Source organism: Mycobacterium sp. 236(2023), assembly GCF_029623955.1.
Classification (GTDB): domain Bacteria; phylum Actinomycetota; class Actinomycetes; order Mycobacteriales; family Mycobacteriaceae; genus Mycobacterium.
Genome location: NZ_JARSBP010000006.1, coordinates 343,368 through 400,284, shown reverse-complemented (window position 1 = coordinate 400,284; position 56,917 = coordinate 343,368). Strand labels below are relative to the sequence as shown.

Genomic DNA, 56,917 nt, shown 5'->3' with positions numbered 1-56,917 from the left:
GATGACGATCGACGCCGGACGGTTCGCCGCCGAGTGGGTGCGCGCCTGGAATGCGCACGACGTCGAGGCCGTGCTGGCGCATTTCGCCGATGACGTCGAGTTCACCTCGCCGGTGGCGTTGAAGGTCCTCCCCGCCACCGGTGGCGTGGTTCGCAGCAAGGCGGCGCTGCGGGAGTACTGGACGACCGCATTGGCCGGGATCCCGGATCTGCGGTTCACGGTCGAGGGCGTCTACCAGGGCGTCGACACCATCGTGATCACCTACCGCAACCAAAACGGTGGATCGGTCAACGAGGTGCTGCGCTTCAACGACGCCGGCCTGGTGGTCGAGGGGCACGGCACCTACCTGATATGAGAAACGCCGCCTACCGGAGTAGACGGCGTTCCCACATCGGGGTGGCTGACGGGACTCGAACCCGCGACAGCCAGGATCACAACCTGGTGCTCTACCAACTGAACTACAGCCACCATCGCCGCGCGAGCGGCTTGGTCATACTAGCTGCTTGAGCCCCCAGGAGCCGAATCGTTTGGTGCGTCGGGTCCCAGTGTCGCCGCGACGGCTGCGATGTCGCTGGTCGACGGGCCGGGCGGCGCGACGAACGCGGTCTGACGGTAGTACTTGAGCTCGCGGATCGACTCGTGGATGTCGGCGAGCGCGCGGTGCGCGAGACCCTTGTCCGGCTGCCCGAAGTAGATCCGGGGATACCAGCGGCGGCACAGCTCCTTGATCGAGCTGACGTCGATCATCCGGTAGTGCAGATAGTCGTCGAGCTTGAGCATGTCGCGCGCGATGAACCCGCGGTCGGTGGCGATCGAATTGCCGGCCAGCGGCGCCGTCTTGGCCTGCTTGATGTGCTCGCGGATGTAGCTCAACACCATGTCTTCGGCGGTGGCGAGGTCGACGGTCGACGCGCGCACCTCCTCGATGAGGCCCGACTTGGTGTGCATCTGCTTGACCACATCGATCATCGAAGACAGCGCTTCGTCGTCGGCATGGATGACGACGTCGAGGCCCTCGCCCAGGATGTTCAGATCCGCGTCCGTCACCAATACCGCGATCTCGATGAGGCGGTCGGATTTGAGGTCCAGACCCGTCATCTCGCAGTCGATCCACACAAGTTCATCGCGCACAGCGCTCAACAGTAAGCCCCGCGGCGGCCCGAGGCTTTACATGGGCTGCGCGAGCCCGTGGAATCGCCCTGGCATCGCAGTAGGGTGCGACACATGACCACCGAGTCGTCCGGCAGTCCAGCGCAACAGATCGCCGCAGGTTACGCCGGGCAAGGGGCGGTGCTGGAGCTCGGCACAGTCGTCGTCGACGGTGTCTGCGACTCGTCGGCGCGGGTGCGCATCCCGCTGGCGATGCTCAACCGGCACGGCCTGGTCGCCGGCGCCACCGGCACCGGGAAGACGAAGTCGCTGCAGGTGCTCGCCGAGCAGCTGTCGGCGGCCGGTGTGCCGGTGGTGATGGCCGACGTGAAGGGCGACCTGTCGGGGCTGTCGCGGCCCGGTGAATCGGGTGACAAGGTGGCGCAGCGGGCCGCCGACACCGGAGACGAGTGGGCGCCGACTGGCTATCCCGTGGAGTTCCTGTCACTGGGCACGTCGGGGATCGGGGTGCCGGTGCGCGCCACCGTCACCAGCTTCGGGCCGATACTGCTGTCGAAAGTGTTGGGGCTCAACCAGACTCAGGAATCCACGCTGGGGCTGATCTTCCACTGGGCCGACCAGCAGGGGCTACCGCTGCTGGACTTGAAGGACTTGCGCTCGGTCATCCAGTACCTGACCAACGACGAGGGCAAACCCGCGCGGAAAGCCCTCGGCGCGGTCTCGACGACCACCGCCGGGGTGATCCTGCGCGCCCTCGTCAATCTCGAAGCCGACGGCGGGGACACCTTTTTCGGGGAGCCCGAACTCGAGCCGTCCGACCTGCTGCGCGTCGACGCATCCGGTCGCGGAATCGTCACGCTGCTGGAACTCGGTAACCACGCCACGCGCCCGGTGATGTTCTCGACGTTCCTGATGTGGGTGCTGGCAGACTTGTTCACGACGCTGCCCGAGGTGGGTGACGTCGACAAGCCCAAGTTGGTGTTCGTGTTCGACGAGGCACATCTGCTGTTCACGGATGCGTCGAAGGCGTTTTTGGAGCAGGTCGAGCAGACGGTGAAGCTGATCAGGTCCAAGGGCGTCGGCGTCATCTTCTGCACTCAGATGCCGACCGACATTCCCAAAGAGGTGCTCGGCCAGCTGGGTGCGCGGATTCAGCACGCGCTGCGCGCGTTCACCCCCGACGATCAGAAGGCGCTGACGAAGACGGTCCGCACCTATCCGAAAACGTCGGTGTACGACCTGGAATCGGCGTTGACGTCATTGGGCATCGGGGAGGCCATCGTCACCGTCCTCTCAGAGACAGGTGCCCCGACGCCGGTGGCGTGGACCAGGATGCGCGCCCCGCGCTCCCTGATGGACACCATCGGTCCGGACGCGATCACGGCCGCAGCCAAAGCCAGTCCGTTGCAAGCCGAGTACGGCCAGACCATCGACCGGGATTCGGCCTACGAACGATTGGCGGCCAAACTCGCACCCCCGGCACCCGAACAACCCCCGGTCTATGCGCCGCCGCCGGTCGAGGTACCGCCGATGCCCGCGCCTGCGCAGCGCGAAGAGCCGGGATTCCTCGACCAGATGATGGACAGCCCGGCGTTCAAGAGCGCGATGCGTTCGGCCGGAACGGTGATCGGTCGCGAGATCACCCGAAGCATCTTCGGCACCGGCCGCCGCAAGCGCCGCCGCTGAATCGCCTTGTGGCGCTGAGCGCTTAGTCGCCGCCCAGCTTCTTGTAGACCGCGCCGACGATCGGTGCGACGATCGCGCGGGGTGCGTAGCCGCTGGCCGCCGACATCGCCTTGGACGTGACACCGGGCACGACGCGCATCTTGTTGCGGTCCAACCCATCCAGTGAGACCTTCGCCGTGTACTCGGTGTCGATCCACAAGAAATCGGGGATCAATTTCTCGACCAGCGACTGCTCGTCGGGATCGGGCAGGTCGGTGCGGACGGGCCCCGGGGCCAGCACGGTGACGTGCACACCCGCGGATTTCACTTCTCCGCGCAGGGATTCGCTGAACGTGTTGGCGAACGCCTTGGTCGCGGCGTAGGTCGCGTTGTTCGGGATGGGCGAGTTGCCCGCCGCCGATCCCGAGGTCAGGATCCCGCCCGCGCGCCGTTCGACCATGCCGGGCAGAACCGCCAGCACCAGGTCGTGCACACCGAGGACGTTGAGCTGCACCTGTTTCCGCTCTTCCGCGGGGTCGAGCGTCGCGACGGCTCCGAACGTCGCGGTGCCCGCGTTGGCGCACAGGATCGAGATGTTGCGCGACGCCAACTCGTCGCAGAACACGCTCCGCGCGGCGGGGTCGGCGAGGTCGACGCCCCGTACTTCGACCGTGACGCCGTACTCCGCGCGCAATCGTTCGGCGAGTGCGTTGAGCACGTCCTCACGGCGGGCCGTGATCATCAGATGGTGGCCGCGGCGGGCGAGCTCGACGGCCAGCGCCTCGCCGATGTTCTGGGATGCGCCGGTGACGACGGCGCGGGCGTCCGCGCTGGGTGCGGGTACTGGCATGGGCGGGACTATATCGTGGGCGTCCATGAGCGAGGTGTCGCCCACGACCGGGCCGCCCGCCACCGCGACACGCTCGCGCGTGGTGGCTTGGGCGATGTGGGATTTCGGGGCGACGGCGATCAACGCGATCGTCATCACGTTCGTGTTCACCGTCTATCTGACGTCTGCGGTGGGCGACGATCTGCCTGGTGACACCACTCCGGCGAGCTGGCTGGGCCGTGCGCTGGCCGCTGCCGGACTCGTGGTCGCGTTGCTGGCCCCGGTGACCGGGGTGTGGGTCGACGCGCCCGCCCGGAGGCGCAGGGCGCTGGCGATCCTGACCGGTCTCGTCGTGCTGCTGACGGCGTCGCTGAGCCTGATCCGCGACGACTACCACTACCTGTGGCCGGGATTGATTCTGTTGGCCTGCACCGCGGCCTGCAGCGAGTTGGCCACCGTCCCGTACAACGCGATGCTGCGCGACCTGTCCACGCCCGAAACGTCGGGCCGGGTTTCCGGATTCGGTTTGGCGCTGGGCTATTTCGGCAGTGTGCTGGCCTTGCTCGTGGTGTACCTCGGGTTCATCTCCGGTGACGGCGACACTCGTGGTCTGCTGGGTCTGCCTGTCGAGGACGGACAGAACGTGCGGGCGGCGATGCTGCTCGTCGCGGCCTGGTTCGCGCTGTTCGCGCTGCCGCTGCTGATCTCGACACCCAGGCACGCTCAGGAGACGCCGCCCCGCGTCGGCTTCTTCGGGGCCTACCGGCGGCTGTGGCAGGAGGTGCGCGCCGAGTGGCGTCGCGACCGCAACGTCGTCTACTACCTCGGCGCCAGCGCCATCTTCCGCGACGGTCTCACCGGGGTGTTCACCTTCGGCGCGGTGCTCGGCGTGAACGTCTACGGGGTGTCTCAGGCCGACGTGCTGTTGTTCGGCGTCGCCGCCTGTGTCGTCGCCGCGCTCGGGTCGGTGGTGGGCGGCCGGGCCGACGACCGCGTCGGCTCCAAGCCGGTCATCGTCGCGTCACTGATCGCGATGATCGTGGTGGGCCTGGTCCTGATGGTGCTGTCCGGGGTGATGGCGTTCTGGGCGTGCGGACTGCTGCTGTGCCTTTTCATCGGCCCGACGCTGTCGTCGGCCCGCACGCTGATGATGCGGATGGCCGCGCACGGCAAGGAAGGCGTCACGTTCGGCCTCTACACAACAGCGGGTCGAGCCGCGACTTTCCTGGCGCCGTGGCTGTTTTCGGTGTTCATCGACGTCTTCGACAGCTACCGCGCGGGCATGGGCGGGCTCGTTCTCGTGCTCGCGCTCGGCTTACTCCTGTTCCTGCCGGTGCGCACACCGCAGCGCCTCGGCTCCTAGCCGGCCGGCGCGCAGATCGTCAGGCCGGCACCGGTGCGCACATCGAGCTGCTCACCGTTCACCGAGATCGAGCACGTCACCTCGCGGCCGACGTTGATGATGCTGATGCTCGCCGACGTCTCACCCGGCTGTGGCAGGGACACTTCCTTGCTCCAGGGCAGCATCACGTTGAACTCGGTCTGCAGCAGACCGCCGGTGTCGACGTAGGTGACGTTGATGGCGCGACCCGTGCCCTCGATCGTGTAGACGACGGTGTCGGTGGCACCGGGGACGGTCGGTTCGGTGGTCGGTGCGGACGGGAACGTCGGCAGTGTCGGACGTGGCAGAACCGGAGTCGACGGTCGTGTCGTCGGCGTACGCGGGGTCGTGGTCGGTGACTGGGTGAACGACGGTTCCGGCATGGGCGGCAGCGGCGCCACCACCGTCTGCTGCCGGGAGCTGTTGACGATCACCAGCGCGATGACCAATCCGATGACCAAGACCACGGCGACGCCGGCCACGATCCACAGCCAGCGCGGCGACCTCGGCCCCTCCGGCGGCGGTTCGGAACCTCCGCCTTGCGGGTTCTGGGGTGGGTACTGACCCGTCGGGTACGGGTCGTATCCGTAGGGCGAGTAAGCGGGCAACCGTTCGGTGGGGCGCGGTGGCGGAGGCGGCTGGTACGGGGAACCGTACGGCGCCTGGCTCGCGTAGGCCGGATCGGAATATCCGGAGTACCCGGGGTCACTGCCCCGACGCGATTCCTCCTCGCGTCCGCCGAAGCCTGATCGCTCCTCGCGTCCGCGGCGGCTCCATCCGTCGGGTGAATTCGTCATACCCACCTCATGGCTGCAGGGTACCTGTGCAGGCGCTCAGTGCATCCGGCACCGGCCCAGGCGTCGTCGCCGCCGCCGACCGTGCACAATCGGGAACCGTGGCAGAACAGGTCCGCCGAATCTACGGCGCTTCGATGTCTCCTGACGCCACCGCATTCGCCCACCTCGTCGACGACGGCGGGTACCCGCGGGCGGTCCAGCGGTTCCTTCGGGGCTGGCGCGCGAGCTCCTCGCGAGATGTCGATCTCCCGATCGACGGCCCGGTCACCCGGGTCATGCACTCGGCCGACGGTCACTGGCTGGCCTGTCAGGTCGCCCCCGAAGGTGGGTCCCGCACGCAGATCTGGGTTGTGACAACAGATCCCGATGATCGCGCTGCCCGGCGCGTCGACTATTGGCCGTCGGGTGTGGAGGGCACCGCGGAATTGATCGGCTGGGACGGCACTTTGGTGGCGGCGATCCTGACCGGTGAGGACGGGGTGGGCAGCTCGTGCCTGATCGATCCATCGGGGACGACCACGACCGTGCTCGACCGCCGTTCGGGCGGCAGACTCGTCGACGCGTGGGCAGGCGCTTCGCTGATCCGCGTCGGTCCGCGGGGTTACCGGGATCTGATCATGCTGCGCGGTCTCACCGAGATCGGTCTGCTGCCGTATGACCCCGGCTCGACGACCGACACCGGCATCATCCTCGACGACCACGGCCCGCGCCGATTGCGGTCCGGACCGGAAGGTGAGCACAACGAGCTCTACCTGCCGGCCAGCGAGTACGGGATCAACAGCACCGAGGGTTACGTCCGCGCGCTCATCCGCAGCGAGAACGGCGCCGAGCACGCGCGGCTTCTCGAGGTGACGGTGACCGCCGACGGCGTCGCCTATCAGGTTCTCGCCGAGCGGACGGGCTGCGAGCTCGATGAATTCACAGTCAGCGACGACATGTCCACGGTCGCGATCCTGTGGAACCTACACGGCGCCAGCGAATTACAGATCCTCGAATACGCCGACGGCACGCTGTACGACCCTATTCCGCTGCCCGGGATGGTGGCCGGCGAGCTCAGCATCAGCGCTGGCGGATCCATGCTCGCGGTGACGGTCGAGGGTCCCGCGAAGCCTCCCACCGTCGAGCTGGTCGACCCGCGGACGCGGGAGTGGGAGCTTGTCGACCGTGAGCCGAGCAGCGGGCCGGTGTCGGCCGACCCGACGCTGGAGACCATCACCGCACGCGACGGACTGACGTTCACCGGGTGGCTGTTCCGGCCGCCGGAGGGGGTCGAGACGATCGGCGCGATGCTGTTTCTGCACGGCGGACCCGAAGGTCAGGGTAGGCCCGGATACAACGAATTCTTCCCGGCGCTGCTCGACGAGGGCATCGGCGTGTTCCTGCCGAACGTTCGAGGCTCCGGTGGTTTCGGCCGGAGCTTCATGCACGCCGATGATCGGGAGCGCCGGTTCGCCGCGATCGACGACGTCGCCGACTGCGTGCGCTTCCTCGTCGACAACGGACATGCACCCGCCGGGAAGGTGGCGTGCTGCGGCTGGTCCTACGGGGGTTATCTCACCCAGGCCGCGCTGGCGTTCCATCCCCAGCAGTTCGCCGCGGGCATCAGCATCTGCGGTATGAGCGACCTGAACTCCTGGTACCGCAACACCGAGCAGTGGATCGCGTCGGCGGCCTACCCCAAATACGGTCATCCCGTCAGTGATCAGGATCTGCTGCAGCGACTGTCCCCGTTGCCGCGCGCGCGTGAGATCACCGCGCCGCTGCTGTTGGTGCACGGCCTCAACGACACGAACGTGCCGCCGAGCGAGTCGCAGCAGATGTGCGATGCACTGACCGCGTTGGGGCGCAGGGCCAAGCTTCTGGCGTTCGAGGACGACGGCCACGAGATCGACAAGCGCGAGAACCGCGCGGTCCTGCGTCAGGCGATGTGTGACTGGCTTACCGCGGCTTTCGCCAGTTGACCTTGATCCCGTCAGAGGTTTGACGCAATTTTCAGCGGGGTAAAACTCTGCTGCGCGCCACTACCGAGCGCGCAGACGGAGGAGGCACGGCATGCGAGGAATTCTCGGCGTGATTGTTCTCGTCTGGTTGCTGATCGGCGTGTTCGCTGCCTATCAGCGGGATTACTTCACCGGTGGCGAAACCAATTGCGCCACAGCGGGAAGCATCGCGCTGACTGTGGTGGCGGGGCCGCTGAACTACGCGGGAGTCAATCCGAAGGTGACGGATTGCAATGTCCCGCAGCCCAGCCAGTAACCACTGACTGGTCGCCGCGCACACGAGTTGTCGAAGAATGGAGTGGAAGTGATCGTCTTCGGAGCGATTCTGCTCATCCTGGGTCTTATTTTCGGAATGTCGATACTGACGTACATCGGTGTAGTGCTGCTCGTCATCGGTGCGGTCTTCTGGATTCTCGGCTCCGTGGGGCGTCCGGTGGCAGGCCGCAGAGCCTGGTACTAGGGCTGTTTGCCTCGCCTAGCGGCGGGGTCGTCCGGCCGAGGTCAGCGCAGCGACCGTCATCTTCTTGAGGACGGTCCGTGAGCTGGCCTCGGCCGTTTTCGTCGTCCCGGGTTTGAGGCTGTGTGCCGTCGAATTCAGCAGTCCGAAGGTGGCGTGAGCCATCAGACGCGCATCGGACTCGGTCAGGTCGCGATCGCGCCTCCGCAGCACCTCGACCCAGATCTCGACGTATTGCCGCTGTTTGCGGCGAACCTGCCGCTTCGCCGTCGGCGGGAGGTTGCCGAGGTCGCGGTCCTGAATGCGGATCAGGTCGGATTCGCCGAACGCGAAGTCGAGATGGAAATCGATCAACGCTGCGAGCGCGGAGTCGGCGTCGTGGGCCTGTCCCGCCGCGTCGGCGGCGCCGGCCAGCAGCCGCGTGCTGATGCCGACCAGCAGTTCGACCAACAACGCTTCTTTGTTGGGGAAGTGCCGGTAGATCGCCGGGCCGCTGACGCCGGTGGCCGCTCCGATGTCTTCGAGCCGGACTGCGAGGTAGCCGTGTTCGGCGAACAACCTCTCCGCTGCGGCGACGAGTTGGCCGCGCCGGTCGGATTTGGCCCTGCTGCGGGCGGAGGCGGCATCCGGCAAGGTCATGACGTGAACCTCCCCGCCGGTGGTGGACAGCAACAGTTAATGATGATTAACATACCACTCGGTTAGTCATCATTAACTAAAGGTGGGTTCAGCGATGGCAGCGCGGGCATCTCATCGCGACGATCACGTCGCGCTGGTCGACCAGTTGCGGTCCAAGCTCGCAACAGCGGCGCTCGGCGGATCTGAACGGGCCCGCGAGCGGCATGTGAGCAGGGGCAAGCTGTTGCCGCGTGACCGGGTCGACGGACTTCTCGATCCCGGCAGCCCGTTCCTCGAACTGACCGCGCTCGCCGCCGACGGCATGTACGACGACGAGTGCCCGGGCGCCGGAATGATCTCCGGCATCGGGCGGGTGTCGGGCCGCGAATGCGTCATCGTCGCCAACGACGCCACCGTCAAAGGTGGCACCTATTACCCGATTACCGTCAAGAAGCACCTGCGCGCCCAGGAGGTCGCGCTGCAGAACCGGTTGCCCTGCATCTATCTCGTCGACTCCGGCGGTGCCTTCCTGCCCCGTCAGGACGAAGTGTTCCCCGACCGTGAGCATTTCGGGCGCATCTTCTACAACCAGGCGACCATGAGCGCCAAGGGAATTGCCCAGATCGCCGCCGTCCTGGGCTCGTGCACCGCCGGTGGCGCCTACGTGCCCGCCATGAGCGACGAAGCAGTGATCGTGCGCAACCAGGGCACCATCTTCCTGGGCGGTCCGCCGCTGGTGAAGGCCGCGACCGGAGAGGTCGTCACCGCAGAGGAACTCGGCGGCGGCGACCTGCACTCCAAGGTCTCCGGCGTCACCGATCACCTCGCCCACGACGACCGGGACGCGCTGCGGATCGTCCGGCGGATCGTCGGGACGCTCGCGCCGAAAGAGCCGCCGCCGTGGGAGGTTGCCCCCGTTGTCGATCCGATCGCCGACCAGAGCGAGCTCTACGACGTCGTCCCCGTCGACTCGCGGGTGCCCTATGACGTGCACGAGGTCGTGAACCGCATCGTCGACGGCGGCGACTTCGCCGAGTTCAAGGCCGAGTACGGCACCACACTCGTGACCGGCTTCGCTCGCATCCACGGCCACCCGGTCGGCATCATCGCCAACAACGGCGTGCTGTTCGGCGAATCGGCGGTCAAGGGTGCGCATTTCATCGAGCTGTGCGACAAGCGCAACACCCCATTGTTGTTCCTGCAGAACATCTCCGGGTTCATGGTCGGTCGCGACTACGAGGCGGGCGGTATCGCCAAACACGGCGCCAAGATGGTGACCGCGGTCGCGTGCGCACGGGTCCCGAAGTTGACGGTCGTCATCGGCGGGTCCTACGGGGCCGGAAACTACTCGATGTGCGGGCGTGCCTACTCGCCCCGATTCCTGTGGATGTGGCCCAACGCCAGGATCTCGGTGATGGGCGGCGAGCAGGCCGCGTCGGTGCTGGCCACCGTTCGCGGTGACATGACCCCCGACGAAGAAGAGGCGTTCAAGGCGCCCATCCGCGCCCAGTACGAAGACCAGGGGAACCCGTACTACTCGACCGCGCGGCTGTGGGATGACGGCGTCATCGATCCCGCCGACACCAGAGACATTGTCGGATTGGCACTTTCGGTGACAGGCCAGGCTCCGCTGGAGCCGGTGTCCTACGGCGTCTTCAGGATGTGAGACTGGTGACTTTCGATACGGTTCTCGTTGCCAATCGCGGGGAAATCGCGGTCCGGGTCATCCGCACGTTGCGCGCCATGGGCATCCGCTCCGTCGCGGTCTTCAGTGACGCCGACGCCGGTGCCCGGCACGTGGCGGAGGCCGACGTGGCGGTACGCATCGGTCCTGCACCCGCACGGCAGAGCTATCTGTCGGTAGAGGCACTGCTCGATGCCATTCGTCGCACAGGCGCTCAGGCTGTTCATCCGGGTTACGGATTCCTCTCCGAGAACGCCCAATTCGCCGATGCCCTCAAAACGGCCGGGGTGGCGTTCATCGGCCCGCCCGTGACCGCCATTCAGACCATGGGCGACAAGATCTCGGCTAAAGCAGCGGTTTCCGCATTCGGCGTCCCAGTGGTTCCGGGCATTTCGCGGCCCGGCCTCACCGACGACGACCTCATCGCGGGTGCACCGGAGGTCGGCTTCCCGGTGCTGGTGAAACCGTCAGCAGGCGGCGGTGGCAAGGGCATGCGGGTCGTACATGATGCCGCAGAGCTGCCTGCGGCGCTGGCGTCCGCGCGGCGCGAGGCCGCGTCGGCGTTCGGGGATGACACGTTGTTCCTGGAGCGGTTCGTGTTGAACCCCAGGCACATCGAGGTGCAGGTACTCGCCGACAACCACGGCAACGTCGTGCACCTCGGTGAACGAGAATGCAGCCTGCAGCGTCGCCATCAGAAGGTCATCGAGGAAGCGCCGTCGCCCCTGCTCGATCCGCAGACGCGCGCCCGGATCGGTGCCGCCGCCTGCGACACCGCCCGCAGCGTCGATTACACCGGTGCCGGCACGGTCGAGTTCATCGTCTCCGCCGACCGACCCGACGAATTCTTCTTCATGGAGATGAATACCCGTCTGCAGGTGGAACATCCCGTCACCGAGATGGTCACCGGCTTGGATCTGGTGGAGTTGCAGGTGCGCGTCGCGGCGGGGGAGAAGCTGCCGATCGCCCAGAGTGACATCGTGCTTGACGGGCACGCCATCGAGGCCCGCGTGTACGCGGAGGACCCCGCACGCGGGTTCCTGCCGACCGGTGGCGACGTCATCGGATTGCGCGAGGCCGCGGGGACAGGTATCCGGGTGGACTCCGGGCTGGCCCGGGGCACCGTCGTCGGCAGCGACTACGACCCGATGCTGGCCAAGGTGATTGCGCACGCCGATGACCGGTCCGCAGCACTGCGGGCACTCGATGCTGCGCTGGCCGACACCGCGGTGCTCGGGGTGACCACGAATGTCGAATTCCTGCGTTTCCTGCTCGCCGATCCCGATGTGGTGGCGGGAGATCTGGACACCGGGCTGCTCGACCGCCGGCTGCCGGACTTCGCCCCCGCCGCGCCGTCCGACGACGACCTGATCGCCGCGGCCGCCTACCGATGGTTGCGGTCGTGGCCTGCGACGCCCGGTGACCCGTGGGCAGTCCCCTCCGGGTGGCGCATCGCCGGCCGCGCGCCCACGTCGTTCCGGCTCAGTGCCGGGGAACGCACCGACCACGTGTGGCTCACCGGGCGACCCGGTGACGCGACGGTCGCCGTAGAAGGTGGCGAAACGCGCACGCTGGCTGCATCTTTGGCCGGCGAGACACTGACGGTCACGATCGACGGGTTACGCACCGAACACGCGGTCGCCGAAACCGGTGGGCAGGTGTGGCTGGCAGGCCATGGCCGTGTGGTGATGGTCGAAGAGGTGCGCGAAGCCCCGGTGCGTCCCGATGACGAGCTCAGCGGTGACGCCGAGCTGACCAGCCCGATGCCGGGCGCGGTCGTCGCCGTCGGTGTCGAGGACGGGGCCACGGTGACGGCGGGGACCGTCGTGGTCACGGTCGAGGCGATGAAGATGGAGCACGCGCTGTCGGCACCCGTCGACGGGGTCGTCGAACTGTTGGTCGGCGCGGGCGAACAGGTGAAGGTGGGTCAGGTGCTGGCCCGGATAACGGCAACCAAGGAGCCGCAAGCATGAGCGATTTTCTCGCGACGGGCACCCTGCCCGACCACTACGAGCAGCTGGCCAAGACGGTGCGCGATTTCGCCCAGAGCGTCGTCGCACCGGTGGCCGCCAAACACGACGAAGAGCATTCCTTCCCCTACGAGGTTGTCGCGGGAATGGCGGAGATGGGGCTGTTCGGCCTGCCGTTCCCCGAAGAGTACGGCGGTATGGGCGGCGACTACTTTGCGTTGTGCCTCGCGCTCGAGGAACTCGGCAAGGTCGACCAGAGCGTCGCGATCACGCTGGAGGCCGGGGTGTCGCTCGGCGCGATGCCGGTGTACCGGTTCGGCAACGAAGACCAGAAGCAGGAGTGGTTGCCGCTCTTGGCTTCCGGTAAGGCGCTCGGCGCGTTCGGTCTCACCGAGGCGGGTGGCGGAAGTGACGCCGGCGCAACGAAGACCACCGCGAAATCGGACGGGTCGAGCTGGATCATCAATGGCTCCAAGCAGTTCATCACGAACTCCGGCACCGACATCACCAAGCTCGTCACCGTCACGGCCGTGACCGGGGAGCGCGACGGCAAGAAGGAGATCTCGTCGATCCTGGTGCCCGTGCCCACTGAGGGTTTCACCGCCGAACCCGCCTACAACAAGGTCGGCTGGAACGCCTCGGACACCCATCCGCTGAGCTTCGACGACGTGCGCGTGCCGCAGGAGAACCTCCTCGGGGAACGCGGCCGCGGCTACGCGAACTTCCTGCGCATCCTCGACGAGGGCCGCATCGCGATCGCGGCGCTGTCGGTGGGTGCGGCGCAGGGCTGCGTGGACGAGAGCGTCAAGTATGCCAAGGAGCGGGAGGCGTTCGGACGCAAGATCGGCACCAACCAGGCCATCGCGTTCAAGATCGCCCGGATGGAGGCCAGGGCACATGTCGCGCGGGCGGCCTATTACGACGCGGCAGCACTCATGTTGTCGGGCAAGCCTTTCAAGAAGCAGGCGGCCATCGCCAAATTGATCTCCAGTGAAGCCGCGATGGACAACGCGCGTGATGCCACGCAGATCTTCGGCGGCTACGGCTTCATGAACGAGTACCCGGTCGCTCGGCACTACCGGGACAGCAAGATTCTCGAAATCGGCGAGGGGACAACAGAAGTGCAGCTGATGCTGATCGGGCGGGAGCTCGGCCTGTAATGACGGAGAAAAAGATCGTCGTTCAGCGGGGCCTGTGGTTCGAGGAGTTCGAAACCGGTGTGCTGTACCAGCACCGGCCCGGTCGTACCATCACCGAAGCTGACAACGTGCTGTTCACGACGCTGACGATGAACACCCAGGCGCTGCATCTGGACGCCGCGTTCTCAGATGCGCTGCCGCCGTTCAACCAGCGTCTGGTCAACTCGATGTTCACGCTGTCCACACTGGTCGGACTGTCCGTCGCGCAGCTGACCCAGGGCACGATCGTCGGCAACCTGGGGTTCGGCGAGGTGGCGTTCCCGAAGCCGCTGTTCCACGGCGACACGCTTTACGCCGAGACCGAGGTGACCGACAAGCGCGAATCCAAGAGCCGTCCCGGCGAGGGGATCGTGACGTTCAGCCACGTCGGCCGTAATCAGCACGGTGACGTGGTGGCGACGGCGTCGCGAAAGACCATGGTGCGCAAGCGACCCGAAGGGGAATCACTGTGAGTCTGGTAGCCGGAACCGCGTGGCTGTTCTGTCCCGCCGACCGGCCGGAGCGCTACGCCAAGGCCGCGGCGGCCGCCGATATCGTCATCCTCGACCTCGAAGACGGTGTCGCGGCCAAGGATCGGGCGGCAGCCCGTGAGGCGTTGGCCCAGACCCCGTTGGACCCGTCGCGCACCGTCGTGCGGGTGAACCCGGTCGGCACCCCCGACCATCCGCTCGACCTGCAGGCGCTGGCCGGGACCCGGTACACGACCGTGATGTTGGCGAAATCAGAACTGCCCGAACAGGTCAGCGCGCTGGCGCCGCTCGACGTGATCGTGCTGATCGAGACACCGCTGGCCGCTTTGAACGTCGTCGAGTTGGCGCGGGTGGACAACACGTACGCGCTGATGTGGGGTGCCGAGGATCTGTTCGCCGCGCTGGGAGGAACGGCCAACCGGTATCCCGACGGCTCCTACCGCGAGGTCGCCCGCCACGTCCGCTCACAGACACTGTTGGCGGCCAAGGCTTTCGGACGCCTCGTGCTGGACTCGGTGTTCCTCGACATCAAGAATCTCGACGGGCTGCGCGACGAGACCGACGACGCCGTGGCCGTCGGATTCGACGGCAAGGTCGCGATCCATCCGACACAGGTGGCAGTGATCCGCGACGGCTACGCGCCCACCGACGAGGAAGCCGACTGGGCGCGGCGTGTGCTGGCCGCCGCCCGCGACGAGCGCGGCGTCTTCCAGTTCGAAGGCCAGATGGTGGACATGCCCGTGCTGCGGCGTGCCGAGCGGATCGTCGCGCTGGCCACCTAGCTCACTTGCGTTTGGCCGCGGCCAGGCGGGCCGCGAACTCCGGCGACTCGATCGACGCTGCCTGCGGGCCGATCTCGATGTCGACGGCCAGCCGGTGCTGTTCGGTATCCACGGTGCCCGGATTGGCGGTGGCCCGCATCGAGGCCTTCGTCGCGACGACGACCTCCCTCGGAGCGCTCGCGGGACCGGCCGCCAGAGCCCGCGCCGTGGCCACCGGATCATCGGCGACCTCAAGGGCGAGACCGTGACGCACCGCCGCTTCGGCGTCGAAACGCATCCCGAACAGCAGCGAGGCGCGGGCGACCTGCGGACCGACGATCCGCTGCAACATCCAGGTGGCACCGCCGCCGGGGTGGATGCCGAGCTTCTGGAAACGCGGATCGAACATGGCGGCCGTGCCCGCGATACGGACGTCGGCGGCCAACGCCAGGTTGAGGCCGGCACCGACCGCGGCGCCGTTGACGGCAGCGATCGTCGGCAGCGTGCAGTCGGCAACCGCGAGGAAGCCGTCGTAGATGACCCTCAGTCCGTCCTCGGCAGCCTCACCGAGAGCGGTGAGGTCCGCGCCCGCGCAGAACGCCTTGCCCGCCCCGGTGACGATCACGGCGTGCACACCCGGGTCTGCCTCGACCGCGTCGACCGCGGCTCGCAGCGCCGCCGAGATCTCCGCGGTCACCGCGTTGCGCCGGTCGGGATCGTTGATGGTGATGAGCGCGACGCGGTCCTCGACCTGCGTCAGTACAAGATCGGACACCCGGTCAGCCTAACTGCGTGGAAAGTCCGTCCAGCACGCGAACGGCTAGGCGGCTGCCGAGGTCGACCTCACGCCACCGCAGCGTGACCGGATGCGAGGCATCGAGGGCGTGCCTGCTGTGCTCGAGGAGCCGGTCGGCAGCAGCGCGCGCCCTCGCGATGGCCTGCCGGTACGAAGACAACTCGGTGATCTGCAGCCGCGCCGCATCGATGTCGGAAGCGGCAGCGGCGACCTGTGCCGCCACCGCATCGGTGATCGCGTCGGAGGACGACGCCAGCTGTGTACGCAGCCGTTCGACATGGCTGTGCCACAGGCCATTGGCGGAGCCCACGACGACGGCGGCCGCCCCGGCCGCCGCGAGGACGCCCGCGTCCGCGCCGCCACCGACAATCCGTGTGGGATCAACCGCGAGGTCGGTGACGGTCACGTCGGCGACGCCCGCTCCATCCAGGGCGGCATAGCCCCCGGTCGCCTCGATCGTGGCGTCCTTGCGGGAAACCAGCACACGGTGCGCCATCGTGTCCCGTGCGGGCAGGATCAGCCAGTGTGCCTGCCGGGCCCCCACGACACCGGGCCACCGACCTGTCAGCCGTCCCGCGTCGAGATGACCGCGGCCGTGATGGCATGCGACGACACTTCGGGGATACTCGCCGACCTCGAGGACGCCGAGATCAGACACGAGGGTCTGCCAGGCCCGTGAGCTGTCGGTTGCGGCGAGATCGAGTATGCGCGAAACGAACTCGCGAACGTCGAGCCCGGTGTGGGCCATATGTACCTTCCCGAACGGCGGTAGATGGTAAGCATGATCGTGGCACGGAGAGAGCGGCGGTGAGGGCAAGTCCGTCGCCGGAGTCCGTCCTCGCCGCGGTCAGGGACCTTCTGCCGGCCATTGCCGCGTCGGCGTCCGACGTCGATCGGCGCGGGGCCGTCGACGCCGAGGTGATCGGCCTCCTGCAGGACGCAGGTTACTTCGCATTGCTGCAACCACCGGCCTTCGGTGGCCTTGGCGCAGACCCCGACGTGTATCTGACCGCGACACGCGAACTTTCGTGGGCCTGCACGTCGACGGGCTGGCTGGCGGGGTGGCTCGGCCTGAACAGCTGGGGTCTGTCGATCCGCGACGAGCGCGTGCTGCGCGACATCTGGGGTGCCGATCCGCACGCGCTGCTCTGCTCGTCCTATGCGCCGACCGGGCGTCTGCACCGCGTCGAGGGCGGGTTCACACTGTCGGGCCGATGGAGCCGATGCACCGGCGCCCACCACTCGACGTGGCTGAGCGCGGCGGCGCTGCGCATCGGTTCGGACGGCGCGGCCCAGGATTTTCTCGCCGTCCTGGTTCCGAGATCCGACTATGTCGTCGAATCGACATGGAATGGCCTGGGTCTGAGGGGGATCGGCGCGGACGACGTCTTCGTCTCCGGCGCATTCGTCCCCAACCACCGGACCTTCAGCTGGTTGCACACGGAGCAGAACGCCGACGCCACCGCGCTCGACAGGCTCCCGCAGCCCACCGTCTTCACGCTGGCCGGCACCATGCCGCTGCTCGGCGCGGCCCAACGCGCACTGGAGATCTGCTCTCCGGCAGCTGATTCGGATCCTCTGGGCGCGACTGCGATGTCGGCCGCCGATATCGTCTTGTCGCTCATGCAGATCCGGCGCAACGTGGCCGACCTTGTAGCCTGCGTGCGCGCAGGCGGCTACCCGGATGCCGAGTTGGTGTTGCGAACGCGGCGGGATCAGGTGATGGCGTGCGACCGCGCGGTGCGCGCCGTCAGGACAGCTGTCTACGGCGTGGCGGACGACGAGGTCGATGGACAAGTGCTCGAACGGGTCTGGCGCGATGTGCAGACCGCCCGCAAGCACGTGGCCAGCAATGTGGAACAGGTACTTGCCGTGGCCGGCCGATATGCGTTGGGGCTCAACGTTGACGACCTGATCTGGTAGCGGTCACACCCAGTCGTCGGACGACAACGTCCGCAGTACCCGGGACAGCATGTCGTCGGTGACGGCGGCAAGGGCCCCCGGTGCGACGCGGCCGCCGATCCTTTCCGCGATACCGCGCGCGGCCCTCGTGACAAACGGAGCGGTCCGCCTCAGGTGCTGAGCGGGTGCGGCACCGGTGAGCGAGAGGCCCGCGAGGACGCCGTCCGGGACACGGATGGGCGCGGCGATACTCGCCAGCCCCACCGCGAGCTCCTGGTCGTCGTAGGCAAGACCATGCCGGGACCGGATGCGCGCCAGCTCCTGATGCAGTGTGGGTAGGTCGGCGATCGTCGCCGGGGTGCTCTTGCGGAGCGGCTCGCGAAGGAGAGCATCCACGTCTTCGCCAGGCAACAGCGCCAGCATCGCCTTGCCGAGTGCGCTCGCATGCGCCGGGGTGCGATCCGCGACACCGGCAGGCACCGCGACACCCCCGGCGGAACCCGAAACCCGGTCCAGATAAACGACATCCGTGCCCACCAGCACGGCAAGGTGGACGACGAGTGCGGTGTCGGAATGCAAGCGTTCGAGCACCGGCGCCGCCGCTCCCCGCAGCGCGGAATGATCCCCGGTGCGCGTCGTCGTCAACGGTGACGCCGCCAACCGGTATCCGTCAGGCAGGTGTTGCAGCAGACCGGCCGAGTGCAGCTGGGTGAGAATCCTGTGTACGGACGAGCGGGGCAACCCGGCGCGGGCGGCCACCTGATCGAGGCGCAGCACCTCGCCCGCGCGGTCGAACGCCCCGAGGATCAGCGCGACGCGGTCCACCATCGACGTCGGTGCGTCAGCGGGTACAGCCACCTCGTCACGGTAGGGCCGCCGCGGCGCCGGTGACAGTGCTTTGCCGACATGCAAGATCGGCCCCTTCCCGGGTGGGGAAGGGGCCGACCGTCAGCGTGCGTCTCTCATGCGGCGTCGCGCTGAGAGTCACCGCCGCCCTCACCGGAGTCGGTGTCACTCGCATCGGAGGTGTCCGAATCAGCCGTGCTGGCGTCGTCGGTGTCCGAGTCCTCCGACACATCGCTCACGGTGTCGGTGTCCTGATCGGCCTCGTCCTCCGTGTCGACAACCGCGTCTTCTTCCTCCTCGAGCTTCGCGACGTCGTCGTCCTCGGTCGACGCCGATTCCCTCGTGGCTGAACGCTTCGACAGCGGCTCGTCACTGACCTCTGGTTCGGACGCGGACTCACTGACTGCCGGCGACGCGTCCTCCGCCACGGTCTCGACCGAGGCAGACACCGTCGCGGCCGACACCGCCGGGGCCTCGGTGGCCGGTGGTGCGAACTTCTTGCTTAGATCGCTGATCACCTTCGCCTGGATCGCGCGGTGATACTTCGCGAACGAGAGCTTCGCATCGGCGACGCTGCGGTTGAATGCCGTTGCGATCGTCGCAAAGTCCCGTGATTCGAAGGAGTCGAAGAACTGCTGACCGCTGGCCGCGAGTTGACGGTTCAGCGTCCGCCACTGACGGCGGATCTCGGCGCTCAGGGTCGGCTCGGGGCTGAAGAGCTTGCCGTTCCAGTTGACGAGCGTCCAGCCGTCCTCGCCGTTGCCTTCGATGATCACGTAGTTGGTGTTGCTCAACGGCGCCGTCCTGAGCAGGTCGATCTTCTCGGCCGCGGTGAGGTTCTGCACGTTCATCATCGTCCAGAACATGATGGCGCCGCCGTGGGAGAAGATGACCGGGTTCCGGTCGCCGTTGTCGTAGATCGTCTGCAGGGCACCGTCGACACGCGCGTCGAACTCGTTGCCGTCGATCGACTGAGGGATGCGCAGATCACGATTGCCCTGGATGGCCCAGGCAAGGGGATAGAGCCCGTATCCGCTCTGCGCCTGGCTCTCGGGGGTGCCTTCGAAGACGCCCGCCTCGATCTCCTGCAGACCGGGCAGCACCTGGATCGGCAGCCCGAGGTACTGCGACATCGGCGCCGCCGTCAGCTGGGTACGCACCATCGTGGACGCGTAGACGGCGTCATAGTTGTTGTCGCCCAACGTGCCGACGATCGCTTGCGACTGCAGCTGACCCGTCGGTGTCAGCACAGGACCCGGCGTCGACGTGTCGATCAAACCCGACGCGTTGCCCGCCGACTGACCGTGCCGCACGAAGGTGACTCTCATCAGCTCGGCGGCGGCAGCGGGAACTGCCGCGCCGAGCAGGAGCGCAAGAGCCGTCAGGGCCACGCCGAAGCCACGCCACAGTGCACTCCGGCGTCGCTCTGGCGCACGCTTCGTTGCGTGCGGTCCGGACGCATCGTTCATGGAAAAGTTCCTCCCGCCGTTAATAAAGACAGGGCTCACGGTGAACGGCGGGTGAACGCGGAACAATGCGAAGTCTCACTCACCGAGACTTCGCGGGGCTATAGCGTCTTCACCAAGGCCGCAGCCCGCACCTCGCCGTCGACGGTCAGCGCGAGGTGAACTTCTGCGTCGCGTCGCAGCCATCGAATGACGACGTCCTCGCCGTACTTGATGGGCTTGCGGTATTCGATCACGGCGCGATAGGGCGGTGTGCACGCCTCGGGGACGAGCGCCATGACCTCGTGGATCGCGTGCCAGTACGCGGTGTTGGTGACATGTTCAAAGAGGTCGATATCGGTGCGGCGCAGCGTGAACGGTATCTGCTCGTCGGTGTCGGCGGGATTGTCCAGCCAGGGCCGCCATTTCAGCCGGTACTCGTCGGTCGTCGTCGAGAACTTCTCGATGAGCGTGTCCGTCGCCCGTTGCGGCGTCAGCGTTTTCGCGTTGATGGCGATCCAGAACCCCTCGGTTTCGATGCGCCCGCCGTCGCTGCCCACGAGGTCGACACGCATCGTGCACCACCGTGTCGACAACGCCGAGCACCACCGGCTGAACGAGACCTCGTTGGGGAATTCGATCGGCTCGATGACATCGATGACCGTGCGTTGGACAAGCCAGTGCGGGTGGTCCTCGGCTTCGCCGGCATCGACGAGGTTCTCGGCGCCGACCTCCTGGATGTAGCGGGCCACGCCGTCGAGTCGCAGGGTCAGGTCACTGCCGATGTCGCCGGTGGCCGCCCGCCACTCCGTGCGGTACACGTAACCGGATTCCGGCTGTACGGCCAGGCGACGGTCGACGTCTTCGGAAGCCATCATCGTGGGTCAGCCTACGGTTCGGCGCCACCGCAGCAGGTATCGGTAGTAGAGCCCGCGCCGCACGTCGGCTCCGGGGATCACGTCGCCTGCGACACTGCGGATCTCTCGAAGGTCCTCGCGCGGATCTGTCATGACGACCCCGATGTCCGGGGTTTCGTCGTGCAGCCGCGATCCGATGCGCACGGCAGGAAGACAGAGCGCGGCCCAAACCCAATCCGCCGCAGTCTTGTTCGCGCTGAGACCGACGATCGCGATCTCGCCGGACGGCCGCAACAACTCCCGCGCCTTGTGCAGCGCGGCGCGCAGGCCCATGTGGTGGATCGTCGCGACGAACGTGATCAGGTCGAACCGCGCGTCGCCCGCGTCGTAGGCGTCGAAAGTGTCCTCGGCGAGCGAAACGTTCGTCGTGGTGGAGAGCCGAGCCCGGGCACGATGCATCGCGGCCGGGTCGGCGTCGATGCCGGTGACCGATCGCGATACCGGGGCGAGGCGCTCGGCCAGCAGGCCGTCACCGCACCCGACGTCGAGCACGTCACCCCGGTGCTGTGCGGCGATTCTCCTCAGCCAGGGATGGTAGCCCGTGTTGTGGTTCCAGTACTCGGCCATGCCATAACTCTGCCAGCATGGGCGAACGTGCAGTTGGCTGGGCGCTGAATGCCTGGGCCAGGCTAGAACTCGCCCCAGCCGCCCTGCACCATCGTCTGGAACTTCCACGCTCCGCCGGCCTTCACCAGCAGGTCGCCGTAGCGCACCGCCTGGCTGAACTCACCCGCGGTGATGGTCGCGTCGGTGATCACGAACACCAGGTTCTCGTTGATGAAATGCGGCGTGCGCACCGAATTCATGGAGACCTCCCCGGATCCGCCGAGCTGCTCGGTCATCTGCGCGACGAACTTGTCGCGGTCGCAGGACGCCGCGAAGCCGTCGGTGACCTCGTTGAGCGGGAACATCGCCTGATCGGCCATGGCCTCGATGTCCTTGCCGACCGCCAGTGCGTCGTAGCGATCGAACCAGGCGAGGACGTCCTGGACGTCGCTCGGCGAGGGGGCGAAACCACCGTGTGCAGGTCTGGGCACCATTCGATCTCCTTAGGGCAAATTCCATACATCGTACATTGTACAGTGTACGTAACTGTCGTGACGGGCTAGGATCGCCCTGTGGACAGAAGCAGCGCCGGGGACCCGGTGCGCACTCTGGAACTGCTGTGGCGGGCGCCGGGGGACGCCCAGGCGGGCCGCGGACCGAAACAACGCACATCGGTGGACGCGGTCGTCGCCGCAGCCATCGAGATCGCCGACGCCGACGGACTCGCGTCGCTCACCATTCGGGCGGTCGCGGCGAAACTTGGCATCGCGCCGATGGCCACCTACACGTACGTCCCGGGCAAGGCGGAACTTCTCGACCTGATGCTCGATTCGGTCCACCTGCAGATGCCACGCACCGATCTGTCTGGAATGACTTGGAGGGAAAGGGTTTCCGTAGTCGCCGCGGAGAACCGCGCCATGCTCGAAGCGCATCCGTGGGTGGTCCAACTCGCGAGCACCCGCCCAGCCCTGGGGCCCGGCACGACGGCGAAGTACGAACACGAGCTACGTGCATTCGACGGACTCGGTCTCACCGACCTCGATATGGACTCGGCGTTGACGTACGTACTCGGGTTCGTCGCATCGGTCGCGCGGATCGCCATCGACACCCGTGCCGCCCAGCAGGACAGTGGGATGAACGATCACACGTGGTGGGAGCGGGCGGAGCCGCTGTTGGCCACGGTGTTGAACGCCGAACGGTTTCCGCTCGCGGTGCGCGTGGGTACGGCCGCGGGTCACGCGCACGACAGCGCGTACAGCGCTACACACGCCTACGAGTTCGGCCTGGCCCGGGTGCTGGACGGACTTGCCCCAGTGATTGAGGGCACATCGAGGTAGGTGCAGGCCGTCATCGTGGGTAAGCGCGGGTCATGACTGCGATCACCGCCTACCGTGGCCCGCTCCGAACCACGGACCTGCACGTCAACGACACCGGAGGCGACGGCCGCCCCGTCGTGCTGATCCACGGATGGCCGCTGACGAGCGACTCCTGGTCGCCGCAGGTCGACGTCCTGCGCGATGCCGGCTACCGGGTCATCACCTACGACCGTCGCGGGTTCGGACGTAGCGACAAACCACTGATCGGATACACGTATGAGAGCCTGTCGGACGACCTGTCCGCGCTGCTGGAGGAACTCGACCTGCGCGACGTGACCCTGGTCGGGTTCTCGATGGGCGGCGGCGAGATCGCCAGCTACTGCGCGCGTAAGGGTGTCGAACGGATCCACAGCGCGGTGTTCGCCGCGTCCGTGACGCCGTTCATGTCCGCCCGCAAGGACAACCCGGAAGGCCCGCTCGGTGCGCTGCAGGCCGCGAAGATGGCGACGGCGCTGACGTCGAACCAGGAGACGTTCTGCGACGAGCTGATGACCGACGTCTTCTCCGTCGACGGCGAGCTCGTCGTCACCGAGGAGCAGCGTCAGTGGGCGCTCGGGATGTGTGGCGAAGCGAGCAAGGCGGCAGCCCTGGCGTGTCTGGCGGCCTTCGGCGGAACGGACTTCCGCGAAGACCTGCCCAAGGTGACGGTGCCGAGCCTCGTCATCCACGGCGACAGCGACGCGACCGTGCCGTTCGAAGGCTCTGGCCGGCGCACCTACGAGATGCTTCCCGACAGCCGGCTGCACATCATCGCCGGTGGACCGCACGGCATCACGGTCAGCCACGCCGACGAATTCAACGAGGTGCTGCTGGGCTTCCTGGCGAAGACGTTCGAGCCGGCCGGCGTCTAGAAGGCTTCGCCTTCCATCGAGTGTGCGGTGAGGGCGGCGATATCGCCGATTCGCCGCCCTGGACGCACACTCGACGCGTCCCCGGAACGGAAAGCGCCCCCGGCAGGGATCGAATTAGCCGGACAGGGCCGCGCAATACCATCGTTCACCTCGCCGAACGGGTCAATACTGCCAACTAGCTGCACTGACGCCTGTTTTGATCTGTGAGGTTCTGTTGGAGTGCGTTAGGGTCACTGTTGTGCACGGGTTGTGCAGAATCTAGGTGAACCGAGGGGCTCCCGATGGCGGCACGCAAGGCGACGAAACAGGCACCTCCGAAACGGCTGTCGTTCGGTCGTGCCCGTCAGGAGCGTTCGGGGCGGTGGTCTGCGGGCTACAACCATCACGGGGTTCTCCACCGCGCCCTAGCGACGTTCCCGACGAAGCAGGCCGCGACCTCATGGCTCGACGCCGAGGAACACCTGATCGAGCTGGACCGGCTGACGCCGGGCACCTGGTCGCCGCCCGCCGAACGCGCAGCCAAGCGGCAAGCTGAGAAGCTGACTCTTCGGGCGTACTCCAAGACCTGGCTGGCCAACAAGACCAAGCTCGCCCGGCGCACCCGTGACCTGTATCAGTCCCAGCTCGACAACTTGATCCTCCCCGTCCTCGGAGACCTGGGACTGACGGAGGTCACCCCGGAGCATGTGCGGTCGTGGTTCGCCGGGCTGGGCAACGAGCACGAGACCCGCAACGCACAGGCGTATGGGGTGCTGAACGGAGTGTTCAACACCGCCCTGTCCGACGACCTGATCGACAAGAACCCGTGTCGCATCCGCGGCGCTGGCAGCGTGAAGCACGCCAGGCGCAGCGTGATCCTGCTCGACGCCGCACAACTGACGGAGCTGGCAGCCGCGATGCCTATGGAGCTTCGGCTGACGGTCCTGCTCGCCGGGTGGTGTGGTCTGCGCAAGGGCGAGGTGTTCGCGCTTCGGCGTTGCGACGTGACCGCGGACGGGTCCGTCGTCAGCGTCGAGCGGGCGGTGACGTATCGAGAGCAACGATTCGAGGCGGGGCCGACGAAAACCCGCGAGAGCAAGCGGGTCGTCAGCGTCCCCCCGCATATTCGGCCCGACGTCCTGGAACACCTCAAGCACCACGTCGGTAAGGGCAAAGAGGATCTGCTGTTCACCGATCCGGCTACGGGTAGCTTTCACGGCGAATGGAACTTCCGGGGCCACTGGGACACCGCCCGCAAGATGATCGGGCAACCCGAGCTACATTTCCACGATCTGCGCCACGCGGCAGGCGTGATGGCCGCTCAGACCGGCGCGACGCTGCGCGAGCTGATGGACCGGTTGGGCCACACCTCGCCGAACATGAGCATGCGCTACCAGCACACCGCGGAGGGCCGGGCCGACGCCCTGGCTGACCGCCTCTCGGCGCTAGCCGTGACTAACCCTCCTATGTCGGGTAACTAACCTTATTGCGCCACAGGCCAATTCATCGCCATAGGTTCTCGCCTGTTCTCGATCATCGTGTACTGTCCACTGTGACGGCGCGCAATGGCTCAGAGTGGCGAGCGGCGCGAAGTCTCCGGGTAGCAGCCCCGTATGGGCGGCAATCCGGATTCCACGGCTAGGAGAGTCCGGGCGCGAAGAGCGGACCGCAGCGGGGCAGCTAGAGACGTTGGCCACGGCGTCGGCTCAGGTACGCCCGCAGAAACCGACCGATTACCTCGGAGTTTCTGCGATGGCCACAACCACAGCCCCGATCAGTCCCAAGTACGTTCAAATGCGTGCCGCCGTGATCTACACGGGCTTGAGTGAATTCACCCTGCGAGACAAGGCGCTCAAGGGCGACCTGCCCGCCTACCGCGCCAGCGATAAGCCGGGTTCGGTCTACCTGTTTAAGCTCAGCGACCTGGACGCGCTGATGAAACCCGTTATTCCCGCGGCGATTACGGCCAGCCGATGATCCCCGAGACTCTGGGCCACCGCGTCGAGTTCAGCGATGGCTACGTAGCGCCGATCATTGCGTGGAGCGTCAACGGCAGACCGATGATCGTCGCCGATGGTGAGCTGACGGAAGTGGACAGCGAGCTCTACTGGGGAAGTGCCCTCGATTGGCGTGTTCTGCCGCCGTCCGGGCAGCTCTACGAAATCCGGGACACCTATCTGGCACTCGCACCCGACACCCCCTGAAAACCCTTCGCCCCGCTGGGCTCGGTACGCAACCAAGCGGCCCAGCGGGGCGAGATCAACACAGGTTCCCGAGGAGACAGGAACACATGACGAAGTCTACCGCAAGTTCGCCGCGTCGGGATGGCAAGGGGCGCACCGAAGATGACCCCGATTACAACCCGTTCTCCGGCACCTGGGAGCAGCACGAGCAACGTGGACGCGAGGTTGCCGCGCTGTTCGACGGCGAGCCGATGCCGCTGCGCATCAACGGGTTACCGCCGTTTCCGGTCCCCGATCTGCCGGGTCCGTATGCCGCGATGGTCGATGCGGTCTCCGCGGCGCTACAGGTCGATACCGCGATGGTCGGCCCGATGGCCCTCGGCGCGCTCTCCGCGGCGTGCGGCGGCACCGTGGAGGCCGAAGTGGACCACGATTGGCGTGAGGTGTCCGTCCTGCATTTGGTGACGGTGGCCGAACCTTCGGAGCGCAAGAGCCCGGCGCTCAAGAAGATCATCGAGCCGTTGCACGCCGCGGAGAAGGGCATGGCCGAAGCCGTTGCACCGCGCCGCACCGAGGCGCTGACCCGCAAGCGCATTGCCGATGCCCGCGCCGCCCACGCTGAGCGTGAAGCCGCGAAAGGCAAGCCCCGGCGCAGTGACGACGAGGCTCCCAGCGGCGACCCGTATGCGGGCGTCGATCCCGTCGAGTACGCGGCGAAGCTGGCCGCCGCTGCCGACGAGATCGACGTTCCCGAACTGCCGCGCCTGCTGGCCGACGACGTGACCCCCGAGGCGCTGAACGCACGCCTGGCCGCCAACCGGGGCCGCCTGGCCGTGATCAGCGCCGAGGGCGGCATGTTCGGCACCTTGGCCGGTCGATACTCACGCGGCATGGCCAACCTCGACGCCTGGCTCAAGGGCTACGCGGGCGACCCCATCATCGTGGACCGCCTGGGCCGGGTCGGTGAGGTGATCGACTGCCCCGCGCTGACGGTCTGCCTCACCGTGCAGAACGCCGTGCTGGCCGAGGTGATGGCCGACAAACGATTCCGGGGATTCGGGCTGCATGCGCGGCTGGCGATCTCGCAGCCCCGTTCGATGGTGGGCCACCGCGACCCCGTCCAGAAGGTGTCGGTGCCCGAACATGTCAGCGCCGCCTACGCCGCCGCGCTGACCGACCTGGCGCGGCGACTGCACGAACGCGAGGGCGACCCGGCGGCAGTGAAGTTCAGCCCCGAGGCTCGCACTGAGATTGCCGACATCGAGCGCCGCGTCGAGCGGCGGCTGACCGGCGACGGCGATCTGTCCGGCGATCTCGAAGCGTGGGGCGGTAAGCATGTGGGCCGGGTGATCCGCATTGCCCTGCTGCTGCACATGGCCGCGCACGGTGCAGCAGGTGCCGACATGCTGGTGTCCAGCGAGACGGTCGGTGCCGCGTGGCGCATCGGTGAGTTCTTCGCCGCCCACACCCGTGCGGCGTTCGGCGTCGCGGACACGGGCGGGGTGAAGCTCAGCGACCTGACCGCGTCTTTCGATTATCTGCGCCGCTGCGAGCGTGTGTTCCCACATTCTCCGCTGCGATTGCGCGAGACCTGCGGTAGAGGTCCAAAAGTGCTGCGCCGTAACAGCACTCGTGATCCGGTGCTGGACATGCTGGCTGACTTCAACCTCATCGTGATCGGGCGCAAAGACGGCGCCCGGGTGATCTACGTCCATCCCACAGCCGCAGACCTGCGATGGGAGGCAGCATGACCCCACAGCTCTCGATGCAGCACGACGCAGCACGACGCAGCACGGGCGCAGCATGGGGGCGCAGCATCGCCGAAAGCGCCGCTGAGCTCGGAAAACCCCGAAACGCAGCACGCGCAGCACTATTTCGTGCGAAACGCAGCATGTGCCGCAGCTTCTCCACGGAGGAACATCACGATCTTTGTTTGTTTGACCTGCACTTTTGTGCGTCAGCGAGCGGTGGGACCGCTGTGGATCACCCCAAATCGTGCTGCGCGTGCTGCGTTTCGATCTTCCCGCAGATCAGACCATGTTTTTTCCATGCTGCACGCCGTGCTGCACCAATGCTGCGCCGTGCTGCGTCGAGTGAGAGAGAGGACAGCAGTGACCACAGAGATCGAGGACACGAGCACAGGGTTCCCGGACTACTGCCGGAGCTGTGTCGAACAGTGCGGCTGCGGGCGGTGGGACACGCTCACCGAGCCCGACGAGATCGAGTGGCCGGGGCCGGGGTCGATGCTCACGGCCCGTTATCAGTGCAGCGGTGGCCACGAATGGACGTGCCGCTGGTCGCCGGAACTGCTGGCGCTTCACCCCGAGTTGGAAGGCTAGAGCTATGGAATCGAACACGGATCACCTCGACGCGATGCTCGCGGCGACGGCGCTTGTCGAGGCATACATCCGCGGCGACATCGAGGGCGTCGATGCGGTGCTGTCCGATCAGGACGACCAGGACGCCATCATGTCGTCGCTGTTGTTCATGCTCAAGGACATCCTCACCAAGGTGAGCGGCGGACATCCCGAGAAGGTGCTCGACGGGCTGCGTTCGCGGCTGCTGGCACGCATCTCCGAAGGGGGCGGTGAGCAGTGACCGGCCTGTTGCGTCCGTGTTTGACGTGCGGGGAACCGTGCGACGGCCCCCGCTGCCCGGAGCACGCCAGGCCGTCGAGTCCGAAGGTGTCGGCCCACCAACGTGGTTACGATGCGAGCTGGGCGCGTCTCAGCGCCAGGGCGCGGCGTCTCCAACCCTGGTGTTCGGATTGCCTCGGCACCGACGATCTACAGTGCGACCACACCCCGGAGGCATGGGCGCGCAAGGCCGCCGGGAAGCGCATCCGGCTGCAAGACGTGGACGTTGTGTGCGGCCCGTGCAACCGTGCCCGTGGTGCTGCTCGGTCCCAGCAAACTCCCGCACGCGGCCAGCAAACACGCCCCTCACGCGAGACCAGGGGGATGACCCCTGCCCGGGGCCTATCGGACCCGTGGCGTAGGGCAAAGTCTGAGTTACACACCGAAATCCGGGCCGCTGCGCTGGGGCCAGCAAACAGCAAACCCGCCCTAGCAAAGGCTGCGCTGTGAGGGCCGGGCCGAAGGGGACGGTGAAGGCGGCCCCGCTGGACTTCTCCGAGTACCCGCAGGACCGGGCAGCCCGGCGGCTGCGGTTCATCGGTGAGCACCTACGGGTGCCCAAGGGTGTCGGTGCCGGTGATCCCGTGCGGCTGCGGGGGTTTCAGCGCGACATCATCACCGAGGCGTTCGCGCCGGGCATCCGCACCGGCCTCGTGTCGGTGGCTAGGGCCAACGGCAAGACCGGCCTGGCGGCCATGCTGGCGGTGGCCGAGCTGTTCGTCGGCCCGCCCAGTGCCGAGGTGCTGGTGGTCGCCAGCGATCAGCGTCAGGCGAACATCACGCTGCGGATGGCCAAGCGCATGATCGAGCTGAGCCCGGAGCTGGCTGACCGGGCGCAGGTGTTCGCCGACAAGATCGTGGTGCCGCACAACGACAGCATGTTGTTGCCGTTGCCGGCTGAACCGGGTGCCCTGCACGGGCATGACCCGTCGCTGCTGATCGTGGATGAGCTGCACGTCGTCACCGAGCAGGTTTGGGAGGCGGTGACCTCGGTGTCGGGAAAGCGGCCCGAGAGCCTGACTCTGGCGATCAGTACGCCGTCGTCGTCGCCGGACTGCATCATGTGGCGGCTGGTCGAGCATGGCCGCGCTGGTGATGACCCGTCGTTCTACTTCAAAGAGTTCGCGGCCCCGGACGGGTGCCCGACCACCGAGCGCAAAGCATGGTTGGCGGCCAACCCGGCGCTGGCGTGTGAGGAACCGTTCCTGGCCGAGGACGGGATCGAGGCGGCGCGCCGGACGTTGCGTGAGCCGGTGTTCCGTCAGCTTCGGTTGGGCCAGTGGGTGACCGGCGTCGAGTCGTGGTTGCCCTGGGGGATGTGGGACGCCTGCGAGGGTCCGCGGGCTGTGCAGCCCCGGGAGAAGGTCATCCTGGCGTTCGACGGTAGCGCCAGCGGTGATTCCACCGCGCTGGTCGGCTGCACGCTCGATGGCTATCTCTGGCTTGAGGGGCTGTGGGCCAACCCCGGTGATCCGCGCTGGCGGGTGCCGCGGGCCGAGGTCGATATGGCCGTGCAGATGGCGTTCCAGAAGTTCGACGTAATCGAGTTGGCTGCCGACCCGTGGGGCTGGCGCAGCGAGATTGAGCAGTGGGCACAGCGCCACGGCGAGCGCCGCGTCCTGGAATGGAATACGGCGAACGCGCAGCGGATGGCCCCGGCGACCGACCGGCTGTATCAGGCGGTGGCCACTAAAGCCGTGACCCATGACGGTGATTCCCGGATGGCCGCCCACGTCGCGCACTGCGTGGCGAAATCGACCCCGCTGGGCGACCTGGTTTCGAAGGACAAGCGCGGAAGTCCTCGGAAGATCGACGCCGCCGTCGCCGCCATCGTGGCGTTCGACCGGGCGGCGTTCCACCAACAGAAGAACCGCAAGAGAGTACGGAGTTTCGCATCATGACCGCCCCAACTCAGACACAGACCGAACTGCTGACCAACCTGTTGCAGCGGCTCAACGAGCCCCTGGCCCGGTATGCCGATCTGGACCGCTACTACTCCGGCAACCAGCCCTTGGCGTTCCTGTCGCCGGAGGCAAAGGTGGCTCTGGGCAACAGGTTTGGGCTCATGTCGTCCAACCTGCCCCGGCTGGCGGTAACCGCGCTGGCCGAACGGCTGCGGGTGACCGGGTTCACCGGGGACGCGGCCGACGTGTGGCCGGACTGGCTGCGCAACGATCTCGACCAGACCAGTGGTGTCGCGCACCGGGAAGCACTGCTGCTGGGCGATTCCTACGTCATCGTGTGGGTGGACCGCCTCGGTCGGCCCCGGGTGACCGTCGAATCCGCTAAGCAGGTCGCGGTGCTGACCGACCCCGGCAGCCGCGAGGTCGTCGCCGCGGTGAAGCGGTGGGAGGACACGGCGCGCAAGACGACCGAGGCCGTCGTCTATGGGCCTGACGAGATTCGCCGCCTGCGGGCCGATCAACAGGGCGCGGTGGCCAACGGGTTTCACACCGTCGAGGTGATCCCCAACCCGCTGGGCGTGGTGCCGGTGGTCCGGTTGTCCAACACCGACCGCATCGTGGGCGACTGGGGTAGCTCGGAGATTGACGATCTCAAGCCGCTGGTCGACGCGCTCAACAAGAGCCTGGCCGACATGATGGTCACCTCGGAATACGTGGGCCGTCCGCGGCGCTGGGCCACCGGCATCGAGCTGACCGAGGAACCGTTGCTCGATGAGGACGGCGACCCCGTGCTCGATGAGGACAACCAGCCGATCATGACCGAGGTCAACCCGATCCCGGAGGGCCATCGGGCGATGATCTCGGAGTCGGAGAACGCGGCCTTTGGTCAACTCAACGCCGCCGACCTGTCCGGCTATGAGGCCAGCGTCCGGGTAATCCTCGGTCAGATCATGGCGGTGTCCACGCTGCCCGCGCACTACGTGGGTGTCTTCACCGACAACCCGGCGTCGGCCGACGCGCTGCGGGCTGCGGAGGCATCCCTGACCGCCCGTGCCGAGGCTCGACAGGCGACCTTCGGGCGGGCCTGGGAACAGGTGGCCAAGCTGATCGTTGCCGTCCGCGACGGGGTGGACCCGGCGCAGGTTGAGGCACGGGTCCAGTGGGCTGACGCGGCGACCCGCAGCGTGGCGCAGGAGGCCGACGCCGTGGTGAAGCTCCACCAGGCCGGTCTACTGCCCGCGTCCTACGCCCTGGCGAAGCTCGGTTACTCCGACGACGACATCGCCGCGATCCGGGTGGCCCGTCGCGCCGAGGCGCTCGACGGTGCCGGGCTGAGCCTTCTGCAAGGCGGTGCGGCGTGACGACGAGCGTCGAGAACTACCAGGGGTTGACCGACGACCTCGCCGGGGAGACGGCGGCGGCGGTCCTGACGGTCTATGCGGCGTATCTGGCTGGTCGTGCCGGACCCAACGCGGCGGCCGAGGCCATCGCGGCGGTGATTGCGACGGCCAACGCGGCGGCGACCACGCTGGCCGATCTGTTCGTCGCGGCTCAGGTGGAGCGCGCAACTGGGAAACCGCAACCGCCGACCGGTATCGCCCCCCGCGACGACTCGGAGCGATTGACGAAGGCGGTGGCCACCGTGCTCGATGACCTGGACGACGCCGAGGACGTTGACGACGTGCCCGTCGAGGACACCGACGCGGAGCCGGAGGCCGACGAGGACCGCGCCGCCGCCGACGACGACGAGGACCGCGCCGAGGATGAGACGACCCCGGAGGACACGGCGGCCATGCGGCTGGAACGGCTGGCCCGCTCCGAACCGCTGGACACCGGGCAGGCCATCACCGTCGAGATCGTCAACCGCCTACCGCAGGTCACCGGGTGGCGGCGGGTGCTCGACGCCGACCCCTGCGAGCGGTGTACGCGGTGGGCCGAGGACGGTCGGGTGTTCCCGAAGGGTCATCACTTCAAGCGGCACTTCAATTGCAACTGTCAGATGGAAGTCGTTACCACAGAAGGGAAGTCAGCATGACCGCCACCACCGAGACCGACGTCGAGGTTACCGACGAAACCCCCGACGCCGGGGCCGCCGAGGGCACCGACGACCCCGCCACCGAGGGCACCGACGACGCCGCCGATACCGGCGACGGCGACGGCGAGACGTTCCCCCGGTCGGTCGTGGAGAGGCTGCGTCAGGAGAATGGGCGTTACCGGCAGCGTGCACAGCAGGCCGACGCCTACGCGCAGCGGCTGCATACCGAGCTGGTCCGGGCGACCGGCAGGCTGGCCGACCCGTCCGATCTGCCGTTCGACGCCGAGCACCTGGACGACGCCGAGACCCTGACCGCGGCCATCGACGCGCTGCTGACCGACAAGCCGCACCTGGCCAGCCGCCGACCTGCCGGGGACATCGGGCAGGGCAACCGCGGCGGTTCCTCGGAGCCGTTCTCGCTGCTGGGCACGCTCAAGTCGATGACCTGATACCCCCACGGGGTACAGTGATGGGGTCGGTTCCTGGCGGACCGGCCCCATCGTTGTCCTGGCGGCACGGGTTCCGAATATCGAAATCCCCTGCTGTGTAAGGACTTTCACTCATGGCCATCGAAGTAACTTCGGGCAATTCCACCCTGATTCAGTCCCAGGTCGCCAACCTGCTGGTCCAGCCGCTCGAACAGGCATCGACGTTCCTGGCCGCGGGGCCGGTCGTGCTCGACTCCAGCGCGCCTGTCCGGGTGCCGCGCATCGTCAACGGCGTCAGCGCCGGGTTCGTCGCCGAAGGTGCCCAGATCAGTGACGGCGACGTGGCCTTCGATGAGGTCACGCTGTTGCCCTCCACGCTCAAGGGCCTCAAGGTGCTGGTGAAGCTCTCCAACGAGCTGATCCGCACCTCGGTCGTCGGGCTGGAAAGCGTGCTGCGGACCCGCCTGGTCACCGACGTGGCCAACGCTCTCGACGCCGCGCTGTGGGACGGTTCCGGCGCGTCGAACACCATCAAGGGCATCCTTCGCCAGACCGGCATCGAGACCGGCGTCCTGGACCTCACCGACCCCGATTCGCTCATCGACGGCCTGGCCAAGGCGCAGGGCAACAAGGTCAGCCCGACGCACTGGGTGATGACCGCGGCCAGCTTCGCCAAGGTCCGCAAGGTCAAGGTCGGCACCGGGGACCGGCGTTACGTCATCGACCCGAACACCATCCAGAACGGCACCGACTTCCGCCTGTTGGGCCTGCCGGTCATCATCACCGACAACATCGCGAACACCGGCACAGCGCCCGGTAAGGCTCGCGTCGGCCTGGTCGACATGTCCAAGGTCGTCGTGGCCCGCGACGTCAACGCCGAGGTCAAGATTCTCGACCAGACGTGGGGCGATTACGACAGCATCGGTATCCGCGTCGTGAGCCGCTGGGACACCGCGCTGTTGCAGAACAAGGCCGTGACCCTGCTGACCGAGGCGTGAGCCGTGGCCGTCACCGGCCAGCAGGTCGCTGAGTTTCTCGGCCAGGGCGACAACACCGAGGCCGTCGCCCTGGCCGGGGATCACGCCGCCATCATCACCGCGCTGGCGCGCAGCTACACCCGGGGCCGGGGGTTCACCGGAGTCGAGCCCGCCGAGGATATCGCCGCGGTGATCGTCACCGCGACAGCGCGTCTGGTCGCCAACCCCGAACAGCTCGCGTCCGACGTAGGCAGCGTGTCTATGCGCGGCGGCTGGCAGGGCTGGAACCTCGCAGAGCAGATCGTGCTCAACCGCTACCGCGTGAGGGCGCAGTGATCGGGCGCGACCGGATCACCGTCAACTTCAAGCGCGACGGTGTGCCCCACACCCGGGTGGTCTACGGGACCGTGACCACCGAGCACCTGGACGGCAAGCTGGAACCGTTCGCCAGCTCGCTGGTGTTCCAGAACTTCTACCGGCTGATCCTGCCTCGGTCGCTCAAGTTGAGCCCCGCCCAGAACGTCACCGTCAGCTTCGGCGACCGCACCAACGTCCGGCTCGAAACCCCCATCACGCCTATCTTCAACCGCCACGGGCAGATTCATCACTACGAGGCCGTGGTGAAGTCGAACTGACCGCTGTTGTGCATCTGTTGCGCGTGAAGGGCAGAAATAGGGTCTGACCTGGCGCCCCCGGCAGGGATCGAACCTGCGGCCAACCGCTTAGAAGGCGGTTGCTCTATCCACTGAGCTACGGAGGCTGCGTCGAGGAGTGTATCGCGATCGCTACCTGTGACTGCTGTGGCAACAGCTACTAAAGCCACTCCGCGTCCCACAGCCGCCGACTAGCGTGGTGCGCATGGACGTGGACGCGGCCGGACTACCGGAGGAACTCAGCCCGCTCGACCAGATCCTGCATCGCGGCGAGGCCAATCCCCGCACCCGTTCCGGCATCATGACCGTCGAACTGCTCGACACCACACCCGACTGGGACAGGTTCCGGACCCGGTTCGAGCACGCGTCCCGCAAGGTCCTGCGGTTGCGGCAGAAGGTCGTCACGCCCACGCTGCCGACGGCCGCGCCGCGCTGGGTGGTGGATCCCGATTTCAACCTCGACTTCCACCTGCGCCGCGTCCGAGTGCCCGAGCCCGGGACCTTCCGTCAGGTTATGGATCTCGCCGAGATCGCCGCGCAGTCGCCTCTCGACATCTCGCGGCCGCTGTGGACAGCAACCCTGATCGAGGGAGTGGAAAACGGCCAGGCCGCACTGATGGTGCACCTCAGCCACGCCGTCACCGACGGCGTCGGCGGCGTCGAGATGTTCGCCAATCTGTATGACCTTGAGCGCGACCCCGAGCCGCAGCCCGCCCCGCCGCTGCCCGTCCCTGCCGACCTGTCGCCGAACGATCTGATGCGCCGGGGCCTCAACCGCCTGCCCGGCACCATCGTCGGCAACGTCGTCGACGTCGTCGTCGGCGCCGCCAAGGGGGTGGGCCACGTCGTGCGCGATCCGGTCTCGCGTCTGGGCAGCGCCATCGACTACGCGATGTCCGGGGCGCGTGTCGTCGGGCCAGTCGCCGAACCGTCTCCGATCCTGCGGCGCCGCAGCCTGTCATCGCGCAGCGAAGCCATCGACATCGAGTTCGGCGACCTTCACCGCGCATCGAAAGCTGCGGGCGGTTCGATCAACGACGCCTACCTGGCCGGCGTGTGCGGTGCGCTGCGGCTCTACCACGAAGCCAAGGGCGTTCCCGTCGACACACTTCCGATGGCGGTCCCCGTCAACCTGCGCTCCGATGCCGATCCCGCGGGCGGCAACCGATTCGCCGGCGTGAACCTCGCAGCGCCCATCGGACTGTCCGACCCCGAGGTGCGCATCAAGAACATCCGTGAGCAGATGACGACCAAACGCGACGAGCGTGCCATCGACATGGTTGGGGCGATCGCGCCGGTGGTGAGCCTGCTGCCCGACTCGGTGCTGGAGTCGATGGCCGGGTCGATCGTGAACTCCGACGTCCAGGCCAGCAACGTTCCCGTGTACGCCGGAGAAACGTTCATCGCCGGCGCGAAGGTGTTGCGCCAGTATGGACTTGGTCCGCTGCCCGGTGTCGCGATGATGGTGGTGCTGATATCGCGGTCGGGCTACTGCACCATCAGCGCCCGGTATGACCGCGCGTCGATCACCGACCCCGATCTGTTCGCGCAGTGCTTGCTGGCAGGCTTCGACGAGGTCCTCGCGCTGGGTGGGGACGGCCGCGCAGCGCCTGCGACCTTCACCGAAACCGTTGCCCCCCTGGTACACACCGCCGAGACGAATGGAAGTGGACCGCAGTGACATCGCAAATACCGGCCAACGGTCAGATGCGGCTACCGGGTTCGGTAGCGGAGGTTCGGGCGAGCCCGGCCGGGCCGCACGTCGGCGCGTTCTTCGATCTCGACGGGACCCTTGTCGCCGGCTTCACCGGCGTCATCATGACGCAGGATCGGTTGCGGCGCAGGCAGATGTCGGCCGGCGAGTTCATCGGCATGGTGCAGGCCGGGCTCAACCACCAGCTCGGTCGCTCCGAGTTCGAGGACCTCATCGGCAAGGGCGCACGAATGCTGCGCGGCAACAGCGTCGCCGATGTCGACGAGCTCGCCGAGCGGCTGTTCGTCCAGAAGATCGTCGGCAGAATCTATCCCGAGATGCGTGAGCTCGTTCGCGCGCACATGGCGCGTGGCCATACCGTAGTGCTCAGCTCGTCCGCGTTGACGGTCCAGGTCGAACCTGTGGCCCGCTTCCTGGGGATCAACAACGTGCTGAGCAACAAGTTCGAGACCGACGAGGACGGCCTGATCACTGGCGAGGTCCAGCAGCCCGTCATCTGGGGCCCCGGAAAGGCAAGGGCCGTACAGGAATTCGCTGCCGCCAACGACATCGACCTGGCTCAGAGCTATTTCTACGCCGACGGCGACGAGGACGTCGCGCTGATGTACCTCGTCGGGAACCCGCGGCCCACCAACCCCGAGGGCAAGATGGCCGCCGTCGCAGAGAAACGCGGCTGGCCCATCCTCCGGTTCAGCAGCCGTAGCGGAGCGAGCCCGGCCTCCCAGATACGTACCGCCGCAGGCATCGCCAGCATGGTGCCGATTGCCGCAGGGGCGCTCGGAATCGGGATCCTCACCCGGAACAGGCGCACCGGCGTCAACTTCTTCACGTCGACGTTCGGCCGCACTCTGCTCGACATCATCGGCATCAACCTGCAGGTCCTCGGCCGGGACAACCTGACCGCGCAACGGCCGGCGGTGTTCATCTTCAACCACCGCAACCAGGCCGACCCGCTGATCGCCGGTCGACTGGTCAACGACAACTTCACGTCGGTGGGCAAAAAGGAACTCGAGAACGACCCGATCGTCGGGACCATGGGCAAGATCATGGACGCCGCCTTCATCGACCGGGACGATCCCAAGAAGGCCGTCGAAGGTCTCAGGAAGGTCGAAGAGCTTGCGCGCAAAGGGCTCTCGATCCTCATCGCCCCCGAGGGCACACGCCTGGACACGACCGAGGTCGGGGAGTTCAAGAAGGGCCCGTTCCGCATCGCGATGTCGGCGGGAATCCCGATCGTCCCGATCGTCATCCGCAACGCCGAGGTGATCGCCGCCCGCGACTCCAGCACCTTCAATCCCGGAACCGTCGATGTCGTTGTCTACCCGCCGATTCCGGTCGACGACTGGACACACGACAACCTGCCCGAGCGCATCGAAGAAGTCCGTCAGCTCTATCTCGACACGCTCAAGGACTGGCCCCACGACGAGTTGAACCTGCCGGACCTGTACCGGCGGGCCAAGCCTGCGAAGAAGGCTGCGCGCAAGGCGCCCGCCAAGAAGGCCTCGACTCCCAAGGGGCGGCCATGAAGATGCACGCCGACGACATCGCGGCCTACTCCGCTGTCGGTGACACCCTTGTTCTGGCGGCGGCGTCCTCGCCGGCCGAACAGGAGCTGCTCAGCGACTGGCTGCGGGCCCAGCGCCACGCGCATCCCGAGTCGAAGATCGAGGTCCTCACGCTGCCCGCGGACGGCGATCCGTCGCCGGCCGAGCTCGCCCAACTCGTCGAGCTGTTGGAGGCCGACGACGAACGCTCTGTCGTTCCGGTGCGGGTGTTCTGGGTCCCCGGTGGGCTACCGACGCGCTCCAAGGTGGTGTCGCTGCTGTCCGGCCGCGACACCTACCGCCCGCCGAAAGTGCTGCAGCACAGCATCCTCAAGCGCGATCCCTCCCGAGCCCGCGTCGTCGCCGGCGAACCCGCCAAAGTCTCCGAGCTGCACGACCGCTGGAGCGAGACGACGGTCGCCGAGAACCCCAGGGAATTCGCGCGATTCGTCATCCGGCGCGCGACCCTGGCCATCGAGCGCGTCGAACTGCGCCTGCTGGGGCCCGAGTACAAGTCACCCCAGCTGATCAAGCCCGAGGTGCTGGCGTCGGCGCGCTTCCGGGAAGGTCTGGGGCAGATCCCCGGCGCCACCGTCGAGCAGGCCGGCGAGATGCTCGACGAACTCGGCACCGGATGGAGCCGATTCTCCGTCGACCTGATCCCGTCGCTGGGGCGCGCGATCTTCAGCCGCGGATTCGACCCGAACATCGACTACGACCGCGCCGAGGTCGAGGCGATGCGCCATGCGCTGGAAGCGCATCCGGCGGTGCTGCTGTTCTCCCACCGGTCCTACCTCGACGGTGTGATCGTGCCCGTCGCAATGCAGGAGAACCGGCTGCCCCCGGTGCACACGTTCGCCGGCATCAACCTGTCGTTCGGCTTCATGGGCCCGCTGATGCGTCGTTCCGGTGTGATCTTCCTGCGCCGCAAGCTCGACGACCCGCTGTACAAGTTCGTGCTGCGCCAGTTCGTCGGCTACATCGTGGAGAAGCGGTTCAACCTGTCCTGGGCGATCGAGGGCACCCGGTCACGCACCGGAAAGATGTTGCCGCCCAAGCTCGGTCTGCTGGCCTACGTCGCCGACGCCTATCTGGACGGGCGCAGCGACGACATCCTGCTGCAGCCGGTGTCGATCAGCTTCGACCAGCTGCATGAGACCGCGGAGTACGCGCGCTACGCCCGCGGCGGCGAGAAGACGCCCGAAGGCCTGTCGTGGATGGTCAACTACATCCGCGCACAGGGTGAGCGCAACTACGGCAAGATCTATGTCCGCTTCCCCGAAGCGGTTTCGATGCGCGAGTACCTCGGCGAGCCGCACGGGCCGATGACCACCGACGAGTCCGCCAAGCGTCTCGCGATGCAGAAGATGGCGTTCGAGGTGGCGTGGCGCATTCTTCAGGTCACGCCGGTCAACGCGACGGCACTGGTGTCGGCACTGCTGCTGAGCACCCGCGGGATCGCGCTGACACTCGATCAGCTGCACCATACGCTGCAGGACTCGCTGGACTATCTGGAGCGCAAGCAGGTCCCGATGACGAACAGCGCGTTGCGGTTACGCACCCCCGACGGGGTGCGCGTCGCGGTCGACGCGCTGTCGAACGGGCACCCGATCACGCGGATCGACGGCGGCACGGAACCCGTCTGGTACATCGCGCCACAGGATGAGCTGGAGGCCTCGTTCTATCGCAACTCGCTCATCGACGCGTTCCTGGAGACGTCGCTCGTCGAACTCGCGCTCGCCTACGCCGCGCGGGCGGAAGCGGGTCGGCTGGAAGCCTTTTGGGCTCAGGTCATGCGGTTGCGCGATCTGTTGAAGTTCGATTTCTACTTCGCCGACTCCACCGCGTTCCGCGAGCACGTGGCTGAGGAGATGTCGTGGCATCCCAATTGGGAGAGCCACGTCGAGGCGGGCGGCGAACAGATCGACACGCTTCTCCGGTCGAAGCGGCCTGCGATCGCCGGGCCGCTGTTGCGCCCGTTCTTCGAGGCCTACCAGATCGTCGCCGACGTCCTGCTCGACGCGCCCGCCGAGATCTCCGAGAAGGACCTGACGACCAAGGCGCTCGGACTCGGACGGCAGTACGTGGCGCAGGGTCGGGTGCAGAGCAACGAGTCGGTGTCGGCGCTGCTGTTCACCACCGCCCGTCAGGTCGCAGTCGACCAGAAGCTGCTCGAGCCGGCCGCCGACCTCACCGAACGACGAACGGCGTTTCGTGACGAGCTCCGCGGGATCCTCACCGACATGGACAAGGTCGGCAGCTACGCCCGCAAGCAGTTCGTCGACCGCGAGCTGAGCCGCAGGGACCTCCGCGAGACGGTGTAGGCCTCGACAGGCCGCCACAGGCGGTGGCCATAGTCTTGATTCATGAACACCGTCGCCCCCAGCGTCCGCCGTGCGCCGGTGTGGTCGGTGCTCTACGGCGTCGCGCTGCTGGCCGGTGTGACCGCCGCCGCACTGTCGGCGCTGTCGCTGACCGATGCATTGACAGCAACCGGCCTGCCCGATCCGGGGCCCGTGACCACCTACGGGCTTCCGTTCGTGAAGGCGGCCGGCGAGGTGGCAGCCGTCGCGGCCGTCGGGTCGTTCCTGCTCGCGGCATTCCTCGTGCCGCCGCAGCAGAACCAGGTCCTCGACGCCGCCGGATATCGCGCGTTGCGGATGGGGACGGTCGCCTCCGGCATCTGGGCGGTGTGCGCGGCACTGATGGTTCCGCTGACCGTGTCCGACGTCAGCGGACAGTCGTTGTCGACACGGCTGGGCTTCGCCGACATCTGGTCGGTGGCCAGCCTCATCGACATCGCCGGGGCGTGGCGGTGGACGGCCCTGTTCGCCGTCCTGGTGACCGTCGTCAGCATCCCGGTCCTGCGGTGGTCATGGACTCCGATGCTGTTCGCCGGGTCGCTGGTCACGCTGTTGCCGCTGGCGCTGACCGGGCACTCGTCGGCGGGCGGCTCGCACGACGTCGGGACCAACAGCCTGTTGATCCACCTCGTCGCAGGCGCGTTGTGGGCCGGCGGCCTGCTGGCGCTTCTGGTGCATGCGCTGCGCGGTGGCGAACACGCTGACCTGGCCGCGCGCCGGTTCTCCGCCGTCGCGCTGTGGTGCTTCGTGGCGATGGCGCTCAGCGGAGTGATCAACGCGCTGGTGCGGGTTCGCCCCTCCGACCTGATCAGCACCAGCTATGGCTGGCTGGTCGTCGCCAAAGTCGTGGCGCTCGTGGCGCTCGGATTGCTTGGCTGGCAGCAGCGGCGCAGGGGAGTGGCCGCCCTGCAGTCCGATCCGGATTCGCGAGGCCCTCTGATTCGGCTCGCGGTCGTCGAGGCCGTCATCTTCGGCGTGACGTTCGGCATCGCGGTTGCGCTCGGCCGTACTCCGCCACCGCCTCCGCTCGACACGAACCTGTCAATCCCCGCGGTCGAGATCGGCTACGACCTCGCCGGCCCGCCGACTGCAGGGCGGGTGCTGTTCGACTGGCGCTTCGACCTGATCTTCGGCACCGCGGCCATCGTGTTCGCGCTCGTCTATCTCGCGGGCGTACGCAGGCTGCGTAATCGCGGTGATGCCTGGCCGACCGGCCGGGTGGTGGCGTGGCTGCTCGGCTGTCTGGTGCTGCTTCTGGCCACCTCGTCGGGCATCGGTCGGTACATGCCGGCGATGTTCAGCATGCACATGATCGCGCACATGCTGCTGTCGATGCTGGCGCCGATCCTGCTGGTGCTCGGGGCCCCTGTGACGCTGGCGCTGCGTGCGCTGCCTGCCGCTGGGCGCAACGCGCCACCCGGCCTGCGGGAATGGTTGCTAGCCGCACTGCATTCACGCGTCTCGCAGGTGCTGACGAACCCGTTCGTCGCCACGGCGCTGTTCATCGTCGGGTTCTACGGCCTCTACTTCGGCGGCATCTTCGACGCCGTCGCGGGCAGTCATGCCGCCCATCTGGCGATGAACCTGCACTTCCTGCTCAGCGGCTACTTGTTCTACTGGGTGGTCATCGGCATCGACCCGACCCCGCGGCCGATTCCACATCTCGCCAAGCTGGGCATGGTCTTCGCGTCTTTGCCGCTACACGCGTTCTTCGGGGTCGTCCTGATGGGCACGCAGTCGGCGATCGCAGAGACGTACTACCGCTCGCTGCAGCTGCCGTGGCACACCGATCTGCTCGGCGATCAGCGGCTTGGCGGTGGAATTGCTTGGGCGGCAGGCGAAGTCCCGCTCGTGGTGGTGCTCATCGCGCTGTTCGTGCAGTGGCGGCGCACCGATGACCGCACCGCGAAACGGCTCGACCGGGCAGCCGACCGCGACGACGACGCCGATTTGGCTGCCTACAACAACATGCTGGCCGAGCTGGCGCGGCGCGAGCGCGAACGCGGCTGAGCGCACCCAGACGTCATATTTTCAGCTGTTCACATATTCAGGTTTGTGCTAGTTTCAAACCACGGGCCGGCCTGGCGACAGCGATGCAGCACATCGACGCTTTGGCCGGCCCGCACTGCGTCTGGGGTTGTCCCCATCTCGGAATTCATCCACAGGCCCAGGCCCTGGGCGCCGTTCTCGACGCGGCGGTGTCGGCGGTGAAGAGCTCAATGGCGGTGTCAACGACGGGTCAGGCAGGTGCCTGCCCCGTAGCCAAGGAAAAGAGAAAGGCACCACCATGTTCGAGACGCCAATCACCATCGTCGGCACCATCGTGACCAAGCCGGACCGTCGCTGGGTCGGTGACCAGGAACTCATCAAGTTCCGGGTCGCCAGCAATTCCCGTCGGCGCGCCGCTGACGGTTCCTGGGAGCCCGGGAACTCCCTGTACGCGACCGTGAACTGCTGGGGGCGCCTCATCACCGGGGTCGGCGCGGGCCTCGGGAAAGGAGATCCGGTGATCATCGTCGGCAACGTCTACACCAGCGAGTACGAGGACCGGGACGGTAACCGCCGGTCGTCGCTCGAGGTCCGGGCCACCTCGGTGGGTCCGGATCTGGCCCGCTGCATCACCCGGATGGAAAGCCGCAGGCACCCCGAGCCGGCCCCGGCGAGCCCAGCCGAAGCGTCCGAGCCGAGCCCCGACGTCGAAGACGCGGCCGGGGACGAGGCATCGGAGGTCGACGCCGAGGCGCTCCCGTTGAGCGCCTAGCGGCCAACAGCACCGAATCGGCCGCGCCTAGGATGGGTGCCGACTATCGCGAGGTCCGCGCTGAGCGCAGCGTTCGAGACCCGAGATCTGAGAAAGGCGACATCGAAGGCTATGGCCGAATTCATCTACACGATGCGGAAGGTCCGCAAGGCGCACGGCGACAAGGTCATCCTTGACGACGTCACGCTGAACTTCCTTCCGGGCGCGAAGATCGGCGTTGTAGGCCCCAACGGCGCCGGTAAGTCCAGCGTGCTCAAGATCATGGCCGGCATCGACCAGCCGAACAACGGTGACGCCTTCCTCCAGCCAGGGGCGACGGTCGGCATCCTGATGCAGGAGCCGCAACTCGACGAGACCAAGACGGTCCGCGAGAACGTCGAGGACGGCGTCGCCATCAAGGCCAAGCTCAACCGGTACAACGAGGTCGCCGAGCTGATGGCGACCGACTACACCGACGAGCTGATGGAAGAGATGGGCAAGCTCCAGGAGGAGCTCGACGCCGCCGACGCCTGGGACATCGACAGCCAGCTCGAGCAGGCGATGGACGCACTGCGCTGCCCGCCGCCCGACGAGCCCGTCACCCACCTCTCCGGAGGCGAGAAGCGCCGCGTCGCGCTGTGCAAGCTCCTGCTGTCCAAGCCGGACCTGCTGCTGCTCGACGAGCCCACCAACCACCTCGACGCCGAGAGCGTGCTGTGGCTCGAACAGCACCTCGCCGACTACCCGGGCGCGATCCTCGCCGTCACCCACGACCGCTACTTCCTCGACAACGTCGCCGAGTGGATCCTGGAACTCGACCGCGGCCGCGCCTACCCCTACGAGGGCAACTACTCGACCTACCTGGAGAAGAAGGCCGAGCGCGTCGCCATTCAGGGCCGCAAGGACGCCAAGCTCGCCAAGCGCCTCAAAGACGAGCTGGAATGGGTTCGGTCGGGCGCCAAGGCACGGCAGGCTAAGAACAAGGCCCGCCTCGGCCGCTACGAGGAGATGGCCGCAGAGGCGGAGAAGACGCGCAAGCTCGACTTCGAAGAAATCCAGATCCCGACCGGCCCACGCCTGGGCAACGTCGTCGTCGAGGTCGATCACCTCGACAAGGGTTTCGAGGGCCGCCAGCTGATCAAAGATCTGTCGTTCACGTTGCCGCGCAACGGCATCGTCGGCGTCATCGGCCCCAACGGTGTCGGCAAGACCACGCTGTTCAAGACGATCGTCGGCCTCGAACAGCCCGACAGCGGCACCGTCAAGGTCGGCGAGACCGTCAAGTTGAGCTACGTCGACCAGACCCGCGGCGGGATCGACCCGAAAAAGACGGTGTGGGAGGTCGTCTCCGACGGATTGGACTACATCGAGGTCGGCCAGAACGAGGTGCCGTCGCGCGCCTACGTGTCGGCATTCGGGTTCAAGGGACCCGACCAGCAGAAGCCGGCCGGGGTGCTCTCCGGTGGTGAACGCAACCGGTTGAACCTCGCGCTGACCCTCAAAGAGGGCGGCAACCTGATCCTGCTCGACGAGCCCACCAACGACCTCGACGTGGAAACGCTCAGTTCGCTGGAGAACGCGTTGGAGAAGTTCCCCGGGTGCGCCGTGGTGATCAGCCACGACCGGTGGTTCCTCGATCGCACCTGCACGCACATCCTGGCGTGGGAGGGCGACAGCGACAACGAGGCCAAGTGGTTCTGGTTCGAGGGCAACTTCGGTGGCTATGAGGAAAACAAGGTCGAACGACTCGGAGCGGATGCAGCGCGTCCGCACAGGGTGACCCACCGGAAGCTGACTCGGGACTAGTCTCGGTTTGCGGACCAGGTAACCGACCCAGCCCAGGGCGCCCGGTTGCAGCCAACGACGGCCGGTGCGCACGTGTGAGTCAGGAGCGGCGAATGTCGTCAGATTCAGCCTTGAATCCCGGTGCCGTCAACGGTATCGACGGCACGGCAGGATCTTCGGAAGTCATCGATCGGCTCGTACCCGCCTACCTTGCGACGTACCGGGGGCCGCACGGCGGCGCTCCCGGCGCCGAGGGTGCGGTCACCGGTCCGCTGAGCAGGCAGGGCGGCGACGGGCTCAACAGCCCGGCGCTGGTCGAGGCGCAACTGCGACTCGGCAGTACGCGGGCACCCGGTGAGACGAACGTCGCCGTGTACGCCGCGGATTCGGGATTCGGGCCTGCGCTTCAGGTGGTCACCGACAACGCGACCATGCTGATGGATTCGGTCACCGTCCTGCTGCACCGCATCGGCGTGGCCTACACCGCGATCATGAATCCGGTGTTCCGCGTGCGTCGCGGGTCGTCGGGCCAGTTGCTCGACATCGCGGCCGCCTCGGGCGCTTCGCCCAACGACGGGGTCGACGAGACGTGGGTGCACGTGCAGCTCGCGAGCTCGGTGGACCGGCACGCGCTCGCGGAGGCGGAACGGCTGTTGCCCCGCGTGCTGGCCGACGCCCGGCAGGTGGCCCTCGATTCCACCGACATGGCCGCGGCCCTGCGAATCCTGGCCGCCGAACTCGACACCGACACCGGCCGGCGTTTTCCGGGCCCGGACCGCAAGGACGTCGCCGCGCTGCTGCGCTGGCTGGCCGATGGTCACTTCGTGCTGCTGGGCTACCAGCGCTGCCCGGTGCGTGACGGGGAAGCGACCGTCGACACGTCCAGCAGGCTCGGCGTGCTGCGGCTGCGCCAGGACGTGCTGCCTCAGCTGACCTCCAAAGACGAGCTGTTGACGTTGGCGCAGGCCACGATTCCGAGTTTCCTGCGCTACGGGGCCTACCCGCAGATCGTCGTGGTGCGGGAGCAGTCCCCGGATGGTGACGACGCCTCCGCGATCGAGCACCGGTTCGTGGGGTTGTTCACCGTTGCGGCGATGAACGCCAATGTGCTGGAGATTCCGCTGGTCTCGCGCCGCGTCAACGATGCTCTCGCCATGGCGCACCGCGATCCCAGTCATCCCGGCCAGCTGCTGCTCGACATCATCCAGACGATTCCGCGGTCGGAACTGTTCGCGCTCAGCGCCCGTGAGCTCCTCGACATGGCGATGGCGGTCGTGGATCTGGGGTCGCGGCGGCGCACGTTGCTGTTCATGCGTGCCGATCCGCTCGCGCACTTCGTCTCCTGCCTGGTCTACCTGCCCCGTGACCGGTACACCACCGCGGTCAGGCTGGAAATGCAGGACATCCTGGTCCGCGAGCTCAGTGGCGAAAGCATCGACTACGCCGCCCGTGTCAGCGAATCACCGTGGGCTGTCGTCCATTTCACGGTCCGGCTGCCGGAGGGCTCTCGCCAGAAGGACATCGACGTCTCGGAGGACAACGAGTCGCGTATCCAGGACCTGCTCACCGAAGCGGCCCGGACCTGGGGTGACCGACTGCTGGGTGCGGTCCGTGCCGGAGGCCCCATCGATCAGGGTGTGGCCGAGCATTACGCGACGGCGTTCCCCGAGGTGTACAAGCAGGCCATCACACCGGCTCATGCGCTCAAAGACATCGCGATCATCGAAGAGTTGCAGGACAACTCGGTCAAGTTGGTGCTCGCCGACAGCGATGATGCGGCAGACGACGTCTCGGACCTCATCTGGTACCTCGGTGGTCAGACGGCGTCGCTGAGCCACCTGTTGCCGATGCTGCAATCCATGGGTGTCGTGGTGCTCGAAGAACGCCCGTTCACCGTGACCCGGCCCGACGGTCTGCCGGTGTGGATCTACCAGTTCAAGGTCTCGCCGCACCGGGGCATCCCCAAAGCGCCCGCTGGGCCCGAAAGGGACGCCACCGCAGAGCGTTTCGCCGATACCGTCACCGCGATCTGGCACGGCAACGCCGAGATCGACAGCTTCAACGAGTTGGTTCTGCGTGCCGGTCTGACGTGGCGACAGGTGGCGGTCCTTCGGGCCTACGCCAAATACCTCAAGCAGGCCGGCTTCCCGTACAGCCAGTCGCACATCGAGACGGTGCTGAACGAGAATGCCCGCACCGCACGGTCACTCGTCGAACTGTTCGAAGCAATCTTCGTTCCGGCCGACCGGCCCTCCACTGAGAACCCCGGCGGCGCCAACCGTGACGCGCAGGCCGCCGCGGCTGCCGTCGCCGCCGACATCGACGCCTTGGTCAGCCTCGACACCGACCGGGTGCTGCGGTCCTTCGCCTCGATGATCCAGGCCACGCTGCGCACCAACTACTTCATCACCAGCCCTGACTCGGCGCGGGCGCGGAACGTGCTGTCGTTCAAACTCGATCCCCAGCTGATCGACGAGCTTCCCCTGCCACGGCCCAAGTTCGAGATCTTCGTCTACTCGCCGCGCGTCGAGGGTGTGCACCTGAGGTTCGGTTTCGTCGCCCGCGGTGGCCTGCGGTGGTCGGATCGGCGGGAGGACTTCCGCACCGAGATCCTCGGGCTCGTCAAGGCGCAGGCGGTCAAGAACGCCGTCATCGTCCCGGTAGGCGCCAAAGGCGGCTTCGTCGTGAAGAATCCGCCCGCCCGGACCGGGGATCCGGCGGTTGACCGCGATGCCACCCGCGAGGAAGGCGTGGCCTGCTACCGGCTCTTCATCGCGGGTCTGCTCGACATCACCGACAACGTCGACAAGGTCACCGGCGGCGTCATCTCACCCGCCGACGTCGTGCGCCGCGACGGCGACGACGCCTATCTCGTCGTGGCGGCCGACAAGGGCACGGCGACGTTCTCCGACATCGCCAACGACGTCGCCAACTCGTACGGCTTCTGGCTCGGTGACGCGTTCGCGTCGGGCGGGTCGGTCGGCTACGACCACAAGGCGATGGGCATCACCGCCAAGGGTGCGTGGGAGTCGGTGAAGCGGCATTTCCGGGAGATGGGTGTCGACACCCAGACCGAGGACTTCACCGTCGTCGGCGTCGGCGACATGAGCGGTGACGTCTTCGGTAACGGGATGTTGCTGTCCAAGCACATTCGATTGTTGGCCGCCTTCGACCACCGGCACATCTTCATCGACCCGTCGCCCGACGCCGCGTCCTCGTGGGAGGAGCGCAGGCGGATGTTCGACCTGCCCCGCTCCAGCTGGGAGGACTACGACACATCGCTGATCAGCACCGGCGGTGGGGTGTTCAGCCGCGAACAGAAATCCATCCCGATCAGCCCCGAAGCCCGAGCGGCGCTCGGTCTGGACGACGGCGTCACCGACATGACGCCGCCCGCATTGATGAAGGCGATCCTGAAGGCGCCTGCTGACCTGTTGTGGAACGGCGGCATCGGCACGTACGTCAAGGCCGAGATCGAGGCCGACGCCGATGTGGGCGACCGCGCCAACGACTCCGTGCGCGTCAACGGAAACCAGGTGCGCGCCAAAGTGATCGGGGAGGGTGGCAACCTCGGAGTAACGTCGCTGGGACGTACCGAATTCGATCTGTGTGGCGGGCGGATCAACACCGACGCGATGGACAACTCCGCCGGGGTGGACTGCTCCGATCACGAGGTGAACATCAAGATCCTCATCGACTCGCTGGTGACGGCCGGGCGGGTGAAGCCCAGCGAGCGCGTCGACTTGCTGCTGTCGATGACCGACGAGGTCGGCCAGCTCGTGTTGGCGGACAACGAAAGTCAGAACGATCTGATGGGCACCAGCCGGGCCAACGCCGCCAGCCTGCTGAACGTGCACGCCCGTATGATCAAGGATTTCGTCGACCAGCGAGGTCTCAACCGCGAACTGGAGGCGTTGCCGTCGGAGAAGGAGATCCGGCGCCGCACCGAAGCCGGAATCGGCCTCACCTCACCGGAATTGGCGACGCTGATGGCGCACGTCAAGCTGGCGCTGAAGGACGATCTGCTGGCGGGTGATCTCCCCGATCAGGAGGTGTTCGCCGTACGGCTGCCGTCCTACTTCCCGACGACGCTGCGCGAGCAGTTCAGCACCGACATCCGATCGCATCAGCTGCGCCGCGAGATCGTCACGACGATGCTCGTCAACGACGTCGTCGACACGGCGGGCATCTCGTACGCCTACCGCGTCACCGAGGATGTCGGCGTCGCACCCATCGATGCCGTGCGCAGCTTCGCCGCCGCAGACGCGATTTTCGGTTTCGGCCGGGTGTGGCGGCAGATCCGGGAGGCAGGAGACAACGGTGTGTCGGTGGCTGTCACCGACCGGATGACTCTGGATCTGCGCCGTCTCATCGACCGGGCCGCGCGCTGGCTGCTGAACTATCGGCCACTGCCGTTGGCCGTGGGCGCCGAGATCAACAGGTTTGCCGATAAGGTCGCGGCGTTGACGCCGCGGATGCCGGACTGGCTGCGCGGCGCCGACAAGGCGATCGTCGAGAAGGAGGCGGGAGAGTTCAGTGCGCAGGGCGTGCCGAACGACATCGCCTACATGGTCGCGACAGGTCTCTACCAGTTCAGCCTGCTCGACGTCATCGACATCGCCGACATCGTCGACCGTGACCCGGCCGAGGTCGCCGATACCTACTTCGCGTTGATGGACCACCTCGGGACCGACGGCCTGCTGACGGCGGTGTCCCGGCTGAGCCGTAATGATCGCTGGCATTCGTTGGCGCGCTTGGCGATTCGGGACGACATCTACGGATCGCTGCGCGCATTGTCCTTCGACGTGCTGGCGGTGGGGGAGCCCGACGAGAGCGGTGCCGAGAAGATCGCCGAGTGGGAGCTGACGAACAGCTCCCGGATCAGCCGTGCGCGGCGCACGCTGACCGAGTTGTACGAAAGTGGTGAGCACGACCTGGCGACCCTGTCCGTCGCGGCTCGCCAGATCCGGAGCATGACCAGGACGAGTGGAACGGGATCTACCGGGTGACGGACGCGGACGGCTTTACGGCGCCGGTGCATGTGCGGTGGTCAGACATCGACATGTACCAGCACATCAACCACGCGACGATGGTGACGATCCTCGAAGAGGCCCGAATCCCGTTCCTGCTTGAGCCTTTCGGTGATGAGATCACGACGATCGGGCTGTTGATCGCCGATGTGAACATTTCCTACAAGGCGCAGCTGCGGCTCGTCGATTCGCCACTGCAGGTCACGATGTGGTCCAAGCGCGTTCGCGCGGTCGATTTCACCATCGGCTACGAGGTGCGTTCGGTCGGAGACCCGCCCGATTCCAGGCCTGCCGTCATCGCCGATACGCAGCTGGCCGCAGTGCACATCGAAGAGCAACGGCTGCAGCGGCTTTCCGATGCGCAGCGCGCCTACCTGCAGCGCTGGTCACGATGACCGAGCGTGGCGTGTGGCTGGTCGACGCTGCCCATCGCGAGGATCTGGCCACCTTCATCGAGCGGGCGCTGCGGCTCGACGAGGCCGGGGTCGTGCGGCTGCGGGAACGTCCCGGGGGCATGATCGTCGCCTGGGTGGCAACGGGTTTCGATGTGCTTGCCAGCCGGGTGGTGGCCGGCCGGATCAATCCGGCTGACCTGTGCGCGGGCGCCGATGCGCTGTTGCCCGCCGCGCGGGCGATGGCTGCTGACGGCTACATCGACCCGGGCTTCGCGATGGACTCCGCGTGGCGTGGGGCACTGCCGCCGGACACCGGATTCGTCCACCTCGACGACATCCCCGCGCGCGCCGTGCTCGATCTCGCGCAGCGAGGTATGAGCCTGGCCAAGGAACATTCGAGCGCTCACGGTCCGCCGGCCTCCCTGCTCGATCAGGAGGTCGTGAGCGTGTCGTCGGCCGACGGCAGCGTCGGCGTCCCGATGCGGTGCGTCTTGGCGCTGACGGCGATGGGGTTCCTGCCGCAGTCGCCGTCGCGGGACCGGTTCGACCCCGAGTCGGTCGCCGCGGATGAGGTGGTCAGGGTGCGGGCGACGTCGGCCTGGCTGCGCATCGACGCCCGGTTCGGCACCGTCTACCGGCGCCGCGGCGACCCCGCGATCGTGCTCCGCTGACGTCTCGCACTCAGAAGGGCGAGTTGACCATCGACTGCGCCGCCATCTCCAGGTAGGCGAGAAGTTCCTGGCGATGCACGTCGTCCAGAGTTTGCGAATCGATCTCGGCCACGGCGGTGTGCATGCACCGCAGCCACGCGTCGCGCTCCAGATACCCGATGCGGAACGGGTTGTGGCGCATCCGCAGGCGCGGGTGGCCCCGCTGGTCGGAATAGGTGCGCGGACCGCCCCAGTACTGCTCGAGGAACATGCGCAACCGCTCCTCGGCGCCGTCCCAGTCGTCCTGGGGGTAGAGCGGATGCAGAATCTCGTCCTCGCGCACCAGTTCGTAGAACCGCGACACGATCCGGTGGAACGTGGCGTGGCCGCCCACCGCGTCGTAGAACGACTGCTGTTGTTTCTGCGCGTCCATCGACACCATTGTGGGCCATCGCGGCCGCGGGCCTCGCGTGCGGACCGTGACTAGGACTTCTTCCTGATCAGTTTCGCCAGCTCGTCGCGGTCGGCGACGTCGAGCTTGAAGCACGCGCGGTACACGTGGCCCTCGACCGTGCGCACCGACAGGGTGAGTTGTTCGGCGACCTCCCGGTTGGACAGTCCCGCAGCGACCAGCTCGGCGATCTCGCGTTCGCGCGGTGTCAGCGGCAGGGGCCGCGCCGCGGCCTTGATCGCCGGCGTCGTCGCACCACCGCATTTCTCGGCGAGCCGCAGCGCGTTGGCGCCCGATTCGTTGGTGCGGCGTCGGTCTCCCGCGGCGTCGTGCAGCGACGCGGCCTGAGCGGCAGTGTCGGCGGAGGCCAGAAGCAGGCCGGCCCGCTCGAAATCGGCACTGACGGTGTCCAGGGCCGCGGCGTCACCGGACGCGAACGCTGCCGCGTGACGGGCCTGCAGGCCCACCACCGGCCCGTAGACGAGTTCGGTGAGCTCGGCCAGGCGTGCCGCTGTGGTGCGGTCACCGAACCTGGTGGCGTGGTGCAGCGCCTCGGCTTCCAGTGCGTACTGGCCCGACAGGTGCGCATTGTCGGCGGCGGCCCTGGCCAGTTCGGCGGCGCGACGCTCCATCCCGTTCGCCGCGGCCTGCCACGACCGCGAGATCAGGCGCTGCGGCTCGTGCACGGCCATTGACGGGCCGGAGTGCTCGGCGGCGTCGTTGAGCACCCGTTCGGCTTCGCCGGTCCGGCCCAGAGCTGCGTACGCGCGGGCGAGGAGCAACCGCCCGGGCAGCTGCCACGGCAGCGAGTTCTCCGCGTTCAGCGCCGCGAGGGCCTGCTCGATCGACTGGATCGTCTCGGGGAAGTCGCCTCGGGCGGTGGCCACCACACCGGCCATGATCTTCGCGATCGCCCAGGCCAGGAACTGACCCACCGACGAGAAGTTCGCGTAGTCCGCCGCGCGCTCGTCGGCCATGTCCAGCTGGCCGGTGTGGGTGAGCGCGAGGACGTCGCAGTAGCGGACCATGACGCGGATCATCCCGTCGGTCGAGCTGAGCTCGGCCCGGCAGCGCGCGGCGATCGGTTCGAACTCGTTGCCGCGTCCGGCGACCGGCATCGCCATGCCCGCGGCGAATGCGGCGAACTCGACCGCCTGGTTCGGTGCCCTCGAATCGCCGAGCACGGCCAGCGCGTCGGCGATGCCCCGCTCGATCTTGTTCTCGTGCACGGCCATCGCCGCGGCGGCAGCTTCGACGAACAGTTTCAGCGACGGATGCTGGGTGCGTTGCTGCACGAGTGACATCGCCTCGTGCGCGCGATCGACCTCTCCGAGGGACCAGAACAGTCGGGACGCGCGGGGCACGCCCCACTGGACCAACTGCAGTTCGTCGAGTTCGTCCGGGTTGAACCGGGCGAGAACGGCTTCGGACTCCGCAGGCTTGCCCTGCCACAGCAGGGCCCGCGAGAGAAGCTCGCCGGCCTGCACGGTGCCGCTGCGTTCGAAGGCGGCGCGGGCCAGGCGCTCACCGAGCGGCAGGTTGGACAGGTAGACGGCGTCCTTGGCAGCGGTGATGAGCAGCGTGTCGTCGATGGCCTGGTCGCTGTCGATGGACAGCTGCGCCATTCGGATGCGGCTCGCTGCGGAGTCCATCTCGCGCCGGCGCAGCACCTCGACGATCCTGCCTTTGAGCCGGCGCGACGCCGCCTGCCCGATGCGGCTGCGCACGACGTCGCCGACGAGCGGATGGCTGAAACGCGCGTTGAGGGTGTGGCCGTTGGGCGCACAGCGGATCAGCCCGCGGTTCTCGGCGTCGTCGACCGCTTTCTCGCCCGCGAGTTCGGTCAGTGCGTCGATGTCGAGCGGTTCGCACAGCGCGAGCAGCTTGAGGGCGCCGATGACGTCGTCGCCGGCTTGATCTAGCCGCGTGTCGAGCAGTTCGACCAGGCCGGCCGGCACCGCGGTCGGCCCGCGCAGCTGCCAGACGTCGCCCACTCGCTTGAGCGTGCCCGCGTCGATCGAACCCTCCACCAGATGACGCAGGAACAGCGGGTTTCCGCCGGAGGATTCCCACATCAGATCTGCGGACAGCCCCTCCAGCCGGCCGCCGATCACCGCCTCGATCAGCGCGACGCTCTGGTCCTTGGGGAACGGCTGAAGTTCGATCCGGCGGAGGTAGCCGTCCTTCCACAAGGAGGTGACCGCGTCGGGCACGGGCTCCCCGGTGCGGACCGTGGCGAGGATGCGTCCCGTCTGGTCCACCGCGATCTGGTGCAGCAACGTGGCCGACAGCTCGTCGAGAAGGTGGGCGTCGTCGACGCCGACGATGTTGTTGTTTCCCTGGGAGACAAGGGATTCGCGCGCCGTTGCGAGCAACGCGGTGGCATCGCGAGAGCCCGTCGACCCCACCAGGTGGGAGAACACGCCGAGCGGGATGCCGCGGGACGACTCGGTCGATGCCACCCAGTGCACCTGGGAGCGCAAGGATTCGGTGACGGCACGCGCCAGTGTCGTCTTCCCGACGCCCGCGGCGCCGACGAGGACCACGCCGCATGACTCGTTTCCAGTCAACGCCGAGCGGACCGCGCCGAACTCCGTCGGGCGATCGACTATTTGCCAAACCCCCGCCATGGTGTGAATTCTAGGTCGCCGTCGCCATCAAATCCTGCCAATACCCGTTGTGCTACTTGTCGATCCGCCCCAGAGTGCGATCCGGGAAGCTCGACAGGTCCGTGGGTTCGACGTAGTCCGCCTTGTTGAGGTCGTGGCGGAATTTGCTCGACTCCGCGTACACCCGGAGCTTGAGCCGGTTGATCGAGCCGAGAGGCATGTGCTCAGCGATACCGCGCCACGAGTTGAACGTCAGTTCGTCGTCGCCGAACTTCCGGAGTTTCTCACTGTGCGCAGTTTGCTTGGGGTAGCGGATGATCCCGACCGGAACATACGGGGACTTCTCTTCCGGCCATGGCTTGGTGGCATCCTCGAGCGGCATGTCGTCGATGTTCGTGCACAGCTGCGCGGCGATCTCGTACTCGGCATCGTGGGCTTCGAAATGTTTGCGGACCGCCTCAGACGCCGCGTCATAGCCCGTCGGCTCCACCGTCGTCTTCCTCAGCCGTACGACGTCCTCGGATTTCGGTGACACGCTGATCTTGGCGATGTACCTGCCGTACCGGACCGGTGCCGCGGTGTAGAACGTCTGGCCCAGCGGATGGAAATTCGGTTCGGCGAACACGCGCAGCTTGTTGGGGAACGGTCGTCCCCTGCCCTCGACGAGCCGGCGGGCGCCGCGAAGGAGCGTGTTGAGGAACACCATCCCGAAGTCGGGAAGCCGGGCGAGAATCTTGGCTGTCCGCATGCCGCCCTTGGCGTAGTCCTCGGCGTCCTTGAACAGAAACTCCGGCTCGGTCACGAACACGAAGTCCTGGTTCTTGTCTCCCATGAAGTCGGCGTGCGCCCGGTCCGTCGATTCGACACCGAGGAACTTCAGGCCCAACCCACGGACGCCCCGCACCCGGTCGGATCGGATGGCGCCCGAGGTCGCCGAAATCCTCGCGATCACCGGGTAGGTGGCGCCGGGCTCGGAGAACATGCCCTGCCGGTAGTCCTCAGGGAGGTCGGGGCGCACGGTCAACTCCCCGTAGAGGATGCCGCAACTCTTGGCGTGCGCATCGCGGATCGCGTGCGCCTTGCCCTTTCTCAGGAACTTCGACCGCAGCTTGCTCTTGCAGTACTGGAATTCGTTGTTCTTGCGCAGGTCCTTGATCATCGCGTTGATCAGGTCGGTTTCGGCTGCGGGCCACGCCGCGTGTTCGTCGGTGAACTCGAGAAATTTCGTCGTCTGATTCGGTGTTCCCCCCATACCGACAAGTGTGGACGTCGCAGGCACCGGCGGCACGAGTAACGGACTACCTGTTTTTCGCGAGCGTCAGTTCTTCGGCATGGGTGGATCGGCGCCGGAAGGCCCGCCGGACACGCGAAGTTCATCGGACTGACCAGCGAACACGACCGAAATTGCCATGCGATCGGAAGGGATCCGTGGTGGACTGTCGGTCGGAGGACGTATGGCGCAGCGCAAGAACGGACGCGGCCACCGGAATCACCGGGCCGCGGTGGCCTCACCCGGGTCAACAGTGACGACTGCGCCGCGCGCGCTCCACAGCGTGGCTCCCGCTGCCGAAGCCCACCCCGCAACCGTCGCCGAACCGTCCGTCTGGGGGCGCCGCCGGGTGCTCCTCCTGAACTCGACCTACGAACCGCTGACCGCGCTGCCGCTGCGCCGCGCGGTGGTGATGCTGATGTGCGGGAAGGCCGACGTCGTCCATGACGACCCGGTGGGCCCCGTCATCCATTCGGCGTCCCGCACGATCGTCGTACCCACTGTCATCCGCCTCCGAACCTACGTACGCGTGCCGTACCGGGCGCGCATCCCGATGACGAGGGCGGCGCTGATGCACCGGGACCGCTTCCGCTGCGCGTACTGCGGAACGAAGGCCGACACCGTCGACCACGTCATCCCGCGCAGCCGCGGTGGCGACCACTCGTGGGAGAACTGTGTGGCGGCGTGCTCGGCATGCAACCACCGCAAGGCCGACAAACTGCTCAGCGAGTTGGGGTGGTCGTTGCACACGACGCCGTTGCCGCCGAAGGGCCAGCACTGGAGGCTGCTCTCCAGCGTCAAGGAGCTCGACCCGGCATGGGTCCGATACCTGGGTGAGGGCGCGGCCTGACCGTGCCGTGGGATACGGTTTGCGCGTGAACACAACAGCTCTTGTGCACGCAAGCTTCCTGTTGGTGCCGCTGGCGCTGGCCGGTGTCCTCTCGCTGTTCATCTACTCGAAGAAGAGCCCGCATCCGAAGACGTTCGACATGTCGGAGAAGTGGACGCACGAACCCGTTCTGTGGGCTGCTGACGAACCTGCGGATCACGGCCACGGCGGCCATGGCTCGCACCTGACCATCGGAGGTGGCGCAAGTGGCAAGTGGTGAGCTGACGAGGACGGTCGGTAGCGAGCTCGAGCTGCCCTACGGCTCGGCGATCACCGCGAGCGGACGCATCTCGGGAGTCACCGAGCCCGGTGCGCTGTCGGTGCACTACCCCTTCCCGAACAAGGATCTGGTGATCCTCGACAACGCGCTGAAGTTCGGATCGCGCGCGGCCAAGGCGCGCTTCGCTGTTTACGTCGGCGACCTGGGCGCTGACACCGCCGCCACAGCCCGCGAGATCCTGGCCAAGGTGCCGACCCCCGACAACGCCGTGTTGCTGGCGGTGTCGCCGGACCAGAAGGCGATTGAGGTCGTCTACGGCGCTGAGGTCAAGGGCCGGGGCATCGAGGAGTCCGCACCGCTGGGTGTGTCCGCGGCCGCGGCGTCGTTCAAAGAGGGCAACCTGATCGATGGCCTGATCAGCGGAGTGCGGGTGCTCTCGGCGGGCGTCTCACCCCGCTGACGTCTCGCGAGAACGCCGTCACGGTAGTGACGGCGCGTCCGCGACTACCGTGGTGGCGCTTTCGCGAGCTGCCGCCACGAGCTCTGCTCGGATGCGGACATAGCGCTCGAGGAACAGCCGCTCGTCGAGCCGTTTGCGCCGCAGCCATCCCGTGACTTCGTCATTGCACTTGCTGGCGTTGCAGGCGCCACATGCGGGGACGACGTTGTCGATCGTGTAGCGGCCTCCGCGCGAGATCGCCATCACGCAGTCGCGCTGCATCGTCCCCGTTGTCTTGCCGCAGTAGGCGCAGCCTTCCCACGCCAGCTTCAACGCTGCCCACTGATCGTCGGTGAGGTCGTTGACGACGGCGGCGACGCGGCGCTTGCGGCGCCGCGCGGCG

Annotated in this window: 54 protein-coding genes and 2 tRNA genes (1 of these 56 running past the window's edge); 39 read left to right on the top strand and 17 right to left on the bottom strand. The window is 67.1% G+C overall.

Features of this window, described 5'->3' with window-relative positions; all coding sequences use genetic code 11:
• Position 1 precedes the first annotated feature (1 nt).
• Positions 2–355 carry a nuclear transport factor 2 family protein gene (locus tag P9A17_RS24855; RefSeq protein WP_278041407.1) on the top strand — a complete coding sequence of 118 codons (354 nt, stop codon included), beginning with the start codon at positions 2–4 and terminating at the stop codon, positions 353–355.
• Positions 356–395: 40 nt separating this feature from the next.
• Here the strand turns inward: P9A17_RS24855 and P9A17_RS24850 are convergent.
• Both P9A17_RS24850 and orn read right to left on the bottom strand, forming a co-directional pair.
• Positions 396–468: transfer RNA gene (locus tag P9A17_RS24850), tRNA-His, on the bottom strand.
• Positions 469–495: 27 nt separating this feature from the next.
• Positions 496–1,131, bottom strand: coding sequence for an oligoribonuclease (gene orn / locus P9A17_RS24845; protein WP_278041406.1), 636 nt, complete (start codon positions 1,129–1,131; stop codon positions 496–498).
• Between the two features lie 93 nt (positions 1,132–1,224).
• Between orn and P9A17_RS24840 the strand changes: the two genes are divergently transcribed.
• Positions 1,225–2,796, top strand: coding sequence for a helicase HerA-like domain-containing protein (locus P9A17_RS24840; RefSeq protein ID WP_278041405.1), 1,572 nt, complete (start codon positions 1,225–1,227; stop codon positions 2,794–2,796).
• A 22-nt stretch (positions 2,797–2,818) separates the two neighbouring features.
• On the opposite strand, the gene cmrA is transcribed toward P9A17_RS24840, so the two are convergent.
• Positions 2,819–3,625, bottom strand: a complete 807-nt coding sequence (cmrA, locus tag P9A17_RS24835) for a mycolate reductase (protein WP_278041404.1) — start codon at positions 3,623–3,625, stop codon at positions 2,819–2,821.
• A gap of 25 nt (positions 3,626–3,650) precedes the next feature.
• On the opposite strand from cmrA, the gene P9A17_RS24830 reads away from it, so the two are divergent.
• Positions 3,651–4,967, top strand: a complete 1,317-nt coding sequence (locus tag P9A17_RS24830; RefSeq protein ID WP_278041403.1) for an MFS transporter — start codon at positions 3,651–3,653, stop codon at positions 4,965–4,967.
• Here the strand turns inward: P9A17_RS24830 and P9A17_RS24825 are convergent.
• On the bottom strand, positions 4,964–5,782 hold the full coding sequence (locus tag P9A17_RS24825) for a hypothetical protein (protein ID WP_278041402.1): 819 nt from the start codon (positions 5,780–5,782) through the stop codon (positions 4,964–4,966). The genes P9A17_RS24830 and P9A17_RS24825 overlap by 4 nt on opposite strands.
• A 134-nt stretch (positions 5,783–5,916) precedes the next feature.
• On the opposite strand from P9A17_RS24825, the gene P9A17_RS24820 reads away from it, so the two are divergent.
• The 3 genes from P9A17_RS24820 (at position 5,917) to P9A17_RS24810 (ending at position 8,242) form a co-directional block, all read left to right on the top strand.
• Positions 5,917–7,743: an alpha/beta fold hydrolase gene (locus tag P9A17_RS24820; protein ID WP_278041456.1), complete on the top strand. Its 1,827-nt coding sequence runs from the start codon at positions 5,917–5,919 to the stop codon at positions 7,741–7,743.
• Positions 7,744–7,834: 91 nt separating this feature from the next.
• Positions 7,835–8,038 carry a hypothetical protein gene (locus tag P9A17_RS24815; protein WP_278041401.1) on the top strand — a complete coding sequence of 68 codons (204 nt, stop codon included), beginning with the start codon at positions 7,835–7,837 and terminating at the stop codon, positions 8,036–8,038.
• 48 nt (positions 8,039–8,086) lie between these two features.
• Positions 8,087–8,242 (top strand): hypothetical protein, encoded by a 156-nt coding sequence (locus tag P9A17_RS24810; protein ID WP_278041400.1) that lies wholly within the window; start codon positions 8,087–8,089, stop codon positions 8,240–8,242.
• A 15-nt stretch (positions 8,243–8,257) separates the two neighbouring features.
• On the opposite strand, the gene P9A17_RS24805 is transcribed toward P9A17_RS24810, so the two are convergent.
• A complete protein-coding gene (locus tag P9A17_RS24805) occupies positions 8,258–8,878 on the bottom strand; it encodes a TetR/AcrR family transcriptional regulator (RefSeq protein ID WP_278041399.1) in 621 nt (206 codons plus the stop codon).
• A 94-nt stretch (positions 8,879–8,972) separates the two neighbouring features.
• On the opposite strand from P9A17_RS24805, the gene P9A17_RS24800 reads away from it, so the two are divergent.
• The 5 genes from P9A17_RS24800 to P9A17_RS24780 are packed head-to-tail and all read left to right on the top strand — an operon-like array spanning position 8,973 to position 14,962.
• Complete coding sequence (locus tag P9A17_RS24800) at positions 8,973–10,523, top strand: carboxyl transferase domain-containing protein (RefSeq protein WP_278041398.1); 1,551 nt, start codon at positions 8,973–8,975, stop codon at positions 10,521–10,523.
• A gap of 5 nt (positions 10,524–10,528) precedes the next feature.
• The gene (locus P9A17_RS24795) at positions 10,529–12,514 is read left to right on the top strand and encodes a biotin carboxylase N-terminal domain-containing protein (protein ID WP_278041397.1); all 1,986 of its coding nucleotides are present in this window, start codon (positions 10,529–10,531) and stop codon (positions 12,512–12,514) included.
• Positions 12,511–13,671: an acyl-CoA dehydrogenase family protein gene (locus P9A17_RS24790; RefSeq protein ID WP_278041396.1), complete on the top strand. Its 1,161-nt coding sequence runs from the start codon at positions 12,511–12,513 to the stop codon at positions 13,669–13,671. Before P9A17_RS24795 ends, P9A17_RS24790 begins: the two co-directional genes overlap by 4 nt.
• The gene (locus tag P9A17_RS24785) at positions 13,671–14,162 is read left to right on the top strand and encodes a MaoC family dehydratase (RefSeq protein ID WP_278041395.1); all 492 of its coding nucleotides are present in this window, start codon (positions 13,671–13,673) and stop codon (positions 14,160–14,162) included. The genes P9A17_RS24790 and P9A17_RS24785 overlap by 1 nt, the downstream gene beginning before the upstream one ends.
• Positions 14,159–14,962, top strand: coding sequence for a CoA ester lyase (locus P9A17_RS24780; RefSeq protein ID WP_278041394.1), 804 nt, complete (start codon positions 14,159–14,161; stop codon positions 14,960–14,962). The genes P9A17_RS24785 and P9A17_RS24780 overlap by 4 nt, the downstream gene beginning before the upstream one ends.
• A gap of 1 nt (position 14,963) precedes the next feature.
• Here the strand turns inward: P9A17_RS24780 and P9A17_RS24775 are convergent, their stop codons facing one another.
• Both P9A17_RS24775 and P9A17_RS24770 read right to left on the bottom strand, forming a co-directional pair.
• Positions 14,964–15,716, bottom strand: a complete 753-nt coding sequence (locus P9A17_RS24775) for an enoyl-CoA hydratase (protein WP_278041393.1) — start codon at positions 15,714–15,716, stop codon at positions 14,964–14,966.
• A 4-nt stretch (positions 15,717–15,720) separates the two neighbouring features.
• Positions 15,721–16,485, bottom strand: a complete 765-nt coding sequence (locus P9A17_RS24770) for a hypothetical protein (RefSeq protein ID WP_278041392.1) — start codon at positions 16,483–16,485, stop codon at positions 15,721–15,723.
• Positions 16,486–16,544: 59 nt separating this feature from the next.
• On the opposite strand from P9A17_RS24770, the gene P9A17_RS24765 reads away from it, so the two are divergent.
• Positions 16,545–17,660 carry an acyl-CoA dehydrogenase family protein gene (locus tag P9A17_RS24765; protein ID WP_278041391.1) on the top strand — a complete coding sequence of 372 codons (1,116 nt, stop codon included), beginning with the start codon at positions 16,545–16,547 and terminating at the stop codon, positions 17,658–17,660.
• A 3-nt stretch (positions 17,661–17,663) separates the two neighbouring features.
• Here P9A17_RS24765 and P9A17_RS24760 read toward each other — a convergent pair whose 3' ends face one another.
• The 5 genes from P9A17_RS24760 to P9A17_RS24740 form a co-directional block, all read right to left on the bottom strand.
• Positions 17,664–18,497 carry an IclR family transcriptional regulator gene (locus P9A17_RS24760; RefSeq protein WP_278041390.1) on the bottom strand — a complete coding sequence of 278 codons (834 nt, stop codon included), beginning with the start codon at positions 18,495–18,497 and terminating at the stop codon, positions 17,664–17,666.
• A gap of 104 nt (positions 18,498–18,601) precedes the next feature.
• Positions 18,602–19,954, bottom strand: coding sequence for a histidine phosphatase family protein (locus P9A17_RS24755; protein ID WP_278041389.1), 1,353 nt, complete (start codon positions 19,952–19,954; stop codon positions 18,602–18,604).
• Positions 19,955–20,052: 98 nt separating this feature from the next.
• Positions 20,053–20,808: an acyl-ACP thioesterase domain-containing protein gene (locus tag P9A17_RS24750; RefSeq protein WP_278041388.1), complete on the bottom strand. Its 756-nt coding sequence runs from the start codon at positions 20,806–20,808 to the stop codon at positions 20,053–20,055.
• A 6-nt stretch (positions 20,809–20,814) separates the two neighbouring features.
• Complete coding sequence (locus P9A17_RS24745; protein WP_278041387.1) at positions 20,815–21,414, bottom strand: class I SAM-dependent methyltransferase; 600 nt, start codon at positions 21,412–21,414, stop codon at positions 20,815–20,817.
• A gap of 62 nt (positions 21,415–21,476) precedes the next feature.
• On the bottom strand, positions 21,477–21,887 hold the full coding sequence (locus P9A17_RS24740) for a nuclear transport factor 2 family protein (protein WP_278041386.1): 411 nt from the start codon (positions 21,885–21,887) through the stop codon (positions 21,477–21,479).
• 78 nt (positions 21,888–21,965) lie between these two features.
• On the opposite strand from P9A17_RS24740, the gene P9A17_RS24735 reads away from it, so the two are divergent.
• The 15 genes from P9A17_RS24735 (at position 21,966) to P9A17_RS24665 (ending at position 34,397) form a co-directional block, all read left to right on the top strand.
• Entirely contained in the window at positions 21,966–22,730 is a 765-nt protein-coding gene (locus tag P9A17_RS24735) for a TetR/AcrR family transcriptional regulator C-terminal domain-containing protein (protein WP_278041385.1), read from the top strand.
• Positions 22,731–22,762: 32 nt separating this feature from the next.
• Entirely contained in the window at positions 22,763–23,620 is an 858-nt protein-coding gene (locus tag P9A17_RS24730) for an alpha/beta hydrolase (protein ID WP_278041384.1), read from the top strand.
• 281 nt (positions 23,621–23,901) lie between these two features.
• Entirely contained in the window at positions 23,902–25,080 is a 1,179-nt protein-coding gene (locus P9A17_RS24725) for a site-specific integrase (protein WP_278041383.1), read from the top strand.
• Between the two features lie 271 nt (positions 25,081–25,351).
• Entirely contained in the window at positions 25,352–25,576 is a 225-nt protein-coding gene (locus tag P9A17_RS24720; protein ID WP_278041382.1) for a DNA-binding protein, read from the top strand.
• Positions 25,573–25,803: a hypothetical protein gene (locus P9A17_RS24715; protein ID WP_278041381.1), complete on the top strand. Its 231-nt coding sequence runs from the start codon at positions 25,573–25,575 to the stop codon at positions 25,801–25,803. Before P9A17_RS24720 ends, P9A17_RS24715 begins: the two co-directional genes overlap by 4 nt.
• 86 nt (positions 25,804–25,889) lie before the next feature.
• Positions 25,890–27,533: a YfjI family protein gene (locus tag P9A17_RS24710; protein WP_278041380.1), complete on the top strand. Its 1,644-nt coding sequence runs from the start codon at positions 25,890–25,892 to the stop codon at positions 27,531–27,533.
• A gap of 360 nt (positions 27,534–27,893) precedes the next feature.
• A complete protein-coding gene (locus P9A17_RS24705; protein ID WP_278041379.1) occupies positions 27,894–28,121 on the top strand; it encodes a hypothetical protein in 228 nt (75 codons plus the stop codon).
• 4 nt (positions 28,122–28,125) lie between these two features.
• The gene (locus tag P9A17_RS24700) at positions 28,126–28,380 is read left to right on the top strand and encodes a hypothetical protein (protein WP_278041378.1); all 255 of its coding nucleotides are present in this window, start codon (positions 28,126–28,128) and stop codon (positions 28,378–28,380) included.
• Between the two features lie 484 nt (positions 28,381–28,864).
• Positions 28,865–30,319, top strand: coding sequence for a terminase large subunit (locus P9A17_RS24695; RefSeq protein WP_278041377.1), 1,455 nt, complete (start codon positions 28,865–28,867; stop codon positions 30,317–30,319).
• Positions 30,316–31,683 carry a phage portal protein gene (locus P9A17_RS24690; RefSeq protein WP_278041376.1) on the top strand — a complete coding sequence of 456 codons (1,368 nt, stop codon included), beginning with the start codon at positions 30,316–30,318 and terminating at the stop codon, positions 31,681–31,683. Before P9A17_RS24695 ends, P9A17_RS24690 begins: the two co-directional genes overlap by 4 nt.
• On the top strand, positions 31,680–32,357 hold the full coding sequence (locus P9A17_RS24685) for a hypothetical protein (RefSeq protein ID WP_278041375.1): 678 nt from the start codon (positions 31,680–31,682) through the stop codon (positions 32,355–32,357). The genes P9A17_RS24690 and P9A17_RS24685 overlap by 4 nt, the downstream gene beginning before the upstream one ends.
• Positions 32,354–32,806, top strand: coding sequence for a hypothetical protein (locus P9A17_RS24680; protein WP_278041374.1), 453 nt, complete (start codon positions 32,354–32,356; stop codon positions 32,804–32,806). Before P9A17_RS24685 ends, P9A17_RS24680 begins: the two co-directional genes overlap by 4 nt.
• 113 nt (positions 32,807–32,919) lie before the next feature.
• A complete protein-coding gene (locus P9A17_RS24675; protein ID WP_278041373.1) occupies positions 32,920–33,783 on the top strand; it encodes a phage major capsid protein in 864 nt (287 codons plus the stop codon).
• Positions 33,784–33,786: 3 nt separating this feature from the next.
• Positions 33,787–34,098, top strand: a complete 312-nt coding sequence (locus P9A17_RS24670; protein ID WP_278041372.1) for a hypothetical protein — start codon at positions 33,787–33,789, stop codon at positions 34,096–34,098.
• Positions 34,095–34,397 carry a hypothetical protein gene (locus P9A17_RS24665; RefSeq protein WP_278041371.1) on the top strand — a complete coding sequence of 101 codons (303 nt, stop codon included), beginning with the start codon at positions 34,095–34,097 and terminating at the stop codon, positions 34,395–34,397. The genes P9A17_RS24670 and P9A17_RS24665 overlap by 4 nt, the downstream gene beginning before the upstream one ends.
• Positions 34,398–34,446: 49 nt before the next feature.
• Here the strand turns inward: P9A17_RS24665 and P9A17_RS24660 are convergent.
• Positions 34,447–34,522: transfer RNA gene (locus tag P9A17_RS24660), tRNA-Arg, on the bottom strand.
• 98 nt (positions 34,523–34,620) lie between these two features.
• On the opposite strand from P9A17_RS24660, the gene P9A17_RS24655 reads away from it, so the two are divergent.
• The 9 genes from P9A17_RS24655 (at position 34,621) to P9A17_RS24615 (ending at position 50,657) form a co-directional block, all read left to right on the top strand.
• Positions 34,621–36,096 carry a wax ester/triacylglycerol synthase family O-acyltransferase gene (locus tag P9A17_RS24655; RefSeq protein ID WP_278041370.1) on the top strand — a complete coding sequence of 492 codons (1,476 nt, stop codon included), beginning with the start codon at positions 34,621–34,623 and terminating at the stop codon, positions 36,094–36,096.
• Positions 36,097–36,122: 26 nt separating this feature from the next.
• Positions 36,123–37,655, top strand: a complete 1,533-nt coding sequence (locus P9A17_RS24650) for an HAD-IB family hydrolase/lysophospholipid acyltransferase family protein (protein ID WP_278041455.1) — start codon at positions 36,123–36,125, stop codon at positions 37,653–37,655.
• Complete coding sequence (locus tag P9A17_RS24645) at positions 37,652–39,997, top strand: glycerol-3-phosphate 1-O-acyltransferase (RefSeq protein WP_278041369.1); 2,346 nt, start codon at positions 37,652–37,654, stop codon at positions 39,995–39,997. Before P9A17_RS24650 ends, P9A17_RS24645 begins: the two co-directional genes overlap by 4 nt.
• Before the next feature lie 42 nt (positions 39,998–40,039).
• Positions 40,040–42,046, top strand: coding sequence for a cytochrome c oxidase assembly protein (locus tag P9A17_RS24640; RefSeq protein WP_278041368.1), 2,007 nt, complete (start codon positions 40,040–40,042; stop codon positions 42,044–42,046).
• Positions 42,047–42,323: 277 nt separating this feature from the next.
• Positions 42,324–42,797 carry a single-stranded DNA-binding protein gene (locus P9A17_RS24635; protein WP_278041367.1) on the top strand — a complete coding sequence of 158 codons (474 nt, stop codon included), beginning with the start codon at positions 42,324–42,326 and terminating at the stop codon, positions 42,795–42,797.
• 111 nt (positions 42,798–42,908) lie between these two features.
• Positions 42,909–44,582, top strand: a complete 1,674-nt coding sequence (gene ettA, locus P9A17_RS24630; RefSeq protein WP_278041366.1) for an energy-dependent translational throttle protein EttA — start codon at positions 42,909–42,911, stop codon at positions 44,580–44,582.
• Between the two features lie 92 nt (positions 44,583–44,674).
• Positions 44,675–49,570 (top strand): NAD-glutamate dehydrogenase, encoded by a 4,896-nt coding sequence (locus P9A17_RS24625; RefSeq protein ID WP_278041365.1) that lies wholly within the window; start codon positions 44,675–44,677, stop codon positions 49,568–49,570.
• Positions 49,567–49,986 carry a thioesterase family protein gene (locus tag P9A17_RS24620; protein ID WP_278041364.1) on the top strand — a complete coding sequence of 140 codons (420 nt, stop codon included), beginning with the start codon at positions 49,567–49,569 and terminating at the stop codon, positions 49,984–49,986. The genes P9A17_RS24625 and P9A17_RS24620 overlap by 4 nt, the downstream gene beginning before the upstream one ends.
• Positions 49,983–50,657, top strand: a complete 675-nt coding sequence (locus tag P9A17_RS24615; protein WP_278041363.1) for a hypothetical protein — start codon at positions 49,983–49,985, stop codon at positions 50,655–50,657. Before P9A17_RS24620 ends, P9A17_RS24615 begins: the two co-directional genes overlap by 4 nt.
• A gap of 10 nt (positions 50,658–50,667) precedes the next feature.
• Here the strand turns inward: P9A17_RS24615 and P9A17_RS24610 are convergent, their stop codons facing one another.
• From P9A17_RS24610 to P9A17_RS24600, 3 genes are read right to left on the bottom strand one after another with little or no spacing between them, the layout of a single operon-like run.
• The gene (locus P9A17_RS24610) at positions 50,668–51,069 is read right to left on the bottom strand and encodes a globin (protein WP_278041362.1); all 402 of its coding nucleotides are present in this window, start codon (positions 51,067–51,069) and stop codon (positions 50,668–50,670) included.
• A 50-nt stretch (positions 51,070–51,119) separates the two neighbouring features.
• Positions 51,120–53,717: a LuxR family transcriptional regulator gene (locus tag P9A17_RS24605; RefSeq protein WP_278041361.1), complete on the bottom strand. Its 2,598-nt coding sequence runs from the start codon at positions 53,715–53,717 to the stop codon at positions 51,120–51,122.
• Between the two features lie 52 nt (positions 53,718–53,769).
• Entirely contained in the window at positions 53,770–54,948 is a 1,179-nt protein-coding gene (locus P9A17_RS24600) for a catalase family protein (RefSeq protein WP_278041360.1), read from the bottom strand.
• A gap of 202 nt (positions 54,949–55,150) precedes the next feature.
• On the opposite strand from P9A17_RS24600, the gene P9A17_RS24595 reads away from it, so the two are divergent.
• Genes P9A17_RS24595 through P9A17_RS24585 form a run of 3 tightly spaced genes read left to right on the top strand, consistent with a single transcriptional unit; the run spans position 55,151 to position 56,535 of the window.
• Positions 55,151–55,816, top strand: coding sequence for an HNH endonuclease (locus P9A17_RS24595; RefSeq protein ID WP_278041359.1), 666 nt, complete (start codon positions 55,151–55,153; stop codon positions 55,814–55,816).
• A 25-nt stretch (positions 55,817–55,841) separates the two neighbouring features.
• A complete protein-coding gene (locus P9A17_RS24590) occupies positions 55,842–56,075 on the top strand; it encodes a hypothetical protein (protein WP_278041358.1) in 234 nt (77 codons plus the stop codon).
• Positions 56,062–56,535, top strand: a complete 474-nt coding sequence (locus P9A17_RS24585; protein WP_278041357.1) for a DUF5130 domain-containing protein — start codon at positions 56,062–56,064, stop codon at positions 56,533–56,535. Before P9A17_RS24590 ends, P9A17_RS24585 begins: the two co-directional genes overlap by 14 nt.
• 18 nt (positions 56,536–56,553) lie before the next feature.
• Here P9A17_RS24585 and P9A17_RS24580 read toward each other — a convergent pair whose 3' ends face one another.
• A protein-coding gene (locus tag P9A17_RS24580; RefSeq protein ID WP_278041356.1) for an HNH endonuclease crosses the window boundary here: on the bottom strand, positions 56,554–56,917 show its 3' portion. It continues 29 nt past the right edge of the window; only the last 364 of its 393 coding nucleotides appear in the window; the start codon falls outside the window, past its right edge — the gene reads right to left on this strand; the stop codon is at positions 56,554–56,556.

Excerpts from the sequence above, each read along its gene's own strand:
- P9A17_RS24635 (WP_278041367.1), top strand. The coding sequence starts at position 42,324 with ATGTTCGAGACGCCAATCACCATCGTCGGCACCATCGTGACCAAGCCG.
- P9A17_RS24600 (WP_278041360.1), bottom strand. The coding sequence starts at position 54,948 with ATGGGGGGAACACCGAATCAGACGACGAAATTTCTCGAGTTCACCGAC.
- P9A17_RS24855 (WP_278041407.1), top strand. The coding sequence starts at position 2 with ATGACGATCGACGCCGGACGGTTCGCCGCCGAGTGGGTGCGCGCCTGG.
- P9A17_RS24740 (WP_278041386.1), bottom strand. The coding sequence starts at position 21,887 with ATGGTGCCCAGACCTGCACACGGTGGTTTCGCCCCCTCGCCGAGCGAC.
- P9A17_RS24830 (WP_278041403.1), top strand. The coding sequence starts at position 3,651 with ATGAGCGAGGTGTCGCCCACGACCGGGCCGCCCGCCACCGCGACACGC.
- P9A17_RS24825 (WP_278041402.1), bottom strand. The coding sequence starts at position 5,782 with ATGACGAATTCACCCGACGGATGGAGCCGCCGCGGACGCGAGGAGCGA.
- P9A17_RS24840 (WP_278041405.1), top strand. The coding sequence starts at position 1,225 with ATGACCACCGAGTCGTCCGGCAGTCCAGCGCAACAGATCGCCGCAGGT.
- P9A17_RS24715 (WP_278041381.1), top strand. The coding sequence starts at position 25,573 with ATGATCCCCGAGACTCTGGGCCACCGCGTCGAGTTCAGCGATGGCTAC.
- P9A17_RS24680 (WP_278041374.1), top strand. The coding sequence starts at position 32,354 with ATGACCGCCACCACCGAGACCGACGTCGAGGTTACCGACGAAACCCCC.
- P9A17_RS24800 (WP_278041398.1), top strand. The coding sequence starts at position 8,973 with ATGGCAGCGCGGGCATCTCATCGCGACGATCACGTCGCGCTGGTCGAC.
- P9A17_RS24750 (WP_278041388.1), bottom strand. The coding sequence starts at position 20,808 with ATGATGGCTTCCGAAGACGTCGACCGTCGCCTGGCCGTACAGCCGGAA.
- P9A17_RS24605 (WP_278041361.1), bottom strand. The coding sequence starts at position 53,717 with ATGGCGGGGGTTTGGCAAATAGTCGATCGCCCGACGGAGTTCGGCGCG.
- P9A17_RS24615 (WP_278041363.1), top strand. The coding sequence starts at position 49,983 with ATGACCGAGCGTGGCGTGTGGCTGGTCGACGCTGCCCATCGCGAGGAT.
- P9A17_RS24655 (WP_278041370.1), top strand. The coding sequence starts at position 34,621 with ATGGACGTGGACGCGGCCGGACTACCGGAGGAACTCAGCCCGCTCGAC.
- cmrA (WP_278041404.1), bottom strand. The coding sequence starts at position 3,625 with ATGCCAGTACCCGCACCCAGCGCGGACGCCCGCGCCGTCGTCACCGGC.
- P9A17_RS24710 (WP_278041380.1), top strand. The coding sequence starts at position 25,890 with ATGACGAAGTCTACCGCAAGTTCGCCGCGTCGGGATGGCAAGGGGCGC.
- P9A17_RS24690 (WP_278041376.1), top strand. The coding sequence starts at position 30,316 with ATGACCGCCCCAACTCAGACACAGACCGAACTGCTGACCAACCTGTTG.
- P9A17_RS24640 (WP_278041368.1), top strand. The coding sequence starts at position 40,040 with ATGAACACCGTCGCCCCCAGCGTCCGCCGTGCGCCGGTGTGGTCGGTG.
- P9A17_RS24700 (WP_278041378.1), top strand. The coding sequence starts at position 28,126 with ATGGAATCGAACACGGATCACCTCGACGCGATGCTCGCGGCGACGGCG.
- P9A17_RS24725 (WP_278041383.1), top strand. The coding sequence starts at position 23,902 with ATGGCGGCACGCAAGGCGACGAAACAGGCACCTCCGAAACGGCTGTCG.
- P9A17_RS24820 (WP_278041456.1), top strand. The coding sequence starts at position 5,917 with ATGTCTCCTGACGCCACCGCATTCGCCCACCTCGTCGACGACGGCGGG.
- P9A17_RS24770 (WP_278041392.1), bottom strand. The coding sequence starts at position 16,485 with ATGGCCCACACCGGGCTCGACGTTCGCGAGTTCGTTTCGCGCATACTC.
- ettA (WP_278041366.1), top strand. The coding sequence starts at position 42,909 with ATGGCCGAATTCATCTACACGATGCGGAAGGTCCGCAAGGCGCACGGC.
- P9A17_RS24785 (WP_278041395.1), top strand. The coding sequence starts at position 13,671 with ATGACGGAGAAAAAGATCGTCGTTCAGCGGGGCCTGTGGTTCGAGGAG.
- P9A17_RS24645 (WP_278041369.1), top strand. The coding sequence starts at position 37,652 with ATGAAGATGCACGCCGACGACATCGCGGCCTACTCCGCTGTCGGTGAC.
- P9A17_RS24805 (WP_278041399.1), bottom strand. The coding sequence starts at position 8,878 with ATGACCTTGCCGGATGCCGCCTCCGCCCGCAGCAGGGCCAAATCCGAC.
- P9A17_RS24755 (WP_278041389.1), bottom strand. The coding sequence starts at position 19,954 with ATGAACGATGCGTCCGGACCGCACGCAACGAAGCGTGCGCCAGAGCGA.
- P9A17_RS24720 (WP_278041382.1), top strand. The coding sequence starts at position 25,352 with ATGGCCACAACCACAGCCCCGATCAGTCCCAAGTACGTTCAAATGCGT.
- P9A17_RS24610 (WP_278041362.1), bottom strand. The coding sequence starts at position 51,069 with ATGGACGCGCAGAAACAACAGCAGTCGTTCTACGACGCGGTGGGCGGC.
- P9A17_RS24595 (WP_278041359.1), top strand. The coding sequence starts at position 55,151 with ATGGCGCAGCGCAAGAACGGACGCGGCCACCGGAATCACCGGGCCGCG.
- P9A17_RS24730 (WP_278041384.1), top strand. The coding sequence starts at position 22,763 with ATGACTGCGATCACCGCCTACCGTGGCCCGCTCCGAACCACGGACCTG.
- P9A17_RS24790 (WP_278041396.1), top strand. The coding sequence starts at position 12,511 with ATGAGCGATTTTCTCGCGACGGGCACCCTGCCCGACCACTACGAGCAG.
- P9A17_RS24745 (WP_278041387.1), bottom strand. The coding sequence starts at position 21,414 with ATGGCCGAGTACTGGAACCACAACACGGGCTACCATCCCTGGCTGAGG.
- P9A17_RS24815 (WP_278041401.1), top strand. The coding sequence starts at position 7,835 with ATGCGAGGAATTCTCGGCGTGATTGTTCTCGTCTGGTTGCTGATCGGC.
- P9A17_RS24675 (WP_278041373.1), top strand. The coding sequence starts at position 32,920 with ATGGCCATCGAAGTAACTTCGGGCAATTCCACCCTGATTCAGTCCCAG.
- P9A17_RS24625 (WP_278041365.1), top strand. The coding sequence starts at position 44,675 with ATGTCGTCAGATTCAGCCTTGAATCCCGGTGCCGTCAACGGTATCGAC.
- P9A17_RS24650 (WP_278041455.1), top strand. The coding sequence starts at position 36,123 with ATGCGGCTACCGGGTTCGGTAGCGGAGGTTCGGGCGAGCCCGGCCGGG.